Genomic DNA, 43,164 nt, shown 5'->3' on the forward strand with positions numbered 1-43,164 from the left:
GCGGCCGACAGAGGCACCTCGGGCAAGGGCCGGCCATCCGGCCGCCGGAACCGAAGCGGGTCGTCCGGCCCGCGCTCGACCCGATAGCCCTCCTCGTGCACCGCCCGGTGATGCCGGCGACCGAGCAGAGCCAGGTTGGAGAGCGTGGTCGCGCCGCCTTGCGCCCAGTGGCGGAGGTGGAGGCCCTGGGTGACACGGCCGCCGCAGCCCGGGAAGCGACAGCCCCGGTCGCGGTGACAGAGCGCTCGCCGCAAGGCGGGGGGAATCGTCCGCGTCCGCGCCCCGACTTCGAGCAGCCGCCCCTCCGCGTCCTGCCGCATCACCACCCGGCTGGCATCGCACGCCAGGCGGCGGGACGTTTCCGCGGAAACGCCCCCGCCGTCCTCGAGGACCGACTGGCCCGGCTGCTCCGGGTCGGCCAGCGCCGCCGCATCCACGTGGACGACCACCTGGTATCGCTCGCCCGGGGCCCCGGGATCGAGCTCGTGGTGGAGCGCCGTCTCCGCGAGCAGGGCCAGCGCATCCGCCTGCTGCTGGGCCAGGCTCGGGGCGTCCGCAGATGGCTCAGCCGGCGGAGCCCCCTCCTCGCGGCGGGCCCGTTGGTAGAGCGTCTCGCGCGCTGCGGCCAGCGCCTGCATGAGCAGGGCCCCCACTTCCGGCTCCAGCCGCCCCCGCACGATCATCATGCCCTCCTCGTCCTGGTGGACGTGCAGGGCCCGGCTCGCATGCCGCCGGGCCGTGTCCCGCGCCTCGACCTGCCGGTCCACCCGCCGCCAGCCCCGCACGATCCGCTCGACCTGGGCCGCCGTGCCCGCGCGCCCCACCGCCAGCAGGCGCGCTTCGGTCTCCGGGGTGGCCACCCGGCTCAGGGCGCGGACCTTGGCGTAGGACAGCTCCCCGCGGGCCAGCGCCTGGGCGAGGCGGGGGAGCGCCCCGAGGGCGCGCGCGACACGGACCCGCTCGCGCGCCGCCCCCAGGTCGAGCCCCACCCGCCAGCTCAGCCAGGCCGCGCAGGAGCGGAAGCCCGTGTTCCATCCGCCCCGCGCGTCGAAGGCGCGGATCAGGTCGAGCAGGTGGGCCGTGGCGGCATCGAGGTGCGCCGACAGCTCGGCGATCTCGTCGCCGAGCCGGTCGAGTGCGGCGACGTGATCCGGAGCAGCAACGAGCGTTGGCAAGCGGATTTCCATGGCGAGCCCTCCTTCTGCTGGCGCGACTCTACACCCTGGTTTTCAGCGCCCCTGGCACCGCCGAGGACGAGCGCTTCTGGAGCGGGGAATGATTTCCGGTCGGCTCTCACGCGGCCGCACACCGGTGGGCCAGTGCCGGCCGCTGGGCGGCCATTCGCTGAGCGCGGCCGACGCATGACCAGCGTCCGCGGCCAAGGCTGTCAAGGGAAAAATCGCGCCGGCATCCCGCCGATCCGAGCAAGCATCGCGTCGAAGGCGGCAATCACCGGTCATTCCTCATGGGACCACCACCTGCTGGCAAAGTTATCTTAGTGGCGATGGGAGTTAGTCGTGTACCGAGAAACCTACATCCTTGAGAATGCCGACGACCAAGCCGCGACCGAGGTCAATGCCGGTGGGCCAGGAGAGACTGGAGGTGTTGCTGGATGGCGTCGCGTATATTCCCCTTGGCCTCCTCCACGGTCCGGCCGTTGCTGAAGCAGCCGGGCAGACTTGGGCTGTAGGCCGAGTAGCCCTCGTCTTCGGCTTCCTTCTCAATCACGGTTTCGAAGGTGAAGTACTGCACAGGCAGATGATACCGCGAACTCTCAGGCTGCGAAAAGCCTCTTCGCCGTCACTTCAGCAGCTTCAGCTTGCGGTTGACGGCGGCCAGGTCGAAGCGCTCGGGGTCGAAACCGCGGCCCACCCAGGCGAGCATGTCCCTGTGCTCGGGGTGGGTGCGGTCGCGCAGCACGTCGAGCAGGTTCGCGTAGCCGGGCGCGCCGCCGCAGTCCTCGGGCGGACAGGCGCGCTCACCTGCCAGGCACACGGGATACTTGAACGGAGCCGCGGGAGCCTGGATCGCCTCCACCAGCACCTCGTGACCCCACCCGTCGCCGAGGTCGTAGACGTAGCGGAACCGCGCGCCTTCGATCGGCGCGGCTCCGCGCAGTGTCAGCTTCCACTCGGGCTCTACTTTGTAGTGCGGCTCGTCCGGCTCCGGCTGGCCGTAGCGCCTGCCGCCGACTTCGAACTCGTGGAGATGCACGTCGCGCCAGCCCATGGCTTTCTGAATGACCGTGTGAAGCCGCTCGAGCGTGATGGAACCGGGCACCTGGACGCGGCGCCACACCGGCGGTTCGACTGCCTCGAGCGTGATCCTGAGAAGGTAAACCGCGTCCTCGCGAGGAGCGACGGAGAGATGGCGTCTCGGAGTCCGTGCAGTCGGCGTCATGCGGCGAAGAGCCTTTCTTTGGTCTGGCGCAGGATGTCGGCGGGTTGACCGAAAGCCTTGAGAGCGGGGAGCCCGCCTGCACGAGTTACGTCCGGCGTGTCGAAGACTTGGGGGCTCTCGAGCCCGTCGGTGCCTGAGCGGGCGAACTGGCCGGCCAGGGCCTTGAGCGTCGCCGTGGCGGGGGCGGGCAGGGTCGCGAGCCAGCGTTCGTGCTTGTAGGTGAAGGCCTCGGCGCGCTGGGGGCGGGTGCGCGGGGCCAGGCCGTAGCCCAGCTCGGCAAGCACGTCGTAGAGGTCGTAGTCCGTCATCTCTTCGAGCGTGCGAACCAGCAACGGGGCACGGCCGGCATCGGGCAGCCTGCCCATCAGGGCCCGGCGCTCCGGTGGGCTGATCCACCTGGCGCGGAAGTCCTCGAGCGTCGGCGCTTGCTCCACCAATCGCTCCGCTAGACGCTGCTTGTACTCCTCGACGGTGATCGGCATCGCCTTGCCATCCACGCTGGTCACGATGTACCGGCCCGCGCCCGTCACGCGCACGTCGAAGCCCTCCACCAGGATGGTCTTCTCGGGCAGCGGCGCGTCGGGCCCCGGCACCTTGGCCGTGAGCTTGCGGGGCGGAGTGAAACGGCTCCTGAACTTCTCGCCGAAGAGCCGGGTGGCGTCCGTGTAGTCGTAGACGCGGAACATCAGCTTCCCGCTGGGCATATCGATCCGCGTGCCTCGCCCGACCATCTGATAGAAAGCGATGGGCGAGCGGACATACTTGAAAAAGACGATGTTCCGCACGCAAGGCACATCCACGCCGGTCGTCAGCAACTCCACCGTCGTCGCGACGAAGTAGCGGCGCTGGAGCCCTCGGAGGTCCTTGACTAGGTCGGATCCTTCGGAGGCCGCGGTGCACTTGAAGGCGTAGGGATCGAGACGCTCGCGGCCCTGCGCCTTACACCATTGAGCGTAGAGGTTGTTCAGAGCCGCGGCCACTTCGTCGGCATGACGGTCGCGCGCGCAGAAGACGATGGTCTTTTGCTCCGGACCGCCGGTGGCGACCAGGTGCTGGAAGAGGTCCTGGCACATGGCGGCCACGCGTTCCGGCAGTAGCAAGCGATCCTCGAAGTCGTGGGCTTCGTAACGCCGGCGCGCCTCGGCCGTCGCCAGGACCTCTCCTGTCCGGGCGTCCGTGATTTGCTTGCCCACCAGGTCAGCTTCGTCCACACCCGTCTCGCGCTCGGGCCGCGGCTTGTCGTCCAGGAAGATGTCTCGGCGGACGATCTCGCAGGCCGCCAGGTAGCCGTCGTCGATCCCCTGGCTCATGTCGTACTCGTAGACCGGCTCGCCGAAGTGGCGAAGGTTGTCGCCCGAGACCTCGGCGTCCGCCTGGGCTTCCTTGCTCCTCTCGGTCCACTCGATCTCGCGCGGCGTGGCCGTCAGCCCGATCTGGACAGCGTCCGGATTGCGCGTGAGCACCTGCGACCACTTACCCCAGGCCGAGCGGTGGCACTCGTCGATCACGATGTGGCTGAAGTAGTTCTTCGGGTAGTGAGTCGTCAGGAAGTTGGCGTCGGCCTCGTCGGTATCCACGTCCAGCGTCTGGTAGGTCGCGATGAGGATGCGGGCATTCTTCTGCGGCTTGCCGCTCGACACCTCAGCCGCGTCGGCGCCGAAGACGTTCTGGAAGGCGCCGAGCCCCTGGCTTCGCAGCTCGTCACGGTCGCAGAGAAAGAGGGCACGCTTGAGCTGCCCCGCATCCGCGATGCGCTTGAGTAGGTAGACCGCAATGCGGGTCTTCCCCGCGCCTGTGGCCAGGGAAAGGAGCGCCTTCTTCTCGCCACCCGCCAGCTTCTCCAGCACCGCGCGAATGGCTGCATCCTGGAAGTAGTACCGGCTGGCCTCGCCTCCCGGGTAGCGCGCGAGGAGTGGACGCGCTTCGGGCGATTCCAGGCTGAAACCCATCGCCTGCTCGTAACGGGCGCGAAGGTCGGCAGGCGTGGGAAACTGTGTCAGTGGCCGTGGCTTGGTCGTGAAACCCGTCGAGCGGTCGAACTCGACGAAGAGGTGGCCATTGGAGGAGAAGACGAACTGGACGTTGAGCCGCCGGCAGGCGGCATAGGCCTTGGCCTGCTCGAGGCCGTGGGCAGGCGGGAGATGCTCAGCCTTGGCCTCGATGAGCGACACGGCCACAGGCTGGCTCGCCTGGTTCACCCTGACCCGCAGGGTGTAGTCAGCCCGCCCCTTGGCGCGCCGCCGGGCCTGCCCTTCGACCATCTCCACTGCCCCCGCCGTCTCCTCGCGTCGGATAAGGTCTTCCGTCCACCCGCAGGCGTGGAGCGCCGGGTCGATCAGCTTGGCCCGTGTGTCGGACTCGCCCAGAGACATGCCGGCCCATTATACGGGGTACCGATTGCTACACATGCGTGACGGGAGGGCACGCGGCGCATCCCAGTTCTGCGTGTACGGACCACCCAGGCCGCATACTCGCTTCATGGGCGCGAGGGATGAGCGGGTCGTCCAGGCCGCGGGCGGCGTCATCGTGAGGCATGCTCCGCGCGGCGAGATCCGGGTCCTCCTCGTCCACCGGCCTCATCGCAAAGACTGGACCTTCCCCAAGGGCAAGCTCGAAGCGGGCGAGTCACACGAGCGCTGCGCGCTCCGCGAGGTCGAGGAGGAGACAGGCCTGCGCTGCAAGCTGGGCACCGAGCTGGCGACCTCTTCATACACGAACGGCAAGGGCCGGCCCAAGGTCGTCCGCTACTGGATCATGGAGCCGGGCAACGGCCGGGCCGAGCCGCGCAACGAGGTGGACGCGGTCCGCTGGACCTCCCTCGAGGAGGCCGCCACCCTCCTCACCTACCCGCGCGACCGCGAGATCCTGACGGCCTTCGCCGCCGCAGTGCGCTGAGCGGGCGAGGCCTTCACCGCTCCAGGTAGGCGGTCGAGCGCACCCGTGCCGCATGGTCGAGTTGGTCGAACACCTGCCGCACGGGACGCTGGGGTAGTATGGCCGGGTGCCCCAAGACAAGGTCGTCCCCATGCGCGACGCGGTGGCGCGCTTCGTGCCCGACGGCGCCTCGGTCTGCATGGGCACTGCGCTCGAGGCGCTCATCCCCTTCGCCGCCGGCCACGAGCTGATCCGCCAGCGCCGGCAGGATCTGACACTGATCGGCCCGATCTCCGACATCCTCTTCGACCAGCTGGTCGCCGCGGGCTGCGTCGCCCGCATCCAGGCCGCATGGGTGGGCAACGTCTCGGCCGGGCTCGGCCACAACTACCGCCGGGCCGTGGAGCACGGCGTCCCCCACCCCGTCGCCGTCGAGGATCACTCCAATCTCAGCATCGCCCTGGCGCTCCAGGCGGGCGCGATGGGCGCGCCCTACATTCCGACGCGCTCGCTGCTGGGCACGGGGCTGCTTGACTCCAACCCGACGTTCAAACAAGCGCCCGATCCCTTCTCGGGCGATCCCGTGGTGCTGATCCCGGCGCTCAGGCCCGACGTGGCCATCCTCCACGTCCAGCGCTCGGACGCCGAGGGCCACGCGCACTGCTGGGGCACTCTCGGCGTTACGCGCCAGGCGGCGCTGGCCGCCGAGAGGGTCATCATCGTGGCCGAGGAAATCTGGCCCCGCGAGCGCATCCTCTCCGATCCCGGCCTGGTCCTGGCGCCCGCGCTCAAGGTCGCGGCCGTGGTCCACGAGCCCTTCGGAGCCTATCCCTCGCCGGTCCAGGGCTACTACGGGCGCGGGCACGACTTCTACCACCGCTACCACGAGGAAATGCGGACGGTGGAAGGCACGCGGGTGTGGCTCGACCATTGGATCTTCGGCGTCGCCGACTGGAAGGGCTTTCTCTCAACGCTGGGTCCCGAGGCCCGCGAAGCCGTGCGGGTCAAAACGCCGCGCCTCTCTGAACCTCTCGACTACGGAGCCTGAGCCCATGAAAATCACAGCTATTGAAGCGATCTGTCTCGCCATCCCGATGAAACCGCTCGACCCGCCGTCGCCCTGGACCGCGGCCACGCGCAAGCAGATCATCGTGCGCGTCAGGACCGACGCGGGGCTCACGGGCGTGGGCGAGGCGTTCGCCTACGGCGCGCCGCTCGCCGTCTGCAACGTGATCGAGGAGAGCCTGGCGCCGCTGCTGATCGGCCAGGACCCGCAGAGGATCGAGTACCTGGCGGACCTCATGCACCGCGGCACCATGATCTACGGGCGGCGGGGGCTGGCGATGTTCGCCATCAGCGGCGTCGACATCGCGCTGTGGGATCTTCTCGGCAAGTCGCTGAACACCCCCGTCCATGCGCTCCTTGGGGGCGCGACACGTCCCACCCTGCCCGTGTACGCGAGCCTTATGCGCTACGACTCGCCCAAGGACGTGGCGGGCGCCTGCAAGGGCTTCGTCGCCCAGGGCTTCACCATGCTCAAGCTCCACCAGACCGACGTGGCCTCGGTCCGCGCGGCGCGTGAGGCCGTGGGGCCTTCAGTGGAGCTGATGCTCGACGTGAATTGCCCGTGGACTCCCGCCGAGGCCATCGGGATGGCGCGGGCGCTCGCGCCGTACCGGCTCTTCTGGTTCGAGGAGCCCGTGTGGCCTCCCGAGGACTACACGGGGCTGGCCGAGGTAACGCGGGCCACCGACACGCCCATCGCGCTGGGCGAGAACGAGTCCACGCTCTTCGGCTTCCGCGAGATCGTCGAGCGCCGCGCGGGCGACATCCTGCAGCCCAGCATCACCAAGGTCGGCGGCATCACGGAGTTCAAGAAGATCGCCGCGCTCGCCCAGGCGGCCAACCTACCCATTGCGCCGCACTCCTTCTACTTCGGCCCGGGACTCGCGGCGACACTCCACGTCGCGGCAACCTGGGGCGGTGCGATGCCCGTGGAGTTCCCGACGGGCGAGCACGAGACGTCTTTTCTCGCGCGCCCTATCCAGGCGCACGACGGCCACGTCGAAATCCCTACCGGTCCCGGGCTCGGCGTCGAGATCAACGAGGAGGCCATTCGCCGCCATCCCTACGCCGCCTCGGGCGCCAAACCCTTCGTGCTCCACTAGCCCATGCCGGAGTACACCGATCGCGAGCTGATGGTCATCGCCGCGGGGCGCGAGATCCGCGACGGCGATCTGGCTTTCGTCGGCATGCGGCTGCCGCTCCTGGCCTTCGCCTTCGCCAAGCGCACGCATGCCCCGGGGGCGATCGGCCTCTTCGAGAACGGCATCGTGCGCGACCAGCCGGCGCCGGAGACCCTCATGACCATGAGCGACACGCCGAATATCCCGGGCGCGCTCTGGTCCACAGGCACGCTCGAGATCATGTCGCTCCTCCAGCAGGGGCTGGTGGACCTTGGCTTCATCGGCGGCGCCGAGATTGACAAGCACGGCAACCTCAACACCAACTGCGTCGGCGACTGGCGCAGACCGAAAGTCCGGCTGCCCGGCAGCGGCGGCGGCGCGGACATCGCGAGCCTGGCCAAGCGCTTCGTGGTCATCATGCCGCAGGAGAAACATCGCTTCAAAGAGCGCGTGGACTTCATCACCTCGCCGGGCTTTGGCGACGGCGCCGGCTGGCGCGAGCGCGTGGGGCTGCCGGGCGGCGGTCCGGCCGCGGTCATCACGACCCTCGGCGTCTATCGCTTCGACCCCAAGACACGCGAGATGCTCCTCGCCTCCTGGCACCCGGGGCAGAGCGTCGAGTCGGTGCGAGCCGCGACAGGCTGGGACCTGCGCGTGGCGGACGGCTGCCGCCAAACGGCGATACCGACGGCAGCGGAGCTCGAGATCGTGCGCGCCTGCGACCCCGCGGGCTTCTGGACCCGCTAGCGCGTGGAGCAGTCGCCCACCCGTCTCCGCTGGATCATGTGGGGCATCCCCGCCTTCCTCTTCTTCTTCGCGTTCCTGCACCGCGTCGCCCCCGGTGTCATCGTCAAGGACATCATGCAGGCGTTCGGCGCGAGCGGCGAGATCGTCGGCCTGCTTTCGGCCATGTACTTCTACTCATACGCGGCCTTCATGATCCCCGCCGGGCTCTTGATCGACGGCTTCGGGGTCCGCCGCGTGATCGCAGCAGGCAGCGCTGTCATGGGGCTGGGCTCGCTGGCGATGGGCATGGCGGCCTCGCAGAACGTGCTCATGACCGGGCGGTTCTTCGTCGGCGCGGGCGCGACGGTCACCTTCATCGGCTGCCTCAAAGTTGCCACAAACTGGTTCCCGCCCTCTCACTTCGGCACGCTCTCGGCGGTGACGGCCACGGTGGGCGTGCTGGGAGCGCTCGGAGGCACCGCGCCCCTGGCTGCGCTGGTCGCGCTGACGAGCTGGCGCGGCGCCTTCACGACGATCGCCGCGCTGACACTCCTCGGCGCCGCGACGTGCTACCTCGTCGTCCGCGACCACCCGGCGGGCGCCGCCGCGGCGACGGCGCCGTCACCGAAACTCGGCGCGGTGCTCCGGGGCATGGTCCAAGTGCTGGGCAACCGCCACACCTGGCCCCCCTTCCTCGCCTTCTTCTTCCTCTACGCGGCCATGGGCAACCTCATGCTCTGGGTCGTGCCGTTCCTCCACGACATCTACGCGCTGCCGACGACCAAGGCCGCGACCTATGCCTCGGCCGTGTCATTCGCCCTCCTCTTCACGGCGCCGCTCACGGGTTATCTCTCCGACCGGGTCCTGCGCCGGCGCAAGCTCCCCTACACCGTGCTCTCCTTCTGCCTCTTTCTCTTCTGGGCGGCGCTCGCGCTCACGGCCGGGGCACTGCCGCTCTGGGGAGTGGCGCTGATCCTCTTCGGCATGGGCGGGGTGGGCGGGGCCTTCGTGCTGACCTGGCCGATCGGACGTGAAGTCAACCCGCCGCATCTGGCGGGCACCGCGGTGGCGGTCGCGAACATGGGAGGCTTCCTCGGCGCCGCGCTGACCCAGAAGTACGTCGGCCGCGTGCTCGACGCCGGCTGGACCGGCGCGATGGTCGAGGGCGCGCGCGTCTACCCCGCGGCGGCCTATGCGGGCGCTTTCAAGGTCTGCGCGGTGTTCGTGCTGGTCGCGGCGGGCATGAGCCTGCTCCTGCGCGAGACGCGCGGGCGCAACATCTACCACGAGCTCCATCCCGGAGGGACCCATGGCGGCAGCTGACGAGCCGATACGCATCGACCCCGAGATCCTCAACGAGCATCACGAAGGCACGCTGACCAAGCTCATCGGCGCGCGCTTCGTCGAGGCGACGAAGGACCGGCTCGTGGCCGAGCTGACCGTGCGAGACGACCTGACGACGGTGGGCGGCCGCGTCCACGGCGGGACGCTGATGGCGCTGGCCGACCTCGTGGGCGCGACCGGGACCTTCATCAACCTGCCGCCGGGGGCGACGGGCACGACCACGCTCGAGTCCAAGACCAACTTTTTCGCCGCCGGGCGCGAGGGCGTGATCCGCGCCGAGTCCACGCCGGTCCACCGCGGCAGGACGACCCAGGTCTGGCAGACGCGGGTGACCGACGCCTCGGGCCGCCTTCTGTCGATGACCATCCAGACCCAGCTCGTATTGCGAGAGTAGAGACCGACAGGCGGCCGAGAAGGGTCCAGATGCGAGGCCCCGCCCGATGGCCGCACGCGAGGTAACCGTAACCGGGGTCAGGTCTTGCATTGACACATTCCGGGATCCTGTAGATAGGGGCCAGCCTCCCCACCGGGCTCAAATGTCGTAATGCAAGACCTGACCCCGTTAGGGGCGGTCGAGGAAGCCCTCGGTCATCGCGTTGATCACCGGGATACCGTTTGAGGCGATGGCGTTGATGCGCGCCTTGACCTCGGCGAGCGCGCGGAAGGGCTTCTTGAGCAGGTGCTGGGCGTAGTCCTTCACGGCCTGTTCGAGTTCCGAACCAGGCACGACGCGCGTCACGAGCCCCATGGCCTGTGTCTCGGCCGCCGAGTAGCGGTGGCAGCCCATGATGATCTCCTTGGCCTTGGTCGGGCCGACGAACCGGACGAAGCGCGTCGTCGAAGCCACGCCGAGCGGCACGCCCAGGTCCACCTCGGGAATCCAGAACTGCGCCTCGGCCGCGGCGAAGCGGAAGTCGCAGGCCAGCAGCAGGCCCCAGCCGCCGCCGACCGCGTGGCCGTTGATCATCGCGATCGTCGCCTGCTCGAGGGTCTCGAGCGCTCCAGTGGCCCGCTCGAAGAGCCTGCGGAACTGGCTCTTATTCTCCAGGAAGAGGCGCCGGCGCTCCTCGTCCGTCTTGGCGCGGGCGTGTGGCGCGTCCGCCCCGGCGGAAAAAACGGGCGGCGCGCCCGTCAGGATGACGACGCGCGTGCCCGCATCGTCCCGCAATTCGGCGAGCGCCGCCCCGAGATCGGTCAGCATGGCGTCGCTCAGCGAGTTGCGTCGCTCGGGACGGTTGAGCGAGAGTGTGGCCACAGCCCCGTCCCGCATCAGCGTGACGTTGCCGCTCACGAGCGCGCGGCCTCGAGGAGCGCCGACTCGATGCCCTTTTCGTCGGCGAGGAGCTTCTCGCGTGTCTCGCCGACGATGTCCCGGGCGCGCGCATAGCCCTTCCCGGCCGCCCGGTCGCGGGCGACGGCCGGCGCCAGGATCTCGTCGAGGAAGCGCGTGAAGGCGCCGGAGAGGCGGCGTCTGACCTCGCCATAACCGCGCACCACGGTCGCGATGTCCGCGACCTCACAGGCGAGGTCGTAGTCGAGAGCCGCCGCATCGATGACCGCCTGCTGCCAGCGATCTATGAGGACGAACTCCCGCTGGGCGCGGAGCGACGAGGGCCGGAGCCAGCGGAGCCGTCCCAGCGCCCAGACACGAGCGTAGCCCAGCACCGACGTGGTCCTGACGTGCTGGGTGATGGTCGGACGCCCGTCGGGCCAGCGCCGCTCGGCCCAGCGGGCGATGGGCCCACCGATCGCGGCAGGCAGGATGCCGTAGATCTCGTCGAGGTCGGGCTTGAGGTAGTCCGTCACCACCAGCACCTGGCCGTTCGCCGCGCCGTGGTCGCGCCGGATGCGTTCGAAGCGGCTGCGGCGCGTCTTGAGGTCGGCCACGCGGATGGCGTCCTCGTAGCTCATCCACACGGCGAGGCGCCGCGCGAAGCGCTCGGTCAGCCGCGTCTCCGTGTCCCGCGCGCGCACGAGCCGCACGCGCCCGAGGAAGCGTGCTGCGTAGCCCGCGTCCTGGTAGTCGATGAGGCGCGCGGCCGCCTCGCCGAGCGTCGCATGAAGCGCCGCCGGAAACTCGCCTTCAATCTGCGCCATGACGGCGAGGAAGTCGGCGCTCCTCACCCCGAGAGCGTGCGCCCGCTCGACCTTGATCTCTGCCCACGGCCGCGCCGGAGCGCTCTCCGGAGCCGCCGCACCGGCCGCGATCTCAATGCCCGCCTTGAAGCCGGCGAGGTTGCGCTCGACGGCGACGCCGCCCACGCGAATGGCCGCCTCGAAGTCCATTGCTGCAAGCGGGAGCGCGCCCGAGGCCGCCAGCGACCCCATCAGTACCGCGTTGACCTCGCTGCCGGCAGCCCGCGCGACGGCGAGCGCGTCGCACGCGATCAGGCGCCGCGACAGCGCCCGCGCCGCCTCCTCCACCCGCTCGCGCGGGAAGATGCCGTTGCCGAGCGCCGTCTTCTCGGCGATGGCGAAGAGGCGGTGGGTGCTCGTGATGAGCGTGGTCCGCTCGGGCGAGGCGTAGTCCATCTCGACCATGCGCCCCGCCTCGAGCAGCTCCGAGGCCATGATCACGTCGACGTCGCCCGGCATCGGGTAGAGGGAAAAGACCGGGTCCGGAGAGCCGGCCGGAAGCGCCTCGGGATAGATCTCGAGATAGTAGGTCGTCGCCCCGGTGCGCTGCGCCACGCCGGGGATGGACGTCGCCTGGACCGGCAGGCCCGCGTGGGTGGCCGCGGCGACGATCCACTCGGTCAGCACGCCGCCCCCCTGTCCGCCGAGGGCCGCGATCAAGATGGAGACGGGACGGCGCGCGGCGCTCATGCCGGCTGGAAGAGGCCGATTACCCGCCGGCGGAAGGACTGGAGCCTCCGCTCACGCCAGCCGGGGTTGTGGACCACGCGCGCCTCGTAGAACGACGGGCAGAGAACGGCCGCGTGCGCGACCTCGCCGCAGAGCCCGCAGCCGACGCAGGTCTGGTCCACGTGCGCCACCGGGTCGTCGCGCAGCGGGTCGCCGCTCTCCTTGAGCGTGAGGGACGGGCAGCCGTTGAAGCGCATGCAGGACTTGTCCCCCGTGCAGACATCGGCGTCGACGCCGAAGCGCGGCGCCTCGACGCGCCCGCCAGCCTTGAGCCGGGCCGCCGTCTGCGGCTTCACGCGGCGCTGACGCTCGAGCTGGCACTCGCCCCGGGCGATGATGACCTTGAGCCCGCCCGCCGCCGTCGTCATGGCTTCGCGCACCGTCTTGAGCGTGTTGCCGACCTTGTAGGGGTTCACGACGCGGATCCACGACACGCCGAGGCTCCGGATCGTCTCGGCAATGGACATGCGCACGTTGTCGCCCCGCGGGTTCCTGCCGGTCGAGGGGTTGGACTGCTGGCCCGTCGCCGACGTGTAGAAGTTCTCGAGGACCACGAGGATCGAGTCCTGCTTGTTGAAGACGGCGTTCGCGACACCCGTCGTCAGCCCCGAGTGCCAGAAGCCGCCGTCTCCCATGATGGAGATCACGCGCTTGCCGAAATTGGGCGCGACGGCGCTGGACGAGGCCAGTCCCAGGCCGTAGCCCAGGATCGTGTTGCCCTGGTTGAACGGCGGCAGCGCGGCGAAGGCATGGCAGCCGATGTCGGCCGCCACGTGGGTTTCACCGAGCTCGCGCTGCGCGATCTTGAGCGCGCTGAACATGGGGCGCTCCGGGCAGCCCGTGCAGAAAGCGGGCGGCCGCTTTGGGAGCGGCGTCTCGAGGACCTGCCTGCCTCGCCCGACATGACCCGCGAGAGCGGCCCGCCGCGTCTCGGCATCGCCTCCGAGGAAGCGCGCCAGCGCCGCGAGCACGACTTCGGGCACGTATTCTCCCTGGGCCGCCACCGTGCCCTTGCCCTCGATGCGGACCGACAGGGCCCGGTCGTACGCGAGAGCCTTGAGCTCCTGCTCGATGAAGTTGGGCATCCCCTCCTCGAGGACGAGCACGCGGCGCTTGCCCTCGAGGAAGTCGAGGAGTTGCTCGGGCACGAGCGGGTGGATCACGTTCAGGACGAGAATCGGGATGCGGCTCCTGCCGAAGACATCGGCCCGGCCCAGGAGCTCCAGCGCGCGGAGCGCGGTCGGCGTGAGCCCTCCCTGGAGGATGATGCCGAGCTCCTTCTCCTCCCCGGGGATGACCTCGTTGAGCCCGCGCTCGAGAACGTAGCGGCGCGCGGCCGGCAGGCGCTTCTCGAACTTCTGCGCCTCCTGGGTGTAGGTGGAGGGCGGATGGCTGATCCGGCTGTAGTCGAAGGAGTGCCGCTGCAGCCGGTCGCGCATGCTGATGGCCGGGCGGACATTGTCCTTGCAGACCATGGAGCCCTGCATGTGCGCGGCACGGATGCGAAGGCTGATCACTGCCGGCAAATTCGACGCTTCCGACATGCCAAAACCTTCCTCGACCATCCGCGCCAGGGTCTGAAGGCTCGGGCGCGGGTCGAAGAGACACAGCGACGATTTGAGCGCGAAGGCATGCGTGCGCTCCTGGATGACGCTGGCGCCCGCGCCGTAGTCCTCACCGACCACGATCACCGCGCCGCCGATGACGCCGGAGGAGGCCAGGTTGGAGAGCGCGTCGGCCGCGACATTCGTGCCCACGATGGACTTCCAGGTGACCGCCCCCCGCATGGGGTAGTTAATGGACGCGCCCAGGAGGGCGGCGGCGGCGGCCTCGTTGGCCGAGGCGTCCAGATAGACTCCCATGGGCTTGAGCACGGGCTCGTTTGCGTCAGCCATGACGTCGAGGAGATGGGACACGGGCGCGCCCGGGTAGCCGCCGACATAGGACACGCCCGACTGGAGGAGAGCCTTGGTGATGGCGAGGATGCCCTCGCCCCGGAGGACCTGCCCCTGGCCGAGCTGGAGCTGCTTGACTTCTTCCGCGAACGACCGTTCCATAGGGCCCTCTTTTACCACACTCCGCATCCGGAGGGCGGCCATGCCCCACTCGACCACGCGCGACGGCGTCAGGGTCTACTACGAGGAGCACGGGCGGGGCGAGCCGGTCCTGCTGGCCTACGGCATCGGCGGCAATGCGGGCATGTGGGACCCCAACATCGGAGCGCTGTCCGCCGGCCACCGACTCATCCTCTGGGAGCCGCGCGGGCACGCCCGCTCCGACAGCCCCGAGGACCCGAAGAAGGTCACCTTCGCCCACTGGGTCTGGGACCTCCACGACCTCATGGACCATCTCGAGCTCGAGCGGGCCGTCGTGGGCGGGCTCTCGCTCGGTGGGGGCATCGCGACGCGCTTCACGCTGGCGCACCCCACGCGCGTGCGCGCGCTCCTCATCATCGACTCGTCCTCCGCGTCGGGCCTGCCGCTGGGAGTGGACAATATCGTGCTGCGCGCGAAGAGCATCGAGGTGACGCTCAAGGGCGGGATGGACGCCATGGCGGAGTTCGCCATCGAGTCCAACCCGAACGTGGCGGGGCGGATCAAGCTGGACCCGTCGGCGCGGAAGGAGATCTTCGACTACTACCGCATGCTCACGCCCATCGGCTACGCCAACGCGCTGCGGGCCCTGCTCCAGATGGACTACATCACGGATCGCCTGGGTGAGATCACGGCGCCCACCCTCCTCGTGTGCGGCGACGAGGACCCCTCGCTCGGACCCATGCGTGAGATCCAGAAGCGCATCGCGCACGCCCATTTCGCCCTGCTCTCCCTGGCCGGCCACTTCGCCAACCGGGACCAGCCCGTGGCGTTCAACCGCGCTGTCGTCGAATTCCTGTCCGGCCTCGCCTGAGGCGGCGCGCGCCTCGAGCGGCGCCCGGCTCGCTGACACGATGGCCCGCACGGATTGCTTCGGGCGTCGCCGCTGTGGAATACTCGGGCGCATGAGGCGCCGCGCCCGCGCCGTCGTCGAGTTCCAGAAAGACCTCGCTTGACCTGCATCCGTCCGTGATGAGTTCGACGCCCTCGGCCGAGCCCGTGGGGGCCCGCACGAAGCGGCTGCTCGAAGCCCCCGTCGTCCCCACCCTGCTCCGCCTGGCCGCGCCCACTGTCTTCGTCACCATTCTCCAGGCGACCGTCGGCACGCTCGACGCCGTCTTCGTGGGCTGGCTCGGCTCGAGCGCGCTCGCGGGCGTGTCGCTGGTGTATCCGCTGCTCATGCTCATGCAGACCATGTCGGCCGGCGGCATGGGCGGCGGCGTCGCCTCGGCCGTGGCGCGCGCACTGGGCGCCGGCAGGCGCGCCGAGGCGCAAGCGCTGGCGGCTCACGCCCTCGTGATCGCGATCGGCATGTCCGCGCTGCTCACCATCGGGCTCCTCTGGGGCGGCCCGGCCCTGTACCGCGCCATGGGCGGGACGGGCGCCACCCTCGAAGCCGCGCTGACCTACTCCCGCGTGATCTTCGGCGGCGCCGTCGTCTACTGGCTCCTCAACACGCTCTCGAGCATCGTCCGCGGCACCGGCACCATGGTGCTGCCGGCGGCCGTCAATATCGGCTCGGCCGTCATCTACCTGAGCCTGGCGCCGGCTCTGGTGATGGGCTGGGGCCCGTTCCCGCGGCTCGGGGTGGCGGGCACGGCGGCGGCGAATCTCATCGCCTTCGGCGCGTCGACGCTCGTGCTCGGCGCCTATCTGCTGTCCCCGCGAAGCACGTTGCGGCTCTCGTGGGAGGGCTTCCGGCTGCGGTGGGCGCTCTTCTGGGAGATCCTGCGCGTCGGTGCGCCCGCCTCGCTCAACACGATCCTGACCAACCTGACCGTGGTGCTCATGACGGGGCTCGTCGGCCCGTTCGGCACAGCCGCGCTGGCAGGCTACGGCATGGGCGCGCGGCTCGAGTATCTCCAGATCCTGGTCGCGTTCGGGATGGGCTCGGCGCTGGTCGCGATGGTCGGCGCCAACGTGGGCGCGGGGCAGATCGCGCGCGCCGAGCGCATCGCGTGGACGGGCGCGGGCATCGGCGCGGGCGTGACGGGCGCGATCGGCCTCTTCGCCGCCATCTTCCCGAGTGCGTGGCTCGGACTCTTTACGACGGACCCTGACGTGATCGCCGCGGGAGCGAGCTATCTCCGGATCGTGGGCCCGGTCTACGGCTTCTTCGGCCTGGGGCTAACCCTGTACTTCGCCTCGCAGGGCGCGGGACGCCTCGGCTGGCCCCTCGCAGCCGGTTTCGCGCGGCTCTTCCTCGCGGCGGCGGGCGGTTGGGTTTGCGGCTACTGGCTCGGCTGGGGGCTGCCGGGGATCTTCGCGGCCATGGCGGCGGCCCTCATCGTGCTTGGCGGCACGATCGCCGCGGCTGTCAGATGGGGCGCCTGGCGCTAGGCCGAGCGCCGGAGCGGTCGTTGCCCGCGTCACCGCACCTGTGAAACAATCGGGCGCATGAGCCGCCGCGCCCGCGCCGTTCTCGGTACCGCCTGCGGCACGCACTTCGTCCACGACGGCTTCTCCGACATCCTCTACGTCCTCTTCCCGGTCTGGGCCCGCGAGTTCGGGCTCTCTTTCGCCCAGGTCGGCCTGCTACGCACGGTGTACAGCGGCGGCATGGCGGCCTTCCAGATCCCGGCAGGGCTCCTCGCGGAGCGCTGGGGCGAGGCGCGACTCCTGGCGGCGGGGACGGCCGCCACGGCGCTCGGCTTCGTCGCGGCGGGCTTCGCGGGAGGTTATGCGGCGCTTCTGGGATGTCTCCTCGCCGCGGGGCTCGGCTCGGGCGTCCAGCACCCGCTCTCGTCCTCGCTCGTGTCGCATGCCTACGAAGATGGGCGCCGCCGCGTGGCGCTGGGCACCTACAACTTCTCGGGCGACCTCGGCAAGGTCGTGGTGCCTGCGGCGGTGGCCTTTGCCGTGCCGTGGCTCGGCTGGCGCGGGGCCGTCGAGAGCTTCGCCGTGGTCGGCATGGCGGCCGCAGGACTCGTGCTGCTCGCGCTCACCCGCCTGGAGGTCGGCTACGCGCCGCTCCCCGAAGACAGGGCCGAGCGGCGGCACGGCTCAGACTGGGGCATCCGCGACGTGCGCGGCTTTCAGGCGCTGTCCGTGATCCACGTGATCGACAACTCGACACGCACGGGCTTCCTCACCTTCCTGCCCTTCCTGCTGATCGCCAAGGGGTCGTCGGTACAGGCCGTGGGCTTCGCGCTGATGCTGGTCTTCGCGGGCGGCGCGGCGGGCAAGTTCGCCTGCGGCGTGCTGGCGGAGCGGCTCGGCGTGATCCGCACCGTGATCATCACCGAGGCGGCGACGGGCGCCGGCATTCTGCTGCTGCTCGGGCTGCCGCTCGGCCCATCGCTGGCGCTGCTCCCCGTCCTCGGGATCGCACTCAACGGCACGTCGTCCGTCCTCTACGGCACCGTCGCCGACCTGGTCACCAGTGACAGGCGGGGGCGCAGCTACGCGGTCTTCTACACCGTGGGCGTCGGCGCCTCGGCGCTTTCCCCGTCGGTCTACGGCGTCGTCAGCGACTGGGGCGGCGTGCCGCTGGCCCTCGCCATCGTGGGCTCGCTCGTCTTCCTGACGCTCCCGCTGACGCTACTGCTGCGGCGTCCGCTCGCGGCCGCGCCAGTCTAGCGCGCGAGGCCCGCCTATCGCGCGAGGGAAGGCACCGAGACGCGCTCGGTCACGCGTTCCCGGCCCGGCCCCTTGAGCCAGGTGAAGGTCAGCCGCCCGTCGGGGTCGAAGCGGATCTCCTTGATCGCCTCGCCGGGGGAGAGCCCCGGCGCCCAGTCCCGCTCAATCCGGAACACCTCGCGCGCCGAGAAGATCTGCCGGATCGCGAGAACGCGGCCGTCCGGCTGGGCCATGAGCAGCCGCCGGTAGTCCGCGCCGAGCACGTCCCGTCGCGGCTCGGAGAGCAGGTGGCGCCTGGCCTCGAAGAAGTAGCTCCAGGTGCACGGCCGACCGCAGTCGAAGCGCGCCTCGGCGAAGGTCGCGGTGTGCCAGATGATTTCGGGCTTGGGAAGCGTGGTCACGCCAGCTGGAGGCGTGAACCATGTCGCCCGCTCGGGCCGACCGTAGTAGTAGCCGACGCGGCAGTCGCGGTCACTCCGGCAGTCGGCGACGATGCCCGCGCTCGGCAGCACCGACCGGTAGAGGCAGTGGGACGGGCCGCTGCCGCCGGGGCCCGAGCATTCAGCGGCCGGCGGCGTGGCCGCCGAGACCGGGCCTTGCGCGAGCAGGAGGAGAGCGCCGAGAAGCGACCACCGGAGCAGAAGCAGGGGAAGCCCTCGGGCTAGCCGCCCTCGGCGAGGATCTCGGTCATCCGTGTGAAGAACTGCTCGAGCATCATCTTGCTGACGCCGCCCAGCATGCGCTGGCCGACGCTGGCGATGAGCCCGCCGACCTGCACATCCGCGCTGTAGCTGACTCGCGTGCCGCCGTCCGCGTCGGAGAGCTCCATGCCCGCCTCCCCGCGCACGAAGCCGGGCCCGCCGCTGCCCTCGAGCGCCATCCGGTAGCGGGTCGGCGGCTCCAGGTCGAAGAGCCGCACCTTGCCCTCGAACGTGCCCTTGATGGCGCCGACGCCGATCTTCATCTTCGCCTTGTACTCCCCGGGACCGACGGCCTCGAGACCCTCGCAGCCCGGGAGCGCGCGGGCGAGCGTATCGGGATCGAGAAAGGCCGCCCACACGCGCTCGCGCGGGGCGGGGATGTCGTTGGCGCCTTCGATCTTCATCCTTCGAGGGCGCGCACAGCCGCGGCCATCCGGCTCATGCCTTCCTTGATGGTCTCGAGCCCCGTTGCGTACGAGAGACGGATGTGGGCGTCCGAGCCGAAGTCCACGCCCGCCACGGTGGCGATCAGCGCTTCTTCGAGGAGAAAGGCGGAGACGTCTCGGGAGCCCTTGAGCGTGCCGCCCTTCCACCGCTTGCCGAAGAGCCCCGAGACGTTGGGGAAGACGTAGAAGGCGCCCTTGGGCATGACGCAGCTGATGCCGGGGATGGCGTTGAGCGCCTCCACGATGACGCGGCGGCGCCGGTCGAACTCCCCGACCATCTTGGCGACCTCATCCTGCGGGCCTGCCAGCGCCTCGACGGCCGCCCACTGCGCGATCGAGGTCGGATTCGACGTCACCTGGCTCTGGATGTCGGTCATCGCCTTGATGATGACCGTGGGCCCCGCGGCGTAGCCCACCCGCCAGCCCGTCATGGCGTACGCCTTGGAGCAGGTGTTGACGACGAGCGTGCGCGCCTTGATCTCGGGTGAGAGCGACGCGATCGAGACGTGGCGCCTCTCGTACGTCAGCGCCTCGTAGCATTCGTCCGAGACGATCCAGAAGCCGCGCTCGACGGCGAGCTCCCCCACCTGTTTGAGCGCCGCGGCCGAGAAGACGGCCCCCGTCGGGTTTCCCGGGCTGTTGAGCACCAGGATCCTGGTCTTTGCCGTCACCGCCCGCCGGACGGCCGCGGGATCGAGGTCGAAGCCGGTGGACTCGAGCGTCTCGACGGGCACGGGAACGCCGCCCAGGAGCCGCACCTGCTCGGGATAGGACACCCAGAACGGGCTCGGGATCACGACCTCGTCACCCGGGTTCACCAACGCCATGACGATGTTGAAGAGCGTGTGCTTGGCGCCGCAGGAGACGGTCACTTCTTCGGGGGTGTAGTCGAGGCCCAGGTCGCGCTTGAGCTTGTGGCAGATCGCTGCGCGCAGCTCGGGGATGCCGCCGACCTCGGTGTACTTGGTCTGGCCGCTCTCGATCGCGCGGATCGCCGCGTCCTTGATGCGGCGGGGAGTGTCGAAGTCGGGCTCCCCCGCCCCGAAGGAGATGACGTTCATGCCCTCGGCGCGCATGGCCTTGGCCCTGGCCTGCATGGCGAGCGTGGGCGATGGCTGGAGCGTCTTGAGGCGGTCGGCGAGCATGCGGAATTACTTTCTGGAGAACTTCGCGTTCAGCCGCTCCTCGACCAGCGGCGGCACCATCCCGGTGACGGCGGCGCCGAGCGACGAGACCTCCTTGATGAGGCGGGAGGAGATGTACGTGTACTTCTCGTGCGGCATGAGGAAGACGGTCTCCACCGTGTGGCGGAGCTTGCGGTTCATCAGCGCCATCTGGAACTCGTACTCGAAGTCCGACACGGCGCGGATGCCGCGGACGATACAGTCGGCCTGCTCCCGATGCGCCAGGTCTATGAGGAGCCCGTCGAAGGACGTGATGCGCATGCGTCCCATGCCGGCCGTCGCCTCGTCGATCATCTCGAGCCGCTCCTTGACCTCAAAGAGCGGCTGCTTGGACGGGTTGGCGACCACGGCGACGATCAGCTCGTCGAAGATGCGCAGGCTCCGCTCGATCAGGTCGAGGTGCCCGTTGTGCATCGGATCGAACATCCCCGGGTACACGGCTCGCTTGCCCACGGCGTCCCCCGATCGCATGTCGCGAGAGTGTCGAAAAAACCACGCTCACTCTACGCGCCGCCGCGAAAGAAAGTCAAGGTGGTCTCCCCGAAGCGGCGGCTCTTCCAGAGCGTGAGGGCACCGGGCTCGGCCGGCGGAGGCGCCTTGGTCGAATGCTGCGCCACCACGACGGCGCCGGGCAGGAGGCAGTCGCCGCGAGCGAGCCGCTCAAGCGCGGGCGCGGCGTCGGCCGAGGCGTAGGGCGGGTCGAGGAAGACGACGCCGAAGCGGGCGCCTTCGCGGGCGAGCGCCTCGAGCGCGCGGAGCACGTCCTGCCTGAGGACCTTGGCGCGGCCGGCCAGGCCGAGCCTGTCGATGTTGTCCTCGAGGGCCGTCACGGCGGCCCTGTCCTGCTCGACGAAGCAGGCCGACGGCGCCCCGCGCGAGAGCGCCTCGATGCCGACGCCCCCCGCTCCGGCGAACAAGTCGAGGAAGGGCCCGGCCTCGAGATAGGGCATGAGCGTGTCGAGGCAGGCGATGCGGACCTGGTCTGCCGTCGGCCGCGTGGTCCGCCCCTTGGGCGTGGTCAGGCGCTGGCCCTTGAGCGCGCCGGCGATGACGCGCATCAGCCGATCCCCGCCAGGTCGAGCTTGCCGCGCCAGCGCGCGAGGAGGGCGTCGCGCAGGCCCCGGTGCTCGGATGCAGTCAGCTGCGGGTCCGCGTGGACGAGGGCGAAGGCCTCGCGCCGCGCCTCCTCCAGCATGGCGCCGTCTCTCAGGAGATCGGCGACGCGGAACTCGGGCAGCCCCGACTGCCGGGTGCCGAAGAAGTCACCGGGCCCGCGCAGCTCCAGGTCGACCTCCGCGATCCGGAAGCCATCGTTGGTCCCGGTCATGGCGGCGATCCGGCGCTGCGCGTCCTCCGAGGACGAGCCCGCGAGGAGGATGCAGTAGCTCTTCCACGACCCCCGCCCCACCCGGCCGCGCAGCTGGTGGAGCTGGGAGAGTCCGAAGCGCTCGGCGTGCTCGACCAGCATCACCGCGGCGTTGGGCACGTCGATGCCGACCTCGATCACGGTGGTGGAGACGAGGACGTGGACCGCGCCCTCCTTGAACTCGCGCATGACGCGCTCCTTGTCCTGGAAGCCCAGCCGCCCATGGAGAAGCCCGACCCGACGCTCCGGGAAGACCTCGCGCTGGAGACGCTCGGCCATCTCGGTGGCGGCCCTGAGATCGGAGGCCTCGGACTCCTCTACGAGCGGGCAGACGACGTAGACCTGGCGCCCTTCGCCGATCTGCTTGCGGAGGAAATCGTAAATCTCGCGGCGCTTGGACTCGCCGCGCGCGACCGTGACGACGGGCCGGCGCCCGGGCGGCAGCTCGTCGAGGACCGAAACGTCGAGGTCGCCGTACAGGGTCAGCGCCAGCGTGCGCGGGATGGGCGTGGCCGTCATCACGAGGACGTCCGGGCTCTCGCCCTTACCGCGGATCGCCGCCCGGTGTGCCACGCCGAAGCGGTGCTGCTCGTCGATCACGGCCAACCCCAGCCGCTTGAAGCCCACACTCCCCTGCACCAGCGCGTGGGTACCGATGACGCACCCCGCCTCCCCCCGCTCGGCCGCCGCGGCGGCCGCCTGCCGCGCTTTGCCCTTGACCGCTCCCGTGAGGAGCACCACGCGCACGCCCAACGGCTCGAGCAGCTGGGAGAGCGTGATCATGTGCTGCTCGGCAAGGATCTCGGTGGGTGCCATGAGCGCCGCCTGGTAGCCGGATTCGATCGCGGTCAGGATGGCGAGGGCCGCGACGACGGTCTTGCCCGAGCCGACATCGCCCTGGAGCAGGCGGCTCATCGGATACGGCTCGGCCATGTCGGTGCGGATCTCGCCCCACACGCGCTCCTGCGCCGCCGTCAGCGTGTAGGGCAAGGACGCCCGCAGGCGGCCCACGAGCGCGCCCGGCGGGTTCATCGCGAGACCGCGGCGGCGGCCCTCGCGGTGGCGGCGGATGGCGAGCCCGGTCTCGAGCAGGAAGAAGTCGTCGAAGACGAGCCTTCGGTGGGCCGCGGCCTGCTCTTCCTGCGTCTCAGGGAAGTGAGCGCCCCTGATGGCCTGGGGCAGCGGCAGCAAGGCGCGCCCCACCCGGACGCGCTCGGGCAGGGGGTCGTCGATCTGGTCGGCCCAGCCGTCCACCAAGCGCTTCATCAGCCGCCGGAACGGCCTCTGGGTCAGCCCCTCAGTGAGCGGGTAGACCGGCACGAGGCGTCCCGTGTGGAGCATCTCGTCCGGGCCGTCCTCGACGACCTCGTAGTCCTTCACCAACATCTGCAGCGGCCCGCGGCCGTACGGCTGGACCTTGCCGTGGACGATCAGGCGCTGGCCGCGCTTGAAGACGCGCGCGAGATACGGCTGGTTGAACCACGCGCAGTTGAGGAAGCCGCTCACGTCCCGGATCATGACGACGAGCGGCATGCGCGGGCGCCCGCGCGGGGGCGGGCTGATGCCGGCGATGGTGCCGGCGCAGGTGCGAGCCTCCCCCACCGAGACGCGCCCGAGCGGGATGATGCGGCTCCGGTCCTCGTGGCGCAGCGGCAGGTGCTGGACGAGGGCGTCCTCGATGGTGGCGAGGCCGAGCCTGGCGAGGGCCTTGGCGCGCTGCGGGCCGACGCCGGCGAGGTCTCCGAGCGCCGTCCGCGGCCCGGGCGCCGCTTCCGCCGCGGTGACCATGCTGCCGCGTCCCGGGTTTCCTCTCGCAGGGGTCAAGTCGTTGCTCCGCTCACACGATCATGCTATAAAAGGGCCTCGCGTCCGGCAAATCAGACGCAGATCCCCTCAAGGAGTCAGCATGGCTCAGCGTTGCGACGTCTGTGGAAAGGGCCCGTCCGTCGGCCACAAGATCAGTCACGCCCACAATGTCACCAAGCGGCGCTGGCTGGCCAATCTCGTTTCGATGCGGGGCAAGATCGGCACGACAGGTGTGGTGCAGCGACTGCGCGTCTGCACCCGCTGCCTCAAGGCCGGCAAGGTCACCAAGGTCCTGTAAGGCCCAGGAGAAAACGCGCGACGGGGGGCGTTGCCGCCCCCCGTCGGGTCCTGCTGTTGCAGCGTGGTAAACGCCGGTGGAAGGCCGCCACCTCCCACCGGCCCAAAACACTACTTCTTCTTCTTCTTGGCCGCCTTCTTCTTCTTCGCCATTTGGAAGTCACCCCCTTTCCTCTGCAATCGTACGGCTGAGTGGCAGCGCGGCTAGTGCCGCTTGCGCCCCTTCGTCACCTTCCTCCGCTTTACGCTCGTCTTCTTCGCCTTCTTCTTCGCCATTGGAGGGCTCACCTCCTTCCGGTTCCGCGTCTGGCCGGTTCCGCGTCGGGCCGGTCTCGCGTGTGGACGTCTAGAAACCCATGGCCTCGCGGCGGAGGTGGGCCGCCTGCTCCCGGCCCCGCCGCTCGTAGTGGTAGAGGTCCGCGTACAGCTGAGGCAGGCACACGACCGGCACCCCGCTCTTCGTGATTGGCGCGTGGAAGACGCCCAGGTCGTAGGGCGCCAGGAAGTGGACGTTGCCCTCGTCCTCGCCAGGCCGGAGCCCCAGGGCCTTCGCCACCGGCTCCGGGTCACCCTCGATGTAGCAATGGATGGCCGGAAAACGGACATTGGGCGCCACGAGCGCCGCGCCCGCATGGAGCGTGAACGCGACGCGCCGATCCGCCTCCTGGGCAGCGCGGGCGAGGTCGCCGACCAGCTTCCGCGTGATCCGCTCCGGCGAGAAGTAGGTCGCGATCTCGTTGAGGCGATACGTGTAGGCGTCAACCCAGGCGTCGAGCAGATCGGCCGGCTTGCTCAGGTGGATGCGCTGCTGCTCGCCCCGCTCGACCCACGCCAGGTCGCCCAACCGCTTGACCACGTTGTGGGCGTGGCCGAGGCTGACCTGCGAGGCCTTCGCCAGCTCTTCGAGCCGCCAGAGACGGCTTGGATCGACGAGGAGCGTCCGGACCACCCGGGTCGCCCGGGGCGCGAAGAGGGCCTTGAGCGGCCGCGTGGACGGCCTGAGGTTGGGCTTTCCTTCCTTCTCGATCAGGACATTCCCGAAGGCGAGATAGCAATTCCCGGACAGGTCGAGGTAGCCCAGGCCGTTTCGCTTGAGGAGACCAGCGCCCTGGGGGCTGATGTACTGGGCGACGGCAACAGGGTAGGCCCCGTCCATCTCCGCGCGAAGCTCTCCTAGCCTGGTAATAGCCTCACGGATCTGCTTGGGCTGACCGACGGAAGTTACTTCGAGAAGCAAGGTCTGATCCTGGCCTCCGAGCTTGAATTTCACCAGCAGATCAGTCTTTTGGCCCTTGACCTTTGGGCCGGCAGACTCCTCCCATGCCACAGCCTTAGGGAACAGCTCCCGAAGCCGCTGGGCCACCGATCGCCTGATTTCCTGCGTATTCTCCATGGTTTCATTGGTTGTACGATTTTCAGCGTACGCTGAAAACATACGAACAATTGAAAGTGCTGTCAAGGGAAAAGGTTAGCCGTCAGGGCCTAGAACACCCGGGCGGTCTTCGTGGGCGGAGTGGCACGGCCGAACGGAGGCTCGCCGGGCGAAGTCGCGAGCCGGACCTGGCCTGCTACTGGCCCTGCTCGATGCCTTCCATCGTGTCGTCGTCGAGGCCGAAGTAGTGCCCGATCTCGTGGATGACCGTGTCCCGGACAAGCTCGGCCATCTCCGCGGCGTCGGCGCAGTCTTCCTCGATGGGCCCCTGGTAGATGTGGATCGTGTCAGGGAGGACGTTGCCGTACGAGGTATCGCGGTGGGTCAGGTCGATCCCGCGGTAGAGCCCGTAGAGCGTATCGGGCGGCTCGATGCCGACATCGCGCAGCGTCTCGTCGTCGGCCCAGTCCTCGACCACGATGGCGACGTTGGCGATTTTTTCCTTGAACCGGCGGGGCAGCGTGCGCAGGGCCCGCTCGACGAGGGCCTCGAACTCGCTGTGGGTCACAGCCCTCTGACGCGCTCGACGTTCATCACGTCCTTCACGTCCCGAATGCCCTGCATGATCCCCTGGAGCTGGTGGAGGTCCTCCACCTCGATGACGAAGTGGTTGATGCCCTTTCGGTCGTCCGTGACGGTGATCTCGGCCTTGGTGATATTGCCCCGTTGCGAGGAGATGGCCGCGGTGATCTCCGCCAGGAGCCCGGGGCGGTCCCGGCCGATGTAGACGGCGATCTTGACGGGGCGCGTGGCCGGCTCCCCGCCGTCCCACTCGACCGCCAGCAGACGCTCCTTGTCGAGCACGTTCTTGACGACGGTCAGGCAGTCGCGCGCGTGCACCGTCAGCCCGCGGCCGCGCGTGATGAAGCCCACGATGCCGTCGCCGGGCACGGGCGAGCAGCACTTGCCGAAGCGCACCAGGACGTCGTCCACGCCGCGGACGCGAACGGCGCCCTCGCTCTTCCGGGCGGCCTTCTGGGGCTTGGACTCGGGCGCCTGCTTGTGGTCGCGGACCACGGCGGGAGCCAGCTTGCCCAGCACCTGGTGGATGGAGGCCTTGCCGTAGCCCATGGCGGCGAGCAGGTCGTCCGCGGTGGCGTAGCCCATCTCCGCGAGGAGCTTCTTCATCTCCTCCGAGGCCAGGAGCGTGGCCGGGACCAGGCGGTACTTCTTGGCGTCGCGATCGAAGAGCTCGCGGCCCAGTTCGAGCGAGCGGGCCCGCTCCGCGACCTTGAGCCACTGGTTGATCTTGGCCTTGGAGCGGCTGGACTTGACGATCTTGAGCCAGTCCCGGCTCGGATGCTGGGTGGGCGAAGCCACCACCTCGACGATGTCGCCCTGGCGGAGCGTGTAGCGCAGCGGCACCAGCTTGCCGTTGACCTTTGCGCCGACGCAGTGATGCCCGACGTCCGTGTGGACGGCGTAGGCGAAGTCGATGGGCGTCGAGCCCTCGGGCAGCGCCTTGACGTCGCCCTTTGGGGTGAACACGTAGACCTCGTCCGGGAAGAGGTCGAACCGGACCGTGTCGAGAAACTCCTTCGGGTCCTTCATCTCCTTCTGCGACTCCATCAGCTGGCGGAGCCACGTGAAGGCTTCGTCGAACCGGTCGCGGTCGCCCTTCTTCTCCTTGTAGAGCCAGTGGGCCGCGATGCCTTCCTCCGCCACGCGGTGCATCTCCCAGGTGCGGATCTGGATCTCGAACGGGTCGCCCTTGGGCCCGATGACCGTCGTGTGAAGCGACTGGTACATGTTCACCTTGGGCATCGCGATGAAGTCCTTGAAGCGGCCGGGCACGGGCTTCCAGAGGGAGTGGATGACGCCGAGAGTGCCATAGCAGTCGCGCACGGTCTTAGTCAGGACCCGGACGGCCGTCAGGTCGTAGATTTCGTCGAACTCCCGCCCGCCCTCGTGCATCTTTTTCCAGATCGAGTAGAAGTGCTTGGGCCGGCCCGCGATCTTGGACTCGATGCCGACCTCCCCGAGCTTCTCCTGGAGGAGCGCGATCAGGGAGTTGATCTCGGCCTCGCGCTCGAGCCGGCGCTTGGCCACCCGGCGCATCAGCTCCTGGTAGTCCTCGGGCTGCATCACCCGCAGCGCCAAGTCCTCGAGCTCGGCCTTGACCTTGGCCATGCCGAGCCGGTGCGCCAGCGGGGCGTAGATGTCGAGGGTCTCCTGGGCAATCTTCTTGGCCTTCTCGGGCGCCAGGTAGTCGAGCGTGCGCATGTTGTGCAGGCGGTCCGCGAGCTTGATCATCAGCACGCGCAAATCGTGGGCCATCGCCACGACCATCTTCCGGAAGTTCTCCGCCTGCCGCTCCTCCCGCGAGGAGAAGGCGAGCTTGCCGATCTTGGTCACCCCGTCGACGAGGTCGGCGATTTCCGGCCCGAACTCCCGCGCCAGGTCGTCCTTGGTGGCCCCCGTATCCTCGAGCACGTCGTGCAGGAGACCGGCGATGACCGTGGTGACGTCCATCTTGAAGTCCACGAGGAGGCCGGCGACTTCCAGGGGGTGGGAGAGATAGGGCTCGCCCGACGCGCGCTGCTGGCCCTTGTGGCTCTTCTCGGAGAAGCGGTAGGCGCGGCTCACCAGCTCCAGGTCGGCACCCGGCTGGTACTTCGGAATCTCCTCAATCAGCGTCTGTAACTGTGTCAACCCGCGACCTCCTGAGGTTGACCAGCAATTTTGCCACTGAAATCAGTATTTTGCTACGACTTTTTACCTCAGGCCTTCGCCTTGGCTGGGACCTTGCCCCCCGGCCGTGCGCGGGCCCGGCTCCAAGTCTCCCAGTCCATGACCAGGGAGGCCGCGGCGATGGAGGAATAAGTGCCGGTCACCACCCCGACCACGAGGGCAAAGGCGAAGTCCCTCAGCACCTCGCCCCCGTAGATGAGGAGGACCAGGGCCGCAATGAAGGTCGTGAATGCGGTCAGGAGCGTCCGGGACAGGGTCTGATTCATGGCCCCGTTGACCAGTTCGGCCACGGTCTGCCCCTTGCGGAGGCCCTTGCCGCGGCTCTCCCGGATCCGGTCGAACACCACGATGGTGTCGTTGATCGAGTAACCGACGATGGTCAGGAGCGCCGCGAGCACGGGCAGCGACATCTCCCGCTGAGTCAGCGACAGGGCGCCGAGCGTGACGATCACGTCGTGGGCGATGGCGACCACGGAGATGACGCCGTCGCGGAAGTGGAAGCGGAGGGCGACGTAGATCAGGATGCCCGCCATCCCCGCCAAGACCGCGTACAGGGCCTGGAGCTGGAGGTCCCGCCCCACCTGCGGGCCCACGAACTCGATACGACGGATTTCGACCCGGGCGCCCGCCGTCTTCGACAGGGCGTCTTGCACCTGCTTCGACAGCTGGTCTGGCTTTTCCCCGCCCTGGGGCAGCCGGATCAGGTACTCCTGAACGTCGCCGAACTGTTGGATCACGGCGTTTCCGAGCTTGATCTCGTCGAGGCCGCGCCGCACGAGGTCCACGGACGCCGGCTTGTCGTAGCGGACCTGGACCAGCGCGCCGCCGGTGAAGTCGATGCCGTAGTTGAGCCCGCCCACGAAGAAGATCCAGACCAGGCTCAGGAGCATGAGGCCGCCCGAGGCCAGGTAGAACCACCGCCGCTTGCCGACGAAATCGTAGTTGGCGTTGACGAAGATCTGGAGCATCGGCGGCCCCTAGATGGAGATGCTCTCGACCCGGCGGCCGCGCATGTACATGAGGTCGAAGACGAGGCGGGTGAAGAACACCGCCGTGAAGAGGCTGGCCAGGAGGCCGATCGCCAGCGTCACGGCAAAGCCCTTCACGGGCCCCGTCCCGAACTGGTAGAGGATGGCCGCGGAGACGAGTACGGTGACGTGGGTGTCGATCACGGTGCGGAAGGCCCGCGTGAACCCGGCCTCGATGGCGGCGCGCACCGTCTTGCCGGTCCGCAGTTCCTCCCGGATCCGCTCGAAGATCAGGATGTTCGTGTCCACGGCCATGCCGATGGTCAGCACCACGCCGGCGATGCCGGGCAGGGTCAGCGTGGCATGGAAACCGGCCATGGCCGCCAGCAGGATCAGGAGGTTGAGCGCCAGCGCCACGTCGGCGACGAGCCCGGAGAGGCGGTAGTACACGAGCATGAAGAGCACGACGGCGATGGCCGCGGCGGCGCTGGAGACGATGCCCTTGCGGATCGAATCCGCGCCGAGCGAGGGCCCGACCGTGCGCTCCTCGAGGATCTGCACGGGCGCGGGCAGCGCGCCCGCGCGCAGAACGATGGCGAGGTCGGTCGCCTCCTCGGAGTTGAAGCCGCCCGTGATCTGGGCCTGGCCCGAGGGAATGCGCTCGCGGATCACCGGGGCCGAGTACAGGTTGCCATCGAGGAGGATGGCCAGGCGCCGCCCCACGTTGGCCGAGGTCAGGTCCGAGAACACCCGGCCGCCGACCCCGGTCAGCTCGAGCGAGACGTAGGGCTCGCTCGTGTTCTGGTCGATCGACACGCGGGCGTTGGCAACGTCCGCGCCGGTGAGCAGCGCCTTCTTCTCCACCACGAAGGGGACCCGGCGCTCCTCCTTGGTCTCCTTGTCGACGCGGCGCTGGTAGAGGAGCTCCGAGCCCGGCGGCACCTGCCCCGCGACGGCCTGCTCGACACCGGCGCCGTCGTTGACGAGCTTGAACTCGAGGAGCGCGGTCTTGCCGATGAGCGCCTTCGCCCGCTCGGGGTCCTGCACGCCGGGGAGCTGGACGAGGATGCGGTTGTCGCCCTGCTGCTGGATGGACGGCTCGGCCACGCCGAACTGGTCGACGCGGTTGCGGATGGTCTCGAGCCCCTGCTTCACGAACCACTCGCGCTGCGCCGCCACCTCTCGGGGCCGCATCGAAAGCACGAGGCGACCCGCGGCCTGGTCGGCTTCCTTGACGTCGAAGATGGGCAGGTCCTTGAGCACGGTCTGCGCGTCGGCCCAGGCCTGCGGCGACGCCAGCTGCACGGTGAGCTCAGTGACGCCGCGGCGCTCGATGGACTTCACGCCGACACCCTTTTTTTCCAGCGCGGCCCGCGCGGTGTCGCCGGCGCGCTCCGTCTGCACCTGGAGGGCCTTGTCGATGTCCACGCCGAGCACGAGGTGGATGCCGCCCTGGAGGTCGAGGCCGAGGTTGATGGTCTTCTTCGGCGGGTAGAGGTAGAAGACCGCGACCGCCGCGACGACGGCGACGATACCGATGCGGAGCCAGAGCCGCCGCGTCATCAGGAGGAGGCGCCGCCCTCGCCCGAGGCGGGCACGATGCGCCCGATTGCCGTGCGGTCGAACTCCAGGCGCACCTGGTCGGCGACCTTGAGGGTGACGCCGTGCTCGGAGAGCTTCACCACGGTGCCGTGGAGCCCGCTCGACATCACCACGCGGTCGCCCGGCTTGACGGCGGACAGCATGGTCCCGCGCTCGCGCTTCTGCTTCTGCTGCGGCCGGATCAGGAGGAAGTAGAAGATGGCGAAGATCGCCGCGAAGAACGCGAGCTGCACCATCATCGAGCCGCTGCCCTGCCCGCTCGGCGCTTGCGCCGCGGCGTACGCGAAGTTGACCATGAGCCTCAGGCCTCCGTCTGTGTCGAAGTGGGGTCCGAACCGCCCACGGATTCTACCCCATATCGGTCCAGAAACCGAGAGCGGAATGGCGCGAACGCGCCGTCGGCAACCGCGCGTCGCATCGCCGCCATGAGACCAAGGTAGAAGGTCAGGTTGTGCAGCGACAGGAGCCGGTACGCGAGGAGCTCGCGCGAGAGGAAGAGATGCCGGAGGTACGCCCGCGAGAAGCCTTGGCACGTCTCGCAGGGGCACGCGGCGTCGAGCGGCTCGGGGTCCCGCGTGAAGCGCGCATGGGTGATGGTCAGCGGCCCGTCGGCGGTGAAGACCTGCCCGTTGCGGGCGTTGCGCGTCGGCAGGACGCAGTCGAAGAGATCCACGCCGCGCGCGACGGCCTCGACCAGATCGTGCGGCTTGCCCACGCCCATCAGGTAGCGCGGCCGGCCGGCCGGCAGGAGGCCGGCGACGAGCTCCGCGATGTCGTAGAGGAGCGATTTCGTCTCGCCCACCGCCAGGCCCCCGATGGCGTAGCCCGGCAGGTCGTAGGCGCAGGTCGCCTCCACGGCGCGGCGCCGCAGCATCTCGTACCCGCCGCCCTGGACGATGCCGAAGAGCGCGCGTCCGTCGCCGGCCGCGGCGTGAGCCGCCACGGAGCGGCCGAGCCACCTGAGCGTCAGCGCCAGGGAGCGCTCCGTGTCGCCGAGGGGCGCCGGGTGGGGCAAGCACTCGTCGAGCGGGTGGAGGATGTCCACGCCCAAGGCGTGCTGGATTTCCACGCAGATTTCCGGCGTCAGGAGCCGCAGCGAGCCGTCGATGTGCGAGCGGAACTCGACGCCCTCCTCCCCGAGCCGGCGGAGCTTCGAGAGGCTGAAGACCTGGAAGCCGCCGGAGTCGGTCAGGATGGGCCCGTCCCAGGCCATGAACCGATGGAGCCCTCCCATCTCGCGCACCAGCTCATGGCCGGGACGCAGGAAGAGGTGGTAGGTGTTGGCCAGCACGATCTGGGCGCCCGCGGCGCGCAGGTCGGCCGGGCTCAGGCTCTTCACCGTGCCCTGCGTCGCGACCGGCATGAAGGCCGGCGTCTCCACCGCGCCGTGGGGCGTCGTGAGCCGCCCGGCCCGCGCGGCGCCGTCCTGCCTGAGCAGCTCGAAGCGGACCCGCGCCGTCACAGGATCAGCATGGCGTCGCCGTAGGAATAGAAGCGGTACCCTAGGGCGACGGCGTCGCGGTAGACGTCGAGCACCCGGTCGCGGCCGGCGAAGGCTGAGACAAGGAGCAGAAGGGTCGAGCGCGGCAGGTGGAAGTTGGTGACGAGGGCGTCGACGACCCGGAAGCGATAACCGGGGTAGATGAAGAGATCGGCGCCGCCGCGGCCCGTGCGGACCCGGCCGGTCTCGTCGGCGGCCCACTCGAGGGTGCGCGTGGTGGTGGTGCCCACCGCTATGACCCGGCGGCCCTGGGCGCGCGCGCGATTGACGGCCTCGGCCGTCGCTGCCGGGATCTCCGCCGCCTCCGGCTCGAGCTGGTGCTGTTCGACCTCGGCCGCGCGGATCGGCCGGAAGGTCCCGGCTCCCACGTGGAGGGTGACGCGATGGATCTCGACACCCGCCGCGCGCAGGCGCTCGAGCAGCGGGCGAGTGAAGTGAAGTCCGGCAGTGGGCGCCGCCACCGAGCCCTTCTCGTTCGCATAGACCGTCTGGTAGCGCTCCCAGTCCTCCGGCTTGGGCGCAGCGTGCCTCTCGATATAGGGCGGCAGCGGCGGCAGGCCGTGGCGCTCCATCAGCAGGTCGACAGGCCACGGCGCCTCGATCTCGACCGCGCGCGCGCCCAGGGCACGGTGCTCGAGCACCGTGGCGCGCGCCGCGCCTCCCGCGAGCGTGACGCGCGCGCCGAGGCCGCAGCGCTTCCCCGGGCGGACCAGCGCCTCCCAGCGCCCGCCCTCGAGCGCACGCAGCATCAGGAGCTCCACAGGCCGTCCGTCCCCTTCGAGGGCGCCGATGAGCCGGGCCGGGATCACCCGGCTCTCGTTCACGACCAGGCAGTCCCCCGCCCTGAGCCAGCGCGGCAGATCCGAGAAGCGCGCATCCTCCCGCACCCCCCGCGCCCGATCCAGGACGAGCAGCCGCGAGGCATCCCGCGGCTCCGCGGGCTCCTGCGCGATCCTCTCCGGAGGCAGCTCATAGTCAAACAGCGTGAGATCCATGTCGTGTGAGTCTACAGTCAGCGCCACAGCATGGCCAACAGCCGAAGGCGGTGAAAGAAGACGCAGAGGCCGACGGGGGTAGCAAGCCGAGCTACCCGATTTTCGAGCCCGGAGAAACGTCGAAGTCAGGACGCAGCAGGATCACGTGCCCGTCCTCGTCGTACGCGCCTAGCACAAGCACCTCCGACACGAACGACCCGATCTGCTTGGGCGGGAAGTTGACCACGGCGATCACGCGCCGGCCCACGAGCGCAGCAGGCGCGTAGCGCTCCGTGATCTGGGCGCTCGAGCGCTTCACGCCCAGCGGGCCGAAGTCGATCCAGAGCTTGAGGGCGGGCCGCCTGGCCTCGGGAAAGGGCTGGGCGTCGACGACGACGCCCACGCGCATGTCCACCCGCTCGAAATCGACCCACGTGATCGCCATGGGGCGCTCCGCCGGCGGGACTACTTCAGCGACGAGATGCCGGTCAGCGAGGACAGCGTGGCGCCCGGATAGTAGTACTGGACGATCTGGCGCGCCGTGTAGCCCTGATCGGCCATCGTCTTCGCGCTCCACTGATCGAGGCCGACGCCGTGCCCGTAGCCACGGCCGGCGAAGCGGGCGTAGCTCCGGTCAACCGAAACTGCGAAGAGCGTGCTCTTGAGCGTGTCGTAGCCCACGAGCCGCCTGAACTCGTTTCCGCGCAGGGTCGCCGACCCGCGCGTGCCCAGGACGGAGATGCGCGAGACGCGGAGCGAGACGCTCCGCTCCAGAACCCGCAGGCCCATGATGCTGCCTACCGAGACGCCGCCCCGCCTGAGCGCGGCCGCGAGGTCGCCGAGCGCCACGTCGAGGCTCCAAGCGTGATGCGGCGAGTGCGAAGGAAATTCCACGCGCACGGGCTGGAGCGCCGGCATATTGGCGGCCGCGAACACCACGCGCGGGTCCTCCGTGTGGCCGCCGCTGTCCGTGTGGTAGAAGGCGGGGAAGAGGTCGCCCTCCCAGAGCAGCACCTGCCCTTCCGTGTCGAGAACCGCGGTCCACGCGGGCGAGTCGGCGTTGACCCGGCCGGCGTACTGCTGGTTCGCCGTGCCGGCGGCGATGTGGTACGGCTTGGCGGCGTTGAGGCGGCGGTGGTAGGCCGCGTAGGTGCGGGCGACGATCGCCTGGGCCTTGAGCATCTCGATGGGCATCTTGTCGCCCGCCTCCGCCTTCACCGCGCCGACCAGGTACTCTTCGAAGGGCAGCTCGTTGACCACGATCAGCCCCTCGGGCGCGCCCACCACGTCGATGATCCCGGGGTACGGCCGCTGCTGGAAGCGCAGCGGGGCGGCTCCTGCCGGGACGACGCGTATCCCCGACACGCGCCGGCCGCGCCATTCGACGGCGCCGTCCTTGCGCAGGACGCGGAGCGAGGTGACCGGGTCTTCGGCGATGGCGCGCCCGCTGAGATCCTGGACGAGCATCGGTACGCCGCTCAGCTCGACGGCCGCCAGCCCCTCGCCGAGCCCCACGCGAATCTCGCCGGCGGCGTGAGCCGGAGCGGGAAGGGCGAAGACGGCCGCGAAGGCTAGCGCCGGGAGAAGAGCCAGAGGAGCAGCGACAGCACGACGGAGAGAAGGATGGAGGTGCCGAGCGGGAAGTAGAACCGCCAGTTCTCTCGCTCGATGGAGATGTCGCCCGGCAGCCGTCCGAGCCATGGCACCTTTCCGGCGGAGTTGCCCGCCAATAGGAGGATTCCACCCAGAACTACCATCACGAGCCCTAAACCCAGAAGGATTTTCCCCAGGTCGGCCACGGCGGCACGCACTAGAGCGGCAGCTGCCCCTGGCCGCCCGGCGCGGCGGGGGCGCTGATCCCGAGATGGACATAGGCCGGGGGCGTCGCCTTGCGGCCGGTGGGCGTACGGATGAGGAAGCCGATCTTGAGCAGGAAGGGCTCAACCACCTCGGCCAAGGTCTCTGCCTCGTCATTGATGGTCGCCGCGATGGCCTCGAGCCCAACGGGGCCGCCGCCGTACTGCTCGATGATGGCGACGAGGAAGCGGCGGTCGAGCTTGTCGAGGCCGGCCGAGTCTACGCCCTCGCGGTCGAGCGCGTCGACGGCCCCCGCGGCCGTTACCACCCCGCTGCCCTTGACCTGGATGTAGTCTCGCACCCGCCGCAGGAGCCGGTTGGCGATCCGCGGCGTCCCGCGCGAGCGCTTCGCGATGGCGGCGGCGCCATCGGGCTCGACGTTGGCGCCCAGGATGGAGGCCGAGCGTGCGACGATGGCCTGCAGCTCTTCCAGCGAGTAGAAGTCGAGGTGGTGGAAGATCCCGAAGCGCTCGCGGAGCGGCGAGGACAGCATCCCCGGCCGCGTGGTCGCGCCCACCATGGTGAAGGGGCGGAGCGGGATGCGCATGGTCCGGGCGTTGAGACCCTTGTCCATGATGAAGTTGACCGTGAAGTCCTCCATCGCCGGGTAGAGCAGCTCCTCGATCACCCGCGGCAGCCGGTGGATCTCGTCCACGAAGAGGACGTCGCGCTCGTTGATATTGGTCAGGATGCCCATGAGGTCGCCGCCGCGCTCGAGCGACGGCCCCGCCGTGGTGACCATGGCGGCGCCCATCTCGTTGGCGAGAATGGTCGCGAGCGTGGTCTTGCCGAGACCCGGCGGTCCCGAGAGCAGCACGTGATCGAGCGGCTCGCCGCGCTGGCGCGCCGCCTCGACCGACACGCGCAGGCTCTCGACGGTCGCGCGCTGGCCCACGTACTCGTCGAGCCGCTGGGGGCGCAGCTGGCGCTCGATCTGCGTCTCCTCCGGCAGAGCAATGCGGCTCATCACCCGCGCCTCGTCGGTCACGGCTTGGCTCCGCGGTAGATTTCGTCGAAGAGCTCTTCGGGTGTCGTGATGCGCGGGTTGCGGCCGAGGGCTGTCGAGATCAGCTGGGCAGCCTCGCTGGGCCGGTGCCCGAGCTGCTTGGTCAGGATCTCGAAGACGGCGCCGCGCAGCCCGTCCTCGTCCATGCCGGTCGGCACAGGCCCGGCGGCCCCGCCGTCTACGGGTGCTCCCGGCTGGGAGAGGGCGAACTTCGCGACCTTCGAGGACAGCTGCGCCACGATGTTCTTGGCCTTCTGGGGTCCGATGCCCGGCAGCCGCCTCAGGTACGCCTCGTCCTGGCGCGCGATGGCGGCGGCGATCTCGGCGACGGGAGCGGCCAGCGACCGGGCGGCCACGAGGGGCCCCACGTCCTTGACCGTGATGAGCTTCTCGAAGAACTCCTTGTCGAGCCCCGAAAGGAAGCCGATCAGCACCGGCGAAGGCTGGTTCTGCGTCGCGTGGTAGTGGATCTCGAGCGTGACCTCCGCGGCTCCATCGCCGTCGCTCGCCATCGCGCCAACGAGCGCGCGCTGAACCACCGGCGGCAGCACCACCTCGTAGCCCACCCCGGCGGCCTCGATCACGACGCGATCCTCGTGCTTGCGCCTGAGCCTTCCCCTGATGAGCGCAATCATTTGGGAACGGGGGCCTCGAAATGGCCCCCGTACTCCCCCCGTCGGCAGTCCTCCCGTGCGGGTCTCATCGGATGGCCCCCGTACTCCCCCCGTCGGCAGCCCTCCCGTGCGGGTCTCATCGGATGGCCCCCGTACTCCCCCCGTCGGCAGTCCTCCCGTGCGGGTCTCATCGGATGGCCCCCGTACTCCCCCCGTCGGCAGTCCTCCCGTGCGGGTCTCATCGGATGGCTCGCGGCCTCGGGGTGATGCCGGTCACTCGGGCGAGGCCCGTGACGGCGAGACCGAGGGCGTCGGCGACGTGCGAGGGCCGCGGCAGGTCCTTGAGGCCCAGCAGCGTCTGGACGCCGCGCTGGACCTGCGCCTTGCCGGCCGAGCCGCTGCCCGTCACCGCTCGCTTGACCTCCGACGGCGCCAGCGCCGTGACGCCGACGCCCAGCTGGCGGGCCGCGAGATAGATGACGCCGCGGGCGTGGCCCATGAGGATGGCGGTGCGCGGGAACTTGTACTCCGTGTAGAGGTCCTCGACCACAAGGAAGGTCGGCGTGCGCGCCTCGATGATCTGGAGCACGGCGCGGTAGATGGCGTTGAGCCGGGCCTCGAGGGGCTGGGTGCTGACGGTCGTGATCACGCCGGCATCAAGGACGGTAACGGCGCCCGGCGCGGCCTCGAGGACCCCGAAGCCGGTGGCGACGAGCCCCGGGTCCACACCCATCACGCGCAAGCCGCTAGGCCGCGGAGATGGCGTCGAAGACCTCGTCGGGAATGTCGTAGTTGGAATAGACGGACTGGACGTCTTCCTGCTCCTCCAGCGCCTCGATGAGCCGCAGCACGGCGACGGCGTCCTTGCCCTCCACCCGCACGGTGGACTGGGGGACCATGGCGGCTTCCGCCTCGAGCACCGGCATCCCCTTCGCTTCGAGCGCGTGACGCACCGTCTCCATTTCATCAGGCGTGGTGGTGATCTCGAAAACTTTTTCCACGGTCCGCATGTCCGTGGCGCCGGCCTCGAGCGCCTGCTCCAGCACCTCGTCCTCCTTGGACTTCTCGGCGTCCACCTGGATCACGCCGCGGCGGTCGAACATCCACGCGACGGAGCCCACCACGCCCATGCGGCCGCTCTGCCTCTCGAAGATGTGCCTGATCTCGGGCCCCGTCCGGTTCTTGTTGTCCGTCAGGACCCGCACCAGCACCGCCACGCCGCCCGGGCCATAGCCCTCGTACGTGATCTCCTCGTACTGCTCCCCCGGCAGCTCGCCCGTGCCCTTCTGGACGGCACGCTTGATGTTGTCGGCGGGCATGTTCGCCGCCTTGGCCGACTCGATCGCCGCCTTGAGCCGCACGTTGCCCTTGGGGTCACCGCCGCCGTGCTTGGCCGCCACCGTGATCTCTCGGAGGATCTTGGAGAAGAGCTTTCCCCGCTGGACGTCGGCCTTGCCCTTCTTGCGCTTGATCTGAGACCACCGGGAGTGACCGGACATGTCCTCACCTTCCCTCCTGGATGGATGCCTTGAGCCGCTTGACGCGCTCGATCCTGTGCGCCCGGCGCTCCTCGGCCTCGGCCCAGCGCCGCCTCTCGCCCGGGGTCTCGGGCACGAAGCGCGGGCACGGCCGGGGCCGGAGGTCCGGGCCGAGGTGGACGAAGGTCAGGTACGCCGTGCAGGCGTGGCGGATCTCCCCTGACCAGGGCACCTCGGTCAGAACCTTGACGCCGATCTCGAGCGACGAGCTGCCGACGTGGTTCAGCGCCGCCTTGAACGTGACGACCTCGTGGGTGGAGATGGGCGCGTAGAAATCGAGCGCGTCGAGGCACGCCGTCATCACGAAGCCCCGGTTGTAGCGCATGGACAGGATGCCGCCCGCCTCGTCGATGCCCATGAGGAGCTTGCCCGGGAACATGGTGTTCCCGAAGATCGTGTCCTCGGGCAGCACCGACCGGCAGGACTCGAACGCCCACCTGAGCTCCTCGCCGCTTTCGTCGCGTACCTGCGCGGCGGCCGACGCCCGGCGGCCGAGGCGCACGAGCCGCTGGCGCCGGCGCTCCTGCGCGGCGGCAACGAGCGCTTCCTCGACGGCCCCCTTGGGCGCGATGGCCGTGGGCACGGGCGTGGGCTTGAGGTGCTCGTCCACCTTCACGAAGACGAGGTGCGAGTTGAGAGTCATGGCCCGGGCCCCGGAGGCCAGGTTTTCGGCAAAGACCTGGACCCCCACCTCGATCGAGCAGCGCCCGATCGCCTCGACCTGAGCCCGCAGGACCGCGATCTCCCCCACCTTGACCGAGTGGAGGAAGTCGATGTCGTCCATGGCGCCGAGCAGGCACTGGCCGCGGGCCACGCGCGCTGCGGCCATGTTCCCCACGGTGGCTATCCACTGCATCATGCGTCCGCCGTGGATTTGCCCCGGCGCTCCCGCGTGCTCGGGGAACACCCACTGGACCATCTCGGTGACGGTGTCGTTGATCGATAGCATGGGTCAGCGCCGGGACAGGCGTAAGTCCTTCATTTATCTACCATGCGGCCCGCGCCAAGTCCAGCCGCGCGGCTGCCGCGTTACGGCGTGCGGGGCGCGGGCGGTTGAGCCTGAGGCGGGACCTCGACCCAGGCGCGGTCGAGACGGTGATTGCCGCTCGGGTGCAGCCGGAAGTTGCGCACCTCGGGCCGCGCCACGGCCCAGTGCAGGCGCACGTAGAGGGGTATCCACGGGATCTCCTCGGCGAGGAAGGCCTGGGCCCGAGCGTAGAGGCGCTGGCGCTCCGGCCTGAAAGAGATCTGGCTCGCGCGGATCAGGAGATCGTCGAGCCGCGGGTTCCGGTAGAAGGAGAAGTTGGTCGCGGTGGGCCCGCGGACCGCGCCCTCGCTGGTGGACAGCGGGTACAGGAGCAGGTGCGGGTCGCCCGCCTCCACCCTCGCCTCGGCCAGCGCCAGGTCGTGGGCGCCGCTCTGCATCGCCACGAGCGCCGCGTCCGTCGCCTCGGCCCGCACGCTCACCGCGATGGAAGCGGCGCCGAGCGCCTCCCGGATCGTCTCGGCCGCCCGCGCGATCTCGGGCCCCGCGCCCGCGTCGGCGACCAGGGAAGCCGTGAAGCCCTGGCCGACGCCAGCCTCCCCCAGCAGGCGCCGGGCCGCCGCGGCGGCGCCCAGGGCAAACGGCGGGGTCTCGGTCCACGCCCACACGCCGCGCGGCAGGAAGAGACCGAGGGCGACGGCCAGCGGCTCGAGCGACGTGGTGATCGCCGCGGGTGAGAGCGCGGCGGCGATGGCCTGGCGGACCTTCTTCCGCTTGAAGGGCTCCTTTTCGGTCTGCACGGCCAGGTAGCCGATCCGCCAGCCCGGCACCGACAGCGCCCCCTGCATCCGTGAGGGCGCTCCCGCCGGGACCAGGAGATCGAGGCCGCGCGAGTCGAGATCGGCCTCGGCCTTGGCGGGGTCGCCGGCGTCGAGCAGCACGACCCGCGCCGAACGCGGCGGAGCGGCCCAGTACGAGGGATTGGCGTCGAGCGTGATGCGGCCGGGGCTGACCTCGCTGACTGAATAGGGCCCCGTCCCGATCCAGCGCATGGCGCCCGTGCCCGAGTGCGCGACGGAGAAGACGGGGTGCGCGAGCACGGTGAGGAGCGGCGCGTACGGCAGGGCGAGGTTGATCTGCACCGTTCGCTGGTCCGGCGTGAGGATCTCCCTCACTACGCCGGGCGAACCCCGCAGGAGCCGGGAGGGCGCCGGGTTCGGCGAGGGCGCCATTGGGTGGCCGGGCACGATGATGCGGTCGAGGCTCTCCGCCACGTGGCGCGCCGCGAGCGGGGTGCCGTCGTGGAAGCGGACACCGTCGCGGATGCGGAAGGTCCACTGGAGCCCGTCGCGGGAGACCGTCCACGAGGTCGCCAACCCGGGCTCCACGTCGCTCGAGCCCTCGCGATACCGGACAAGGGTGTCGAATACCTGGCGCGCGATCAGGGGCACGGGGCCATCGAGAGCCGTGGCCGGATCCAATGCGGCGGGAATGGACGGCAGGCCGACCCGGAGCGGGACACCTTGGGCTGCAGCAGGAGCGGGCGTCGCGACGGCGGCCAGCACCGCCAGGACCAGGCCGCCGACCCTGCAGGACATGGAGCCTTTATATCAAAGTGCGCAACTCGATGTGCCGTGGCGCGGCACACGCTGCTCATCGTTTCCGCACCGGCGCGGCCATCTGCGGCGGGCATGGGGCTGTTCTCATGGCTTTCCGGCTCCGGCCCTTCCGTGGCACCAAACGTGCTTTGTTCTCTGGCAGGAACAAAGGGGCCCTTCGAGCCATCGCGGAACCGGCGTCGATGGCCGCAGGTTGCACTTGATGAGAGCCATCGGAGAAGCCGAAGGGGCGAAATGGAAAAAGTCGAATGAATTCAATAGCTCTGAACCGTCATTCGTGGCCAATTCCCTTGACTTGTTTCAAACCGGCCCCCTATACTGAGAAAACTTTCGGGACCACCGACTGAGAGCAGAGGCCGGCTCTCAGGAAGCGCCCACTGGACCACCAGAAAGGAACGGGCGAACATGAAGGAGTTCGAGAAAAAGACTCCGAGCCGGGAGCCGTCGTCCGAAGGGATGACGGGCCTGTCCAAGTTTCTGCCCATGTCCGATTCCAACTACCGCCGCCGGCTGACCGAGTACGAGGTCCAGGTCCAGGACCTCCAGGCCTACGTGCATTCGCTCGAAGCCGAGACCGGCCGCCTGCGCAAGAAGCTCGAGGACGCGCCGAAGGAGTTCATGGTCCTCGAGAACAAGCTGCGCGAGGCCAACCGCCAGCTCGTCCAGGCCTTCAACCAGAACGAGAAACTCGTCAGCGCGCTCTACGAGGCGCGGGAGCAGATCACCTCGCTGAAGGAGGAGGTCGACAAACTCTGCGCGCCGCCGTCGACGTACGGCGTCTACCTCTCGGTCAACGAGGACGGGACGGTCAACGTGCTGTCCCAGAGCCGCAAGGTCAAGGTCAACCTGCACCCGTCCATCAAGTCGGAGGGGCTCAAGCCCGGCCAGGAGCTGGTGCTGAACGAAGGGCTCAACGTCGTCGAGGCCGCGGGCTACGAGATCCAGGGCGACGTGGTCATCCTCAAGGAGCTGCTCGAGGAGGGCCGCGCGATCGTCACGCTCCGCGCCGACGAGGATAAGGTCGGCATCGTGGCCGACCCGCTCCGTTCGGTGAAGCTCAAGGTCGGCGACCACATCCTGATGGACGGCAAGAGCGGCTACCTGCTCGAGAAGCTGCCGAAGAGCGAGGTCGAGGACCTGGCGCTCGAGGAAGTGCCGGACATCAACTACGAGGACATCGGCGGCCTCACGACCCAGATCGAGGCCATCAAGGACGCGGTCGAGTTGCCGTACCTCTACGCCGACTACTACCGCGAGCACCAGCTGAGGCCGCCCAAGGGCGTGCTGCTCTACGGCCCTCCGGGCTGCGGCAAGACCATGATCGCCAAGGCGATCGCGAACAACCTCGCCCAGAGGATCTCCGAGAAGCGGGGCGAGAAGGTCAAAGGCTACTTCCTGAACATCAAGGGCCCGGAGCTGCTCAACAAGTACGTCGGCGAGACCGAGCGGAAGATCCGCGAGATCTTCGTCAAGGCCCGCGAGAAGGCGGCCGAGGACGTGCCGGTGATCGTCTTCTTCGACGAGATGGACGCGCTGTTCCGCACGCGCGGCTCGGGCATCTCGTCGGACGTGGAGACGACCATCGTGCCGCAGCTCCTGGCCGAGATCGACGGCGTCGAGCACCTGCGGAACGTCATCGTCGTCGGCGCCTCGAACCGCCAGGACCTCATCGACCCGGCCATCCTGCGCCCCGGCCGGCTCGACGTGAAGGTCAAGATCGAGCGGCCGGACCGCGTGGCCGCCGTGGACATCTTCAACAAGTACCTGACCGTCGGTCTGCCGATCCACCAGTCGGAGCTCAGCCAGCACGACGGCGACGTGCAGCCCGCGCTCGACCGCATGATCGCGGCCGCCGTGGAGGAGATGTACAGCCTGGACGAGGAGAACCGCTTCCTCGAGGTGACGTACGCCAACGGCGACAAGGAGGTCCTGTACTTCAAGGACTTCTCGTCGGGGGCCATGATCGAGTCCGTGGTGCGCCGGGCCAAGAAGCTGGCGCTGAAGCGCTACATCCAGTCGAGCGAGAAGGGCATCAACCTCGACGACCTCCTCAACGCCGTCCGCGAGGAGTTCAAGGAGAACGAGGACCTGCCCAACACGACGAACCCCGACGACTGGGCCAAGATCGCCGGCAAGAAGGGCGAGCGGATCGTCTACGTCAAGCCGCTGATGGGCGAGGCGAAGGAGAAGCAGCGGGCCGTCGAGCGGGTGATCAACACCGGCCAGTACCTGTAAGCATCCCGGCGGGAGGGGGGCATAAGCACCTCCTCCCGCCGTCTGTTCTCACCACGAGCTGTCGTCCGGGGGCTCCATGGCGATTCCGAAAGTGATGGGTATCGAGACCGAGTACGGGATCACGGTCAAGAACCAGCCCGACTTCAACCCGATCCTCTCGTCGCTCCTGCTCATCAACTCGTACGAAACGTACCGCTCCTCGCGCATCCGGTGGGACTACGAGGCCGAGAGCCCCCTCCGGGACGCGCGCGGCTTCGAGTACATGGAGGAGAAGG

General features: G+C 69.3%; 42 protein-coding genes. 12 read left to right on the forward strand and 30 right to left on the reverse strand.

Annotation, left to right across the window (positions count from 1 at the left end):
- From Q7W02_06980 to Q7W02_06995, 4 genes are all read right to left on the reverse strand, one after another.
- Positions 1-1,187 (reverse strand): DUF222 domain-containing protein (locus Q7W02_06980; protein ID MDO8475932.1); only part of this gene is annotated, 1,187 nt, incomplete at its 3' end.
- A 385-nt stretch (positions 1,188-1,572) separates the two neighbouring features.
- A complete protein-coding gene (locus tag Q7W02_06985) occupies positions 1,573-1,752 on the reverse strand; it encodes a type II toxin-antitoxin system HicB family antitoxin (GenBank protein MDO8475933.1) in 180 nt (59 codons plus the stop codon).
- A gap of 48 nt (positions 1,753-1,800) precedes the next feature.
- A complete protein-coding gene (locus tag Q7W02_06990; protein ID MDO8475934.1) occupies positions 1,801-2,400 on the reverse strand; it encodes a plasmid pRiA4b ORF-3 family protein in 600 nt (199 codons plus the stop codon).
- On the reverse strand, positions 2,397-4,772 hold the full coding sequence (locus Q7W02_06995) for a DEAD/DEAH box helicase family protein (protein ID MDO8475935.1): 2,376 nt from the start codon (positions 4,770-4,772) through the stop codon (positions 2,397-2,399). Before Q7W02_06995 ends, Q7W02_06990 begins: the two co-directional genes overlap by 4 nt.
- A 106-nt stretch (positions 4,773-4,878) precedes the next feature.
- Between Q7W02_06995 and Q7W02_07000 the strand changes: the two genes are divergently transcribed.
- The 6 genes from Q7W02_07000 to Q7W02_07025 all read left to right on the forward strand — a co-directional run bounded on the left by Q7W02_07000 (position 4,879) and on the right by Q7W02_07025 (position 9,924).
- Positions 4,879-5,295 carry an NUDIX hydrolase gene (locus Q7W02_07000; GenBank protein MDO8475936.1) on the forward strand — a complete coding sequence of 139 codons (417 nt, stop codon included), beginning with the start codon at positions 4,879-4,881 and terminating at the stop codon, positions 5,293-5,295.
- 106 nt (positions 5,296-5,401) lie between these two features.
- Positions 5,402-6,322: a CoA-transferase gene (locus Q7W02_07005; GenBank protein MDO8475937.1), complete on the forward strand. Its 921-nt coding sequence runs from the start codon at positions 5,402-5,404 to the stop codon at positions 6,320-6,322.
- A gap of 4 nt (positions 6,323-6,326) precedes the next feature.
- Positions 6,327-7,442, forward strand: coding sequence for a mandelate racemase/muconate lactonizing enzyme family protein (locus Q7W02_07010; GenBank protein MDO8475938.1), 1,116 nt, complete (start codon positions 6,327-6,329; stop codon positions 7,440-7,442).
- A gap of 3 nt (positions 7,443-7,445) precedes the next feature.
- Positions 7,446-8,207: a CoA-transferase gene (locus tag Q7W02_07015; protein MDO8475939.1), complete on the forward strand. Its 762-nt coding sequence runs from the start codon at positions 7,446-7,448 to the stop codon at positions 8,205-8,207.
- Between the two features lie 3 nt (positions 8,208-8,210).
- Positions 8,211-9,509 (forward strand): MFS transporter, encoded by a 1,299-nt coding sequence (locus Q7W02_07020; protein ID MDO8475940.1) that lies wholly within the window; start codon positions 8,211-8,213, stop codon positions 9,507-9,509.
- Entirely contained in the window at positions 9,496-9,924 is a 429-nt protein-coding gene (locus tag Q7W02_07025) for a PaaI family thioesterase (protein MDO8475941.1), read from the forward strand. Before Q7W02_07020 ends, Q7W02_07025 begins: the two co-directional genes overlap by 14 nt.
- 168 nt (positions 9,925-10,092) lie before the next feature.
- Here the strand turns inward: Q7W02_07025 and Q7W02_07030 are convergent, their stop codons facing one another.
- The 3 genes from Q7W02_07030 to Q7W02_07040 are packed head-to-tail and all read right to left on the reverse strand — an operon-like array spanning position 10,093 to position 14,452.
- Positions 10,093-10,821 (reverse strand): enoyl-CoA hydratase/isomerase family protein, encoded by a 729-nt coding sequence (locus tag Q7W02_07030; GenBank protein MDO8475942.1) that lies wholly within the window; start codon positions 10,819-10,821, stop codon positions 10,093-10,095.
- The gene (locus tag Q7W02_07035; GenBank protein MDO8475943.1) at positions 10,818-12,356 is read right to left on the reverse strand and encodes an indolepyruvate oxidoreductase subunit beta family protein; all 1,539 of its coding nucleotides are present in this window, start codon (positions 12,354-12,356) and stop codon (positions 10,818-10,820) included. The genes Q7W02_07030 and Q7W02_07035 overlap by 4 nt, the downstream gene beginning before the upstream one ends.
- Entirely contained in the window at positions 12,353-14,452 is a 2,100-nt protein-coding gene (locus Q7W02_07040; GenBank protein MDO8475944.1) for an indolepyruvate ferredoxin oxidoreductase subunit alpha, read from the reverse strand. The genes Q7W02_07035 and Q7W02_07040 overlap by 4 nt, the downstream gene beginning before the upstream one ends.
- A 40-nt stretch (positions 14,453-14,492) precedes the next feature.
- On the opposite strand from Q7W02_07040, the gene Q7W02_07045 reads away from it, so the two are divergent.
- The 3 genes from Q7W02_07045 (at position 14,493) to Q7W02_07055 (ending at position 18,067) form a co-directional block, all read left to right on the forward strand.
- Positions 14,493-15,302 carry an alpha/beta fold hydrolase gene (locus tag Q7W02_07045; GenBank protein ID MDO8475945.1) on the forward strand — a complete coding sequence of 270 codons (810 nt, stop codon included), beginning with the start codon at positions 14,493-14,495 and terminating at the stop codon, positions 15,300-15,302.
- 158 nt (positions 15,303-15,460) lie between these two features.
- The gene (locus tag Q7W02_07050; GenBank protein MDO8475946.1) at positions 15,461-16,828 is read left to right on the forward strand and encodes an MATE family efflux transporter; all 1,368 of its coding nucleotides are present in this window, start codon (positions 15,461-15,463) and stop codon (positions 16,826-16,828) included.
- 57 nt (positions 16,829-16,885) lie between these two features.
- Positions 16,886-18,067: an MFS transporter gene (locus tag Q7W02_07055; protein ID MDO8475947.1), complete on the forward strand. Its 1,182-nt coding sequence runs from the start codon at positions 16,886-16,888 to the stop codon at positions 18,065-18,067.
- Positions 18,068-18,081: 14 nt separating this feature from the next.
- Here Q7W02_07055 and Q7W02_07060 read toward each other — a convergent pair whose 3' ends face one another.
- From Q7W02_07060 to recG, 6 genes are all read right to left on the reverse strand, one after another.
- Positions 18,082-18,579 (reverse strand): hypothetical protein, encoded by a 498-nt coding sequence (locus Q7W02_07060; protein ID MDO8475948.1) that lies wholly within the window; start codon positions 18,577-18,579, stop codon positions 18,082-18,084.
- Between the two features lie 149 nt (positions 18,580-18,728).
- Positions 18,729-19,172 (reverse strand): carbon monoxide dehydrogenase subunit G, encoded by a 444-nt coding sequence (locus Q7W02_07065; GenBank protein ID MDO8475949.1) that lies wholly within the window; start codon positions 19,170-19,172, stop codon positions 18,729-18,731.
- A complete protein-coding gene (locus Q7W02_07070; protein ID MDO8475950.1) occupies positions 19,169-20,359 on the reverse strand; it encodes a pyridoxal phosphate-dependent aminotransferase in 1,191 nt (396 codons plus the stop codon). The genes Q7W02_07065 and Q7W02_07070 overlap by 4 nt, the downstream gene beginning before the upstream one ends.
- 6 nt (positions 20,360-20,365) lie before the next feature.
- A complete protein-coding gene (gene coaD, locus Q7W02_07075; protein ID MDO8475951.1) occupies positions 20,366-20,851 on the reverse strand; it encodes a pantetheine-phosphate adenylyltransferase in 486 nt (161 codons plus the stop codon).
- A 50-nt stretch (positions 20,852-20,901) separates the two neighbouring features.
- Positions 20,902-21,456, reverse strand: coding sequence for a 16S rRNA (guanine(966)-N(2))-methyltransferase RsmD (rsmD, locus tag Q7W02_07080; protein ID MDO8475952.1), 555 nt, complete (start codon positions 21,454-21,456; stop codon positions 20,902-20,904).
- Positions 21,456-23,552 (reverse strand): ATP-dependent DNA helicase RecG, encoded by a 2,097-nt coding sequence (gene recG / locus Q7W02_07085; protein ID MDO8475953.1) that lies wholly within the window; start codon positions 23,550-23,552, stop codon positions 21,456-21,458. Before recG ends, rsmD begins: the two co-directional genes overlap by 1 nt.
- Before the next feature lie 118 nt (positions 23,553-23,670).
- Here recG and rpmB point away from each other — a divergent pair, with 118 nt between their 5' ends.
- Positions 23,671-23,868, forward strand: a complete 198-nt coding sequence (gene rpmB, locus Q7W02_07090; protein ID MDO8475954.1) for a 50S ribosomal protein L28 — start codon at positions 23,671-23,673, stop codon at positions 23,866-23,868.
- Between the two features lie 345 nt (positions 23,869-24,213).
- On the opposite strand, the gene Q7W02_07095 is transcribed toward rpmB, so the two are convergent.
- From Q7W02_07095 to Q7W02_07175, 17 genes are all read right to left on the reverse strand, one after another.
- Positions 24,214-25,137, reverse strand: coding sequence for a type IV toxin-antitoxin system AbiEi family antitoxin (locus Q7W02_07095; protein MDO8475955.1), 924 nt, complete (start codon positions 25,135-25,137; stop codon positions 24,214-24,216).
- A gap of 298 nt (positions 25,138-25,435) precedes the next feature.
- Complete coding sequence (locus Q7W02_07100; protein MDO8475956.1) at positions 25,436-25,807, reverse strand: metallopeptidase family protein; 372 nt, start codon at positions 25,805-25,807, stop codon at positions 25,436-25,438.
- Positions 25,804-27,951 (reverse strand): bifunctional (p)ppGpp synthetase/guanosine-3',5'-bis(diphosphate) 3'-pyrophosphohydrolase, encoded by a 2,148-nt coding sequence (locus Q7W02_07105; protein MDO8475957.1) that lies wholly within the window; start codon positions 27,949-27,951, stop codon positions 25,804-25,806. Before Q7W02_07105 ends, Q7W02_07100 begins: the two co-directional genes overlap by 4 nt.
- A 68-nt stretch (positions 27,952-28,019) precedes the next feature.
- Positions 28,020-28,958, reverse strand: coding sequence for a protein translocase subunit SecF (gene secF, locus Q7W02_07110; GenBank protein ID MDO8475958.1), 939 nt, complete (start codon positions 28,956-28,958; stop codon positions 28,020-28,022).
- 9 nt (positions 28,959-28,967) lie between these two features.
- Entirely contained in the window at positions 28,968-30,521 is a 1,554-nt protein-coding gene (gene secD / locus Q7W02_07115; GenBank protein MDO8475959.1) for a protein translocase subunit SecD, read from the reverse strand.
- Positions 30,521-30,856: a preprotein translocase subunit YajC gene (gene yajC / locus Q7W02_07120; GenBank protein MDO8475960.1), complete on the reverse strand. Its 336-nt coding sequence runs from the start codon at positions 30,854-30,856 to the stop codon at positions 30,521-30,523. Before yajC ends, secD begins: the two co-directional genes overlap by 1 nt.
- Positions 30,857-30,861: 5 nt before the next feature.
- Positions 30,862-32,022, reverse strand: coding sequence for a tRNA guanosine(34) transglycosylase Tgt (gene tgt / locus Q7W02_07125; protein ID MDO8475961.1), 1,161 nt, complete (start codon positions 32,020-32,022; stop codon positions 30,862-30,864).
- Positions 32,019-33,056: a tRNA preQ1(34) S-adenosylmethionine ribosyltransferase-isomerase QueA gene (queA, locus tag Q7W02_07130; GenBank protein MDO8475962.1), complete on the reverse strand. Its 1,038-nt coding sequence runs from the start codon at positions 33,054-33,056 to the stop codon at positions 32,019-32,021. Before queA ends, tgt begins: the two co-directional genes overlap by 4 nt.
- 91 nt (positions 33,057-33,147) lie before the next feature.
- Positions 33,148-33,480 (reverse strand): tRNA-binding protein, encoded by a 333-nt coding sequence (locus Q7W02_07135; protein ID MDO8475963.1) that lies wholly within the window; start codon positions 33,478-33,480, stop codon positions 33,148-33,150.
- 20 nt (positions 33,481-33,500) lie between these two features.
- Positions 33,501-34,550 (reverse strand): SpoIID/LytB domain-containing protein, encoded by a 1,050-nt coding sequence (locus Q7W02_07140; GenBank protein ID MDO8475964.1) that lies wholly within the window; start codon positions 34,548-34,550, stop codon positions 33,501-33,503.
- Positions 34,551-34,606: 56 nt separating this feature from the next.
- The gene (locus Q7W02_07145) at positions 34,607-34,834 is read right to left on the reverse strand and encodes a DUF2905 domain-containing protein (GenBank protein MDO8475965.1); all 228 of its coding nucleotides are present in this window, start codon (positions 34,832-34,834) and stop codon (positions 34,607-34,609) included.
- Positions 34,835-34,845: 11 nt separating this feature from the next.
- Positions 34,846-35,859: a Holliday junction branch migration DNA helicase RuvB gene (gene ruvB, locus Q7W02_07150; protein ID MDO8475966.1), complete on the reverse strand. Its 1,014-nt coding sequence runs from the start codon at positions 35,857-35,859 to the stop codon at positions 34,846-34,848.
- Positions 35,860-35,876: 17 nt separating this feature from the next.
- Complete coding sequence (gene ruvA, locus Q7W02_07155; GenBank protein MDO8475967.1) at positions 35,877-36,533, reverse strand: Holliday junction branch migration protein RuvA; 657 nt, start codon at positions 36,531-36,533, stop codon at positions 35,877-35,879.
- Positions 36,534-36,750: 217 nt separating this feature from the next.
- Positions 36,751-37,245 (reverse strand): crossover junction endodeoxyribonuclease RuvC, encoded by a 495-nt coding sequence (locus tag Q7W02_07160; GenBank protein MDO8475968.1) that lies wholly within the window; start codon positions 37,243-37,245, stop codon positions 36,751-36,753.
- Between the two features lie 13 nt (positions 37,246-37,258).
- A complete protein-coding gene (locus tag Q7W02_07165) occupies positions 37,259-38,011 on the reverse strand; it encodes a YebC/PmpR family DNA-binding transcriptional regulator (GenBank protein ID MDO8475969.1) in 753 nt (250 codons plus the stop codon).
- 4 nt (positions 38,012-38,015) lie between these two features.
- Positions 38,016-38,999, reverse strand: coding sequence for a hotdog domain-containing protein (locus Q7W02_07170; protein ID MDO8475970.1), 984 nt, complete (start codon positions 38,997-38,999; stop codon positions 38,016-38,018).
- Positions 39,000-39,079: 80 nt separating this feature from the next.
- Positions 39,080-40,633 carry an ABC transporter substrate-binding protein gene (locus Q7W02_07175; GenBank protein ID MDO8475971.1) on the reverse strand — a complete coding sequence of 518 codons (1,554 nt, stop codon included), beginning with the start codon at positions 40,631-40,633 and terminating at the stop codon, positions 39,080-39,082.
- A 504-nt stretch (positions 40,634-41,137) separates the two neighbouring features.
- Between Q7W02_07175 and arc the strand changes: the two genes are divergently transcribed.
- Together arc and Q7W02_07185 are read left to right on the forward strand one after the other, a co-directional pair.
- Positions 41,138-42,889, forward strand: a complete 1,752-nt coding sequence (gene arc, locus Q7W02_07180; protein ID MDO8475972.1) for a proteasome ATPase — start codon at positions 41,138-41,140, stop codon at positions 42,887-42,889.
- A gap of 76 nt (positions 42,890-42,965) precedes the next feature.
- On the forward strand, positions 42,966-43,164 hold a 199-nt coding region (locus Q7W02_07185), incomplete at its 3' end, for a proteasome accessory factor PafA2 family protein (GenBank protein MDO8475973.1).

This window comes from Candidatus Rokuibacteriota bacterium (assembly GCA_030647435.1).
In the GTDB taxonomy this organism is placed as follows: Bacteria; Methylomirabilota; Methylomirabilia; order Rokubacteriales; family CSP1-6; genus AR37.

Coding starts and splice junctions, on each gene's coding strand:
- Q7W02_07065 (MDO8475949.1), bottom strand. CDS start 19,172: ATGAAGATCGAAGGCGCCAACGACATCCCCGCCCCGCGCGAGCGCGTG.
- rpmB (MDO8475954.1), top strand. CDS start 23,671: ATGGCTCAGCGTTGCGACGTCTGTGGAAAGGGCCCGTCCGTCGGCCAC.
- Q7W02_07170 (MDO8475970.1), bottom strand. CDS start 38,999: ATGCTATCGATCAACGACACCGTCACCGAGATGGTCCAGTGGGTGTTC.
- Q7W02_07040 (MDO8475944.1), bottom strand. CDS start 14,452: ATGGAACGGTCGTTCGCGGAAGAAGTCAAGCAGCTCCAGCTCGGCCAG.
- Q7W02_07135 (MDO8475963.1), bottom strand. CDS start 33,480: ATGGCGATCACGTGGGTCGATTTCGAGCGGGTGGACATGCGCGTGGGC.
- Q7W02_07050 (MDO8475946.1), top strand. CDS start 15,461: ATGAGTTCGACGCCCTCGGCCGAGCCCGTGGGGGCCCGCACGAAGCGG.
- arc (MDO8475972.1), top strand. CDS start 41,138: ATGTCCGATTCCAACTACCGCCGCCGGCTGACCGAGTACGAGGTCCAG.
- Q7W02_07070 (MDO8475950.1), bottom strand. CDS start 20,359: ATGCTCGCCGACCGCCTCAAGACGCTCCAGCCATCGCCCACGCTCGCC.
- Q7W02_06995 (MDO8475935.1), bottom strand. CDS start 4,772: ATGTCTCTGGGCGAGTCCGACACACGGGCCAAGCTGATCGACCCGGCG.
- Q7W02_07160 (MDO8475968.1), bottom strand. CDS start 37,245: ATGGGTGTGGACCCGGGGCTCGTCGCCACCGGCTTCGGGGTCCTCGAG.
- secD (MDO8475959.1), bottom strand. CDS start 30,521: ATGACGCGGCGGCTCTGGCTCCGCATCGGTATCGTCGCCGTCGTCGCG.
- secF (MDO8475958.1), bottom strand. CDS start 28,958: ATGCTCCAGATCTTCGTCAACGCCAACTACGATTTCGTCGGCAAGCGG.
- Q7W02_07045 (MDO8475945.1), top strand. CDS start 14,493: ATGCCCCACTCGACCACGCGCGACGGCGTCAGGGTCTACTACGAGGAG.
- Q7W02_07015 (MDO8475939.1), top strand. CDS start 7,446: ATGCCGGAGTACACCGATCGCGAGCTGATGGTCATCGCCGCGGGGCGC.
- Q7W02_07000 (MDO8475936.1), top strand. CDS start 4,879: ATGGGCGCGAGGGATGAGCGGGTCGTCCAGGCCGCGGGCGGCGTCATC.
- Q7W02_07010 (MDO8475938.1), top strand. CDS start 6,327: ATGAAAATCACAGCTATTGAAGCGATCTGTCTCGCCATCCCGATGAAA.
- Q7W02_07055 (MDO8475947.1), top strand. CDS start 16,886: ATGAGCCGCCGCGCCCGCGCCGTTCTCGGTACCGCCTGCGGCACGCAC.
- queA (MDO8475962.1), bottom strand. CDS start 33,056: ATGGATCTCACGCTGTTTGACTATGAGCTGCCTCCGGAGAGGATCGCG.
- Q7W02_07025 (MDO8475941.1), top strand. CDS start 9,496: ATGGCGGCAGCTGACGAGCCGATACGCATCGACCCCGAGATCCTCAAC.
- yajC (MDO8475960.1), bottom strand. CDS start 30,856: ATGGTCAACTTCGCGTACGCCGCGGCGCAAGCGCCGAGCGGGCAGGGC.
- rsmD (MDO8475952.1), bottom strand. CDS start 21,456: ATGCGCGTCATCGCCGGCGCGCTCAAGGGCCAGCGCCTGACCACGCCC.
- ruvA (MDO8475967.1), bottom strand. CDS start 36,533: ATGATTGCGCTCATCAGGGGAAGGCTCAGGCGCAAGCACGAGGATCGC.
- ruvB (MDO8475966.1), bottom strand. CDS start 35,859: ATGAGCCGCATTGCTCTGCCGGAGGAGACGCAGATCGAGCGCCAGCTG.
- Q7W02_07035 (MDO8475943.1), bottom strand. CDS start 12,356: ATGAGCGCCGCGCGCCGTCCCGTCTCCATCTTGATCGCGGCCCTCGGC.
- recG (MDO8475953.1), bottom strand. CDS start 23,552: ATGGTCACCGCGGCGGAAGCGGCGCCCGGGCCGCGGACGGCGCTCGGA.
- Q7W02_07165 (MDO8475969.1), bottom strand. CDS start 38,011: ATGTCCGGTCACTCCCGGTGGTCTCAGATCAAGCGCAAGAAGGGCAAG.
- Q7W02_07175 (MDO8475971.1), bottom strand. CDS start 40,633: ATGTCCTGCAGGGTCGGCGGCCTGGTCCTGGCGGTGCTGGCCGCCGTC.
- Q7W02_06990 (MDO8475934.1), bottom strand. CDS start 2,400: ATGACGCCGACTGCACGGACTCCGAGACGCCATCTCTCCGTCGCTCCT.